Source organism: Massilia aurea (assembly GCF_014200505.1).
Classification (GTDB): domain Bacteria; phylum Pseudomonadota; class Gammaproteobacteria; order Burkholderiales; family Burkholderiaceae_D; genus Telluria; species Telluria aurea_B.
This window is the reverse complement of record NZ_JACHBX010000004.1, coordinates 284,730-341,057: the sequence shown is the minus strand read 5'-3', so window position 1 is coordinate 341,057 and position 56,328 is coordinate 284,730. Positions and strand designations below refer to the sequence as shown.

The window sequence follows — 56,328 nt, the reverse complement described above, 5'->3', positions numbered from 1 at the left end:
CGCGCGACGACGTGTACCAGTCGTCGCGCTGCATCCCGTTGCCCTTGCCGGCAATGGGCGCGACCGAGATCGTGTGGCGCGAGAACGGGTAGCCGCCCAGAAAACCGCGCGAATTGGCGGCCACGAAGTGCGACTGCTGCACGTAGACGCTGGCGCCTTCGCTATTGGTGATGCGCTTGTCGACGGCGAACGCGGCGGCTTCGCAGCGCTGGCCCAGCTCGACAGCTTGTTCAGTGGAGATGGGCCACGGGTAGAACAGGCGCAGGTCGCGCGGCGCGGTTTCGATCAGGTCGGCGTCGGGCAGGCCGGCGCAGTCGTCCTCGGCCGTGAAGCGCGCAATGTTGGATGCTGCTTCGACCGTGGCCTTGAGCGAATCGGCGGAAAAGTCGGACGTGCTCGCGTTGCCGCGGCGCTGGCCGAAATACACGGTGATGCCCAGGCCCTTGTCCTTGTTCTGCTCGATCGTCTCGATATTGCCTTTACGCACAGAAACCGACAGCCCGCTCCCTTCACTGATTTCGACCGCTGCATCGGACGCACCCTGCTCGCGCGCAAGCGCCAGCATGTCGCGCGCCAGCTGTTTCAGCTGATCCTGGGTGTGGGTAAAAGGGGTGTCATTCATGTGTGTTTTTCGTGGCCGTCCCTAAAACAGTTATCATAGCAGCCGTTTACTGTTTTCACTGATCGGCCCAGCGCCAATCAAATCATCCAAATCATGCCTAATCCAAATCGCGGCTCGGTGGGCTTCCAGTCCAACGAGTTCGAACCAGAGTACGACCGTCCTTCCAAATCTGAGCTCAAGCGCCAGTCGAACGAGTTGCAGAAGCTCGGCGAGCAGCTCGTCGAAGCGGCGCGCGACCGCGTCAAGCGCGTCGAGATGCCGGAGGACGTGCGCGATGCCATCCTCACGTGCCAGACCATTACCAACCACGAAGGCCGGCGCCGCGCGCTGCAATTCGTGGGCAAGAAAATGCGCACGCTGAACGAAGAAGAAGTCGCCGTCATCCAGCGCACGATCGACAGCTGGAAAGGCGCGTCGAAGGCCGAAACAGCGTCGCTGCACGCACTCGAGCGCCGCCGCGACAAGCTGCTGTCGGACGACACGGCGCTGACCGTGCTGCTCGAAGAAAACCCCGAGCTCGACGTCCAGCACCTGCGCACCCTGATTCGCAACGCGCGCAAGGAAGTGGCCGAATCCAAGCCGCCGAAAGCCTTCCGCGAAATCTTCCAGATCCTCAAGGACCTGCAAAAGAAGAAGAAAGCCGATGCGGCTGCCGCTGCCGAAGACGAAGAAGCGAACGATGACGAGTCCGACGACGAATAACGCTGTGGCTGACGATGTGCTGGTGATCGGCCTGGTCTCCGTTTCCGACCGCGCCAGCGGCGGGGTCTACGAAGACAAGGGCATCCCGGCGCTGAACGACTGGCTGGCCAGCGCGCTCACGACGCCGTACCGCATCGAGACGCGCCTGATCCCGGACGAGCGCGCGGCCATCGAAGCCACGCTGATCGAGCTGGTCGACACGGCGCGCTGCCACCTGGTGCTCACCACCGGCGGCACCGGCCCGTCGCGACGCGACGTCACGCCCGAGGCCACGCTGGCGGTTGCCACCAAAGAGATGCCCGGCTTTGGCGAGCAGATGCGCCAGATCAGCCTGCGCTTCGTGCCCACCGCGATCCTGTCGCGCCAGACAGCCGTGATCCGTGAAACCGCCGACCACGCGGCCCTGATCATGAACCTGCCGGGCCAGCCCAAGTCGATCAAGGAAACGCTCGAAGGCCTCAAGGACGACGCCGGCGCCACGATTGTCGGCGGCATCTTCGCGGCCGTCCCCTACTGCGTCGACCTGATTGGCGGCCCGTATATGGAAACCAATCCGGCGGTGAGCAAGACCTTCCGCCCCAAATCGGCATTGCGAAAGACACCATGACCCAGCTGCTGGACAATATCGAAATCGAGACCGCCCCGAATCCGACCATCGCCGTCGTCTGGCTGCACGGCCTGGGCGCCGATGGCAACGACTTCGTGCCGCTCGTGCGCGAACTGGACCTGACCGGCCTGCCGGCCATCCGCTTCGTGTTCCCGCATGCGAACACGATGCCGGTGACGATCAACGGCGGCTACGTGATGCGCTCGTGGTACGACATCGTCGCCACCGACCTCACGCGACGCGAAGACGAAGGCGGCCTGCGCGCATCGCAGTTGCAGGTCGAGGCGTTGATCGCCCGCGAAAAAGCACGCGGCATCCCGGCCTCGCGCATCATCCTGGCTGGCTTCTCGCAGGGTTGCGCGATGACGCTGCAGACGGGCTTGCGCCATCCCGAGAAACTGGCGGGCATGCTGTGCCTGTCGGGCTACCTGCCGCTGTCCAGCGTCGCCGGCGCCGAGCGCAGCGAAGCCAGCCTGGCCACGCCGATCTTCATGGCGCACGGCGTGCAGGATCCGGTGGTGCCGTTTGCCCGCGCCGAAGAGTCGCGCAAGGTCGTCGAGGCGCTCGGCTACCAGGTCGAGTGGCATGCGTATCCGATGCAGCACACGCTGTGCCTCGAAGAGGTGCAGGACATCTCGACATGGATTCGCAAGGTCGTGGCTTGATTTGACGTGATTGGTATGCGGGCTGACTTGGATTCCCGCCTCCGCGTGAATGACGTGCATTGGTAGCGGACTACGGCCATTCATCTTGGTCACGTGCCTGAAAAAACGTCGTTCCCGCGAAGGCGGGAACCCAAGTTTCGAAGCGCACCACCAACGCCACATCAGCCCACGATCGCCGCCTCCACGGCATCCGCCAACCGCGACACGATCTCCGACAACTCCCCCGGCGTCACGATGAACGGCGGCGCCAGCAATACGTGGTCACCCAGCTGACCATCGATCGTCCCGCCCATCGGATACACCAGCAAACCGCGCGCCATCGCCTCGGCCTTGATCGCCGCATGCAGCTTCACTTCCGGCGCGAACGGTGCCTTCGTCTCGCGGTCGCGCACAAATTCCAGCGCCAGAAACAAACCGCGTCCCCGGATATCGCCCACGTGTTCGTGCGCGCCAAACACCTCGTCCAGCATCCGCCGCAGCAACGCGCCGCGGCGCCCTACCTGCGCCAGCAGATCGTCACGCTCGATCACCTGCTGCACCGCCAGCGCCGCCGCTGCCGCCACCGGGTGGCCGATATACGTGTGCCCGTGCTGGAACATGCCGCTGCGCTGGCGCAGCGTGTCGACGATCGCCTCGTGCGCCAGCACCGCGCCAATCGGCTGGTAGCCGGCGCCCAGGCCCTTGGCCACGGCGACGATGTCCGGCGCCACGCCCTCCTGTCCGATCGCGTACATGCTGCCGGTGCGGCCCATGCCGCACATGACTTCATCGGCAATGAACAGGATCCGGTGCCGGTCGCAGATATCGCGCACGCCCTGGAAGTAGCCCGGCGTGGGCGGGATCGCGCCGCCGGTGGCGCCCACCACCGGCTCGGCCACGAAAGCGATGATGGTGTCCGGCCCGGCCTTGATGACGGCCGTTTCGAGTTCGTCGAGCAGGCCGGCCGTGTAGTCGTCGAGCGACATGCCTTCGCCGCAACCCCGGTAGGCATAGCAGGGCGCGACGCGCAGCGCCTCCTTCAGCAGCGGGGCAAAGGCGCGCTTGCGCCACTCGTTGCCGCCCACGCCCAGCGCGCCCAGCGTGTTGCCGTGGTAGCTCTGGCGGCGCGCGATGAATTGCGTGCGCTGCGGCTCGCCCGCCTCGACCCAGTACTGGCGCGCCAGCTTGAGCGCGGTCTCCATCGCTTCCGAACCGCCCGAGACGAAATACACGCCGCCCATGTCCTGCGGCCCGCCGGCGATCAGGCGATCGGCCAGTTGCTCGGCCACTTCGGTGGTGAAGAACGCAGTGTGGGCATAGGCGCAGCGGTCGATCTGGCGGTGCATCGCTGCGATGACGTCCGGGTGGCCGTGGCCGAGCGACGACACGGCGGCGCCGCTGCTGGCGTCGAGGTAGGTCTTGCCGCTGCTGTCGCGCAGCACAATACCGGCGCCGCCAACCGCCGTGGGCGGCATCTGGCGCAGGTTGCGGTGGATGATGTGGCTCATGAACGGCTCCCTCGGCGGTGACTGCAACGCTTGACGATAAGCGTGCTCCGAGGCACTTCTTTTGATTTTTAGCGCGGGCCGTGCGAATATTTTCCTGCCTTCAATTTCGATACAACAGGCAGGTATGCTCGATGAATGAACGTCTCGGCCCCATCCCCGATCACGCGTTGACCACGGCCCAGCGCGCCGCGGCGCAGGAGATCATCGACGGCCCGCGTGGCGCCGTCTACGGTCCGTTCGTGCCGCTGCTGCGCAGTCCCGAACTGATGCTGCATGCGCAGCGCATGGGCGAGTACCTGCGCTACCGCAGCGCGCTCGGCGTGCGCTTGTCGGAACTGGCGATCCTGGTCACGGCGCGCCAGTGGGACCAGGCCGTCGAATGGGCGATCCATGCGCCGATCGCGGCGCAGGCGGGGATTCCGGCATCGGTGATTGCAGCGATTGCAGCGCGCGAGCGGCCTGCCGACATGCTGGTCGACGAGGCGGTGGTGCACGACTTCTGCATCGAGCTGCACGAGACAAAGACGGTGTCAGACCGCGTGTATGCGGATGCGCTGGCGCTGTTCGGTGAACAGGGCGCGGTCGACTTGATGGGGATCTGCGGCTACTACACGCTGCTGGCGATGGTGATGAATACGGCGCGCACCGCCGTACCGGATACAGGCGAGCCGCGTGGCGGCCCGCCGTAATACCCCTTACTTCGGATACGCCACGACGTCGGCCTGCTGCTCGCCGAGACCGGCGATCCCCAGGCGCAGCTGGTCGCCCTTCTTGAGGAAGCGCTGCGGCTTACGACCCATGCCCACGCCCGGCGGCGTGCCGGTGGTGATGATGTCGCCCGGTTCGAGCGTCATGAAGCGCGACACGTAGCTCACGAGCTGCGCGACGCTGAAGATCATGCTGGCCGTGTTCCCGGTCTGCATGCGCTTGCCGTTCAGTTCCAGGTACAGGTCGAGGTCCTGCACGTCGAGGATCTCGTCGCGCGTGACGAGGAACGGGCCGACCGGGCCGAAGGTATCGCAGCCTTTGCCCTTGTCCCACTGCGAGCCCATCTCGAACTGGAAGGCGCGCTCGGTCACATCGTTGACCACGCAATAGCCGGCCACGAACTTGAGCGCCTCTTCTTCGCTCACGTACTGCGCGCGCGTGCCGATGATCACGCCGAGTTCGACTTCCCAGTCGGTTTTCTTCGCGCCTTTCGGCAGCTGGATCGGATCGTCCGGGCCGTTCAGGGCGCTGATCGCCTTGGTGAAGAAGATCGGTTCGGCCGGCACCTCGGCGCCCGTTTCGCGCACGTGGTCCAGGTAGTTCATGCCGATGCCGATGAATTTGCCGATGCCCTTGACCGGCACGCCCAGACGCGGATTGCCACGCACGAGCGGCAGCGTTTTCTGATCGAGTTTGGCGAGTTTGCGCAGCGCCTTGTCGGACAGCTGCGACGGATCGATGTCGTCGATGATGCCGGACAGGTCGCGCAGGCGGCCCTCTTCATCGAACAGGCCCGGCTTTTCCTTGCCCGGGCGGCCATAGCGGACCAGTCTCATGATGTCATTCCTGTAGAAAAACGCGAATGATACCAATGAATGGTGTCAACCACTCATCTCAACCAATGCCTTAGTGGCTAAGCAGGTAGGCGCTGATATCGATCGCATCGCGCTCGCTCACGCCCATGTTCGGCATCGCGTTGCCCGGATCGATCGCCTGCGGATCACGGATCCAGCGCACCAGATTGGCCTGGGTATTGGGCAGCTTGCCGGCGATGTAGCGCTGCTGCGCGAGTTCATCGAGCGGCCGGCCCACGCGAACGTCCGAGCCTGGCACGCCCGGCACCACGTGGCAGGAATGGCAGGCGTATTGCGCGGCGGCGATCTTGCCGCGCATCGGGTCGCCGACCAGGCCGGGGGCCAGTTTCGGGCCGCAGCCGGCCAGCAGCGCGGACACGCCAAGGAGGATGGTGATCGTGGATTTCATGGCTGGCCTTCCTGACCCTGCTGCGCGCGGCCCGTTGCTGTCTGCTCGACATGCGGCGGCACCGCACCGCCCGCCGTCATGCGTTTGAAGTCCTGGCTCGTCATGCCCGGCATGGCGCCCACGAACGCCACCACCGCCCACATGTCCGGCTCGCTCAGGTGGTATTCCCAGGCCGGCATGCCGCTCATCTTGATGCCGTTGCGGGTGATCCAGTACAGCTCGCGCGTCTTCCAGTTGACATCGGCATCGACCAGCGGGCCCGGGGCCGGCTGCATGCTCATCCCGATCGTATTGGGCGCGACGCCCGGCCCGCCATGGCATTGCACGCAGTTGGCCTGGTAGACGAGCGCGCCGCGCTGCAGGCGTTCGGGCGTGTTCAGGTTTGGTGGCACCACGATCTCGCGCGCATGGTTCTGCACCGAGTACTGCATGCCCTCACCCAGCACCGTGTACACCAGCGCGTAATGCTGCGTGATCGCGCTCAGGTCATAGAAGCCGCCGCGCAGCACGATCAGGCCACCGACGGCGCCGATCGTGCCCGCCCCCAGCAGGGTCAGGACCATGGTCTTGACAATAAGTCGTGCGCGATTCGATAGCATAGCCTAGGGCGTCCAGTTGAAAGAATGACATCTACTTTCCTTGTATTATAAAAGCCATCGCTTTTTCACGAAAAATCAACCGTGCGCAACCCATCTCGTCAATATCAAGGCTTGTCTTCTGTACTGAGGACATCCCGCACTACGCGTGTGAGTAAGCACATGACAACGGGCGCCCTGCTCGTCCTCGCAGCCCTGGCGAGCGGCTGCGCAAAAGAAGAACCCGCTTCGCGCGTCGCCGGCGGCGATCCCGAACGTGGCCGCCTGCTGGTGCAGCAATACCAGTGCGCCGCCTGCCACTTCATCCCCGAAGTACAGGGCCCGAACGGCGATGCCGGTCCGTCGCTCGAGAGCATGGGCCGCCTGAGCTATATCGCCGGCAGCATCCCGAACCAGCCTGAGAACATGATCCGCTTCCTGCAAAATCCGCCCGCCGTGAAACCCGGCACCCTGATGCCGGCGCTCGGGATCACTGACGACGAGGCGCGCCACATGGCCGCCTTCATGTATTCGCTCAAATAATATGACGCCAATCAGCGACATCCAGTCCGTCATGCACCCGGCCGGCGCCGACGCGGCCATTATCTATCAGTTCACGTGGGTCCTGTTCGTCGGCGGCACGGTGATCTTTGCGATCGTCATGGGCCTGCTCGCGCTGGCCATGCGGCGCCAGGCGCGCCCGATCACGCCCGGTGTCTGGATCCTGGGCGCCGGCATCGCGTTCCCGGTCATCGTGCTCACTGCGCTGCTTACCTGGAGCACCTGGCGCACCGGCCAACTGGTGCCGCAAACCTCGCACAAGGCATTGAGCATCTCCGTGACCGGCAAGATGTGGTGGTGGGAAGTGCGCTACCGCGATCCGACCAGCAACCGCGAAATCATCAGCGCCAACGAGATCGTCATTCCGGTTGGCGAATCGGTGTACCTGGGCTTGACCGCATCGGACGTGATCCACAGCCTGTGGGTGCCATCGCTGGCGGGCAAGCGCGACATGATCCCGGGCCGCGTGACGGGCCTGAACCTGCGCGCCGACAAGCCGGGCACCTACCGCGGCCAGTGCGCCGAATACTGCGGCGAGCAGCATGCCCGCATGGCGTTCCACGTGATCGCCCTGCCGCGCCCCGAGTTCGACGCCTGGCTCGCGCGCCAGGCCCAGCCGGCCGTGCCGGCCGACACCACGGTGCTGCAGCGCGGCCGCGAGGCGTTTCTCGCGCAGCAGTGCCAGACCTGCCACACTATCCGCGGCGTGACCGATGTCGCGCCACAGCTGGATGCCCGGATTGCCGATGCCCCGCGCCTCGGTCCTGACCTCACGCACATCGGCAGCCGCCGGCACATCGCCGCCGGCACGCTGCGCAACCACCGCGGTACGCTGGCCGGCTGGATCGCCGACCCGCAAGCCATCAAAACGGGCGTCTTCATGCCGCCCTCCCCGGACCTGGACGGCGAGACCCTGCGCGCACTGGCCACCTACCTTGAGCACCTGAAATGACGCGCGACGCAACCTTACCCAACTCCGCCCCACGCCCGCCAGAGGAGCTGGAAAAACTGGAGGCCGTGTGGAAGACGCCATCCGGTCTGGGCTTCTTCAAGTCGGTCAACAACACCAATATCGGCCTGCTGTACATCGGCACGGCGATCCTGTTCTTCATCCTGGCCGGCATCCTGGCCCTGATCATGCGGGTGCAGCTGTCGGTGCCGGACAACGACCTGGTCTCGGCCGGCACCTACAACCAGATCTTCACGATGCACGGCACCGTGATGATGTTCCTGTTCGCGATTCCGATCGTCGAGGCGATCGCCGTTTATCTGCTGCCGAATATGCTGGGCGCGCGCGATTTACCGTTCCCGCGCCTGTCCGCGTATGCGTTCTGGTGCTACGCCTTTGGTGGCCTGGCCTTCTTCTGCACGCTGTTCTGGGGCCTGGCGCCGGACGGCGGCTGGTTCATGTACCCGCCGCTGACGGGCATGAAGTATTCGCCTGGCCTCAACGCCGACTTCTGGCTGCTGGGGATCGGCTTCATCGAGATTTCCGCCATTGCCGGCGCCATCGAACTGATCGTCGGCATCCTGTTTACCCGCGCGCCGGGCATGACGCTGCGCCGCATGCCGGTGTATGCGTGGGCCATGCTGGTCGTGGGCGTGATGATCGTGATCGCCTTCCCAGCCGTGATTGCCGGCACGGCGCTGCTCGAACTCGAGCGCGCGCTCAACCTGCCAATCTTCGACCCCGAACGCGGCGGCGACCCGATCATCTGGCAGCACCTGTTCTGGTTCTTCGGCCACCCCGAGGTCTACATCATCTTCCTGCCGGCCGCCGGCATGATCTCGACGATGATTCCGACCATCGCCGGCAACCGGCTGGTGGGCCGCCGCGCGATCGTCGTCGCGCTGGTCGGCGTGGGTATCTTCAGCTTCGGCCTGTGGGCGCACCATATGTTCACGGCCGGCCTGGGCGTCATTGAAATGAGCCTGATCTCGGCGGCCAGCATGGCCGTGGCGATCCCCACCGGCATCCAGGTGTTCGGCTGGATCGCCACGCTGTGGAGCGGCCGCATCAGGATGAATGCACCAACGCTGTTCATGCTCGGCTTCATGTTCATCTTCGTGCTGGGCGGCCTGACCGGCGTGATGGTGGCCGTGATCCCGTTCGACTGGCAGGTGCACGACACCTACTTCATCGTGGCCCACCTGCACTATGTGCTCATCGGCGGCATGGTGTTCCCGGTATTTGCCGCGATCTACTACTGGATCCCGCTCATCAACGGCAACACGATGTCCGAGCGCCTGTCGAAGTGGACCTTCTGGCTGCTGTTCGGGGGCTTCAACATCAGCTTCTTCCCGATGCACATCACGGGCCTGTTCGGCATGCCGCGCCGCGTCTACACGTATTCGAGCGAGATGGGCTGGGATGCGCTGAACATGATCTCGACCCTGGGCTCGTTCCTGTTCGCGCTCGGCATCCTCTTGATGATCATCGACGCCACGCGCACGCTGCGCCGTCCGACCAAGGACGTGGGCAATCCGTGGAATGCGGCCACGCTCGAATGGCTGCCGTCGGAAGACTACGGCAACCGCAGCATCCCGATCATCACGTCGGACGACCCGCTGTGGGACCAGCCGACGCTGTCGAAGGAAGTCGCCGAAGGCCGCCACTACCTGCCGAACACCGTGACCGGCCGCCGCGAAACCATCTCCACCAGCCCGGTCAGCGCCAGGCCGACCTACCTGATGATCCTGCCGGGCGACAGCTGGCTGACCGTGCTGGGCGCCTTCGGCACCGCCGGCTTCTTCCTGCTGCTGACCGTGAAAGCCAACGTGCTGGCAACCATCTGCGGCGTGATCGCCATCGGCTCGATCATCGCCTGGCTGTGGCAGTCGGACCAGAAGGTGCCGATGCGCGAAGCCGACATCGGCGGCGGCGTCACGCTGCCGATCGGCGCGCGCGGCACGGCGTCGCACTCGTGGTGGGGCACGTTCATCATGCTGATCGTGCTGTTCCTGATCTACTGCTCGTTCGCCTACGTCTACATCCACACGTCGATGCGGCTGCAGATCTGCCCACCGCCGGGCGCATCGCTGCCAGCGTGGTCGTGGACGCTGCTGTCGGCCGCCTTGCTGCTGGGCGGCTCCGCGCTGGTGTGGCTGAGCGACCGGGTCTCGAACAAGCTCACGCCGTGGGTGCTGATCGTGGCACTGGCGTGCACCGCCGGCGCCTTCGGCGTCGACGTCTACAGCTGGCGCCTGGTGAACCTGGACGGCACCCGCGATACATGGAGCGCATCGATCTCGATCCTGCTCGGCTTCCAGGGCATCATGCTGTTCGTGCTGCTGCTGGCCGCGCCGTACCTGTGCGTGCGCGCCTGGCGCGGCATGATCGTCCCCGAGAACCGTGCCACGCGCGACAATATCGCGCTGATCTGGCATTACGTGACGCTGCAGGGCTTCGCCGGATTCCTGGTGATCCGCGGCCTGCTGCTGGTGATGGAGTGATCCGATGAGCGACCATTTCTTTTCGCGCGCCACACGCGCTTCGCTGCCCCTGCTGATCTGGGGCGCGCACTTCGCGTTCGCGTATATCGTGGCGGCGAGCCAGTGCACGCCGGGCGCGCTGCGCGCTGCGGGCCCCAATCCGTGGCTGCTGGGCGGCGCGACGCTGCTGTCGATGGCGGCGTGCGTGTGGGTCGGCGCCCTGGCCGGTAAGCGCCTGCGCCAGGGGTCCGACGAGTTCGTGGATTATGTGGGTGCGGCCAGCGCGGTGCTGGCCGTGGTGGCGGTGGCGTGGACCGGGATTCCGGTGCTGCTGGTCACCGGCTGCGCCTGAAACACGTCGTTCCCGCGGAGGCGGGAACCCAAGTTCTTCGCGGTGCCAATAACGCAAGCACACTTGGGTTCCAGCCTTCCCTGGAACGACGTGGGGACGTCTTGGTATTACCCGGCGTCCGGCACCACCCGCCAGATCACGTTACCGACGTCGTCGGCCACCAGCACCGCGCCCTTCTTGTCCACGGCAACGCCCACCGGCCGGCCCTGCGCCTCGCCATCCTTATTGACGAAGTCACTGAGGATGTCGACCGGTTTCCCGTTCGGCATGCCGTCCCGGAACGGGATGAACACGACGTTGTAGCCCGAGCGCGGCTTGCGGTTCCATGAACCGTGGTTGCCGATGATCGCGCCGTTGCGATACTGCGCTGGCAGCAGCGTGCCTTCGTAGAACGTCAGGCCCAGCGCGGCCACGTGCGCGCCCAGCGCGTAGTCGGGCACGATCGCCTTGTCCACCAAATCAGGCCGCTGCGGCTTGACGCGCGCATCGATGTTCTTGCCGTAGTAGCTGTACGGCCAGCCATAGAAGCCGCCCTCCTTCACTGACGTCAGGTAATCGGGCACCAGGTCGCTGCCGATTTCATCGCGCTCGTTCACGACCGTCCACAGCGCGCCCGTCTGCGGATTCCACGCCATGCCGTTCGGGTTGCGCAGGCCCGACGCGAACACACGGACCTTGCCAAAACCTGCGCCACTGGCCAGGTCCACCTCAAGGATCGCAGCGCGGTTCTTTTCGATGTCCATGCCGTTCTCGGCGGCGTTGCTGTTCGAGCCGACCGTGGCGTACAGCTTCTTGCCGTCCTGGCTGGCGATGATGTTCTTGGTCCAGTGGTGGTTCAGCCCGGCCGGCAGCGGCGCGACCGGTTGCGCGGCCTCGGTGATTTCGGTGGCGCCTTCCTTGTAGTTGAAGCGCACGATGGCATCGGCATTGGCCACGTACAGCATGTCGCCCACCAGCGCCATGCCGAACGGCGAATGCAGGTTCTTCAGGAAGACCGTTTTGAGTTCGGCCACGCCGTCGCCGTCGGCGTCGCGCAGCAGCGTGATGCGGTTCGCGCTCGGTACACCGGCGCCAGCGCGGGCCATCACCTTGCTCTGTATCCAGTTGCGGATCCCGCCGGCGTCCGGCTTGGCCGGGGCATTCGATTCGGCCACCAGCACGTCGCCGTTCGGTAGCACGTACAACCAGCGCGGATGGTCGAGCGCCGTGGCGAAGGCGTTCACGTCCAGGCCGGCCGCCGCCGTAGGCATCACGCCCGCAGGCCAGCCGGTGGCCTTTGCGATGTTGACCGTCGGGATCAGGGTCTTGTTGGGCGCCTTGAGCTCGGGCTGCGGCCCGATGTCGGCGCCTTGCGGCAGCGTCGACTTGTCGCCGCAGGCGGCCAGCAACAGGAGGGTGGCGCCGGCGCACAGGCGCGGCAGATGATGTCGCATGGAGTTCCCCCAATATACAGAATGGGGAAATCTTATATTGACAAAACATTACAGCACGTACGTTACGTGGCAGCAATCTCAGGTGGCCGGCAACGGTGCCCCCCGGCGGCGGCGCGCGTACTGCCACAAGCCGGGCACCTGGATCAGCACCAGCAGCGCGAACGCACAGCGGTAGGCGGCGGCAGGCGCGTGGCCCAGCAGGTCGGGCTGCCACAGTCCGATCACCACGCCAAAGCCGGCCTGCACCAGAAACGCGCCGATGAAGATCAAGAGGTTCAGGAAGGTGGCGGCGCGCCCGGTCAACGCGCGCGGCATCGACTGGGCCACGATCGCGTAATCGATGCCGGTGACCGTGCCGGCCAGCGTGAACATCACCGACAGCCACGGGAAGCTGGGCCGGTAGCCGATCACGAACGCGGCCTGGATCAGCACGAACATCGTGATGCCGGCGGCCGCCACATCGAGCGGCGGCATGCCGCGCCGCCCCGCCCACTCAGTGATCATCCCCACTGCGATGGCGCCAAACACCACGGCCGCCATGCCCAGGTACAGCAGGTAGGCGACGGCGTCTTCCGGGTACAGCGCCACGTCGGCCAGCCAGCGCCCGATCCACAGACCCTGCACCCCGAAAAACACCGCGTGCGGCACCAGCACCAGCGCTACCACGGCGCGAAAGCCAGGCGCGCGCCAGACCTCGCGCAGCGCCGGCAAGAGCGGCGATAACGGGCTCCGGGCGGGCGCCGCATCGTCAAGCTTCGGGTACAGCAGCGCGATCAGCAGGCCGGTGCAGGCGACCAGGCCTGCCAGCAGCACGAACAGGCCGCGCCAGTCGGTGTACTCGAGCATCGCGCGCACCGGCATCGTGGCGCTGGCCGCGCCCATGCCGCCCACGGCGATCAGGTAGCCGTGTACCGATGGCAGCCGGCTCGGTGCGATCCAGATCGACACGGCCTTGACCGCCGCCATGAAGCAGCCGCCCAGGCCGCACCCCATCACGGCGCGCGCCGCGAGCAGGCTCCAGAAGCCGCCGCCACGCGCAAACAGCACCGCGCCGCAGGACGCCACCAGCAGCATCGCCACCTGCACGCGGCGCGGCCCGTAACGGTCCAGCGCCATCCCCACCGGCAGCTGGACCAGCGCGAACGCAAAGAAGAACGCGCTGGTGAGCAGCCCCAGTTGGCCCGGCGTCAGCGCGAGCGCGCTCGCCAGTTGCGACGCCAGCACCGCATTCACGTTGCGCAGCAGCGAGGACAGGTAATGCCCCAGCGCGAACGGCACGAACACGTACACGAACACCGCCAGGCCGGACAGGCGCGGAGGAGCGGGAGACACCAGCGTGGCGGCGGGTTGCATGGCGCAGGATCCGACCAAGCGTCGACCGGCTATGCCGCGTCGGGCTGGGCGTGGCCGCGCTGGCCGGCCGGCACCAGCGGGATCACGCGGCCGCCGGCGCCGCGCAGCGCGCCGCCGCTTTCCGTCTCGAAGAAAAAGCGATCGCGCCCGAACGCGGGTTTCAGGTGATCGAGCCAGGTCGCCGTGGCGTCGTATTTGGCAAAGAACGGCCGCCGCACCCATTCCGGATTGCGGGCCTGCAGAAACTGCAGCGCGAACAGCTTTTCGCCATTGATCGTGACCACGCCGTCGATCACGACCTTGCCGGGGAACGCGCTCATCGACGGTCCACGCACGGTGCGCGACAGGCCCGACACCATCGAATAGGCTGCCTGGAAGATCTCGTGGGCGCGCGCCAGCGGCAGTGCAAAGTAGTCGCGCGGGCCGGTGTCGCGCTCGACGAACATATAGTAGGGAATCGCGCCCAGGCGCACGCCCGTGGTCCACAGCTCGGCCCAGCTTTTCGGGTCTTCGTTGATGTGGCGGATCAGCGGCCCCTGCATGCGCAGCGTGGCGCCGGTGCCGACGATGCGCTTGACCGCCTGCTGCGCAATCGGTGCGCGCAGTTCGACCGCGTGGTTGTAGTGGCCCATGATGGCCAGGTTCTTGCCGCTCGCGACCACCTTCTCGAACAGGCGCATCAGATCGTCGCTGTCCTTGTCCGACACGAAGCGCTGCGGCCAGTACGCGACCGACTTGGTGCCGATGCGGATGTTCTGGATGTGGGCCAGTTCGGGGATCAACAGCGGCTCGAGGAATTCGGCCAGCGAGCGCGTATTCATGATCATCGGATCGCCCCCGGTGATCAAAACGTCGGTGACCTCGGTGTGCACCTTCAGGTAGTCCACCAGTTCGCCGCACTCGCGCGCATCGAACTTCAGGTCGTCCATGCCGACGAACTGCGGCCAGCGAAAGCAGAAGGTGCAATAGGCATGGCAGGTCTGCCCGGCGCTGGGGAAGAACAGCACGGTTTCCTTGTACTTGTGCTGCAGGCCTTTGAGCGGCGCATCGTTCACGCGCGGCACGTTGTGCGTCATCTGACCAGCCGGGTGCGGGTTCATGCGCATGCGGATTGCGTGCACCAGGCGCGCGATCGCGGCGTCGTCTTTTTTGACCAGCACCAGGTCGCGCAGCTGCTCGTATTCGGCGCCCGGGAGCATGTCGCGGTGCGGGAACGTCAGGCGGTAGATCGGATCGTCCGGCACCCGCGACCAGTCGATCAGCGTATCCATCACATACGCATTGGTGCGAAACGGCAGCACGTGCGAGACCACCTGCACGGCTTCCTGCAGCTCGGGCGTGAGCCACTCCCATTGGCGCGCGCTCACGATCGACTGGCGCGTGAAGGGCTTGAACTTGGTGGGCGTCGTTGCAGTCGTGTTCACGAAGATCTCCAGAAGAAGACGATGGGAAGGCGGCGGATTGCCGGAAAGAACCCATCTTAGGGAGGCCAAATGGACAGCAATTGCCATCAATCAATGAGATGGTGTCTGACTGCATGAATAGGACAATCACGGGCTGTTGTAGGAAAAAGTGCGGCATCGGCGCAACGGCGCCCGTGCGATTTCCACGCGCTTGTGCGTGCGCAATCCGGCTCGGGCACGCGCCGCTAGAGTAGTGAATGCACTTAAGCAATATTTCCGAGGCATTTACCGCGAAAGGAAGCACCACCATGAAACTGATCGCTACCGCCGCCCTGTGCCTGGGGCTGGCCTCGACTGCCGCCCTGGCCAATGAGCCGACCGAAAAGGACGCCATCGCCATGGCCGAACGCGGCGCCGCCCTGATCAAGGCCAAGGGCAAGGATGAAATGATGAAGCGCATCAATGCCAAGGACCCGGAATTCGTCCAGGGCCCGCTGTACATCGACCTGCGCGACGTCAAGACCGGCATCGTGCTGGCCCACCCCTACAACCCGTCGATCGTCGGCAAGGACCTGACCGACGTACCCGATGCGAACGGCAAGAAGTACCGGCGCGAGATCATCGAGCTGGCCGCCGCCAAGGGCAAGGGCTGGGTCGATTACCAGTACAAGAATCCCACCACCGGCAAGATCGAACCCAAGACGACCTACATCCTGCTGGTCGACGGCGTGGTGCTCGAAGCGGGCATCTACAAGAAATAAGCCTGCGCCGGCCTCGCGCATCCCCTGCTGTCGCTGCCGTCGCCCTGCCCGCGATGGCAGCTTTTTTTGTGGAGTGACCCATGCTGAACAAACTGCGGATCGGCCAGAAACTGCTGCTGGCCCCGGGCCTCGTGCTCGTGCTGCTGACCATGCTGTCAGGCGCCGCCTACTATGGCATGGTGCGCCAGAACGCCTCGCTGGAACACATGGTGCAGGTGCGCGCGGCGCGCCTGCAGGCGGTGGCCGATGTCGCCGGCGAGGCGCGCTTCGTCCACGCCAACGCCTACCAGTTGCTGGCCTGGACCAATGGCAGCTTCGCCGAGAACCGCTTGCGCGCACTGACGGCCGATATCGGCCGCCGGCACGCCGCCATCGGCGACAAACTGGGCAAGTTCGCGCACGCCGCCGAACGCGAAGAACGCGCGCCGGTCGCGGCCTCGCAGGCGGCGCTGACGCGCTATCGCAAGGCGATCGGCGAGACCATCGAGATGGCGGCCGTGGACCAGTCGATCGCCACCAATGCGATGCAGAAGGCCGAGCAGCAGTTCGGCGCGCTTGACGCCGCGCTGACGCAACTGGCACAGATCGAAAAGACCATGAACCAGGAAGCCTACGCCGCCGCCAGGGCTGAATTTCGCACGCTGGGCTGGACCATGGCTGGCCTGGTGCTGCTGTCGATCACACTGTCGCTGGCGGTGACGATGCTGGTGCGGCGCGCGATGCTGGCAGGGATCCACTCGATCGCGCACACGGTCGGCGAACTGGCCGAGGGCCGGCTCGACGCGCCACCGGTAGACGCGCAGGGCCGCGACGAAATCGCCGACACGGGCCGCGCGCTGGATCACACGATCGCGCGCCTGAATGCGGCGCTGCGCAGCGTGATGACGGCGGTGCGCTCGATCGATACGGCGTCGCGCGAAATCGCCACTGGCAATATGGACCTGTCGAGCCGCACCGAGATGCAGGCCAGCTCGCTCGAGCAGACGGCCAGCACGATGGAGACCTTGACCACGGCGGTGAAGGACAACGCCACCAATGCGCGCCAGGCATCCGAGCTGGCGGCCGAAGCGGCGCAGCTGGCCGCGCGCGGCGGCCAGGCGGTGCAAGGGGCGGTGACGACGATGGAATCGATCCAGGCCAGTTCGCGCAAGATCGTCGAGATCATCGGCGTCATCGACGGCATCTCGTTCCAGACCAATATCCTGGCCCTGAATGCAGCGGTTGAAGCGGCGCGCGCCGGTGAACAGGGACGCGGCTTTGCCGTGGTGGCGTCCGAAGTGCGCACGCTGGCACAGCGCTCGGCGGCAGCAGCCAAGGAGATCAAGGGCCTGATCGCGGACTCGGTCAGCATCATCGAACGGGGCAACGCGTCGGTCAGCGAAGCCGGCGCCAGCATGGGCGATATCGTCTCGTCGGTGCGCCAGGTGAACGACATCATCGGGCGCATCAGCATCGCCAGCACCGAGCAGGCCGACGGCATCGCCGACGTCAATCGCGCGGTCGGACAGATGGACAGCATGACGCAGCAGAATGCAGCGCTGGTCGAGCAGGCCGCAGCAGCGGCCGAAAGCTTGAACGAGCAGACCGTCAATCTGGCGAAGGCCGTGGCGATCTTCCGCATCGCACCGGGTGACGACGACGTCGAAGAGGTGGAAGGAATGGAAAAAGCGCACGACGACGCGCCGGCGGTGGGCTTCCAGGGCGTGGCCGATCGCCGCAGCCGCGCCAGCACGATGCGCGCGAAGCCGGTGCCGGCCCTGCCGCCGGCGACAACGCGCCGCCGCGGGTCGGCTTAGTTGCGCGCCTGGCTACGGATTGGCCGGCTCAGAAAGCGCGAGCCGGCCAGGCCGAAGCGCCACGGCACGTCGACCGCCTTCGAGATGCCGATGCGGATGCCTTCCACGACGACCAGTCCCGCCTCTGCCGGCAGTAAGGTAAACGACGCCCCCTCCAGCGCCATTCCGTCATGCGCACGCGTCACGCCCAGCGCCTGGCACAACTTGCCCGGCCCCGAACACAGCGCGCGCTCTTCCAGCGCATCGCGCCGGGCGCGCATGACGTCCAGCCCCGCCACCGGCTCCAGCGCGCGGATCAACACCCCAGCGCCATGCCCCGCCTCGCGGCACACGAAGTTCAGGCACCAGTGGATGCCGTACGAGCGGTAGACGTAGGCATGCGCTGGTGGACCGAACATTGACGCATTGCGCTCGGTCTCGCCGGCAAACGCGTGCGAGGCCGCATCTTCGCGGTCATAGGCCTCGGTCTCCACGATGCGCCCACCCACCCCGTCGAGCAGCACCGTCACCCCGATCAGCTGGCGCGCCACGGTGGCGGCATCGGCGGAAAAATCAATTCCTGCAATTGTCGAAATAGCCATGTCGGGATTCTAGCGCGCACGCCAGTGCCCTGGCGCTATGGTGGAATTGCTACATTAACCAGTTGATTTGCACATTGCCTTGCTGCAATATTTTGGCGTGTGGAGTATAGTGACACGTTCCCCCGCAACGTCCGAGATGCCCTCTCGTGCCCCGCCATTTCATGAATACCGTCGTCGAATCCGCCCCCCAAACCGACCAGGTCGATGCCCTGATCAAGTCGATCCGCATTCCACCGCGGCCGAGCCTGCTCGCCGATCTGCAGCGCGAGCTGGGGGCCGACGATCCATCGCCCGACGCCATCGGCCGGATCGTGGCGAGCGACGTCGGCATGTCCGGCGCCCTGCTCAAGCTGGCCAATTCGGCCGTCTACGGCGGGCGCCGCAAGGCCAAGTCGATCGAGCAGGCCATCCTGTTCCTGGGGATTAACCAGGTCGCGGCCCTGATGACCGGGCTGCTGGCGCGCCAGGCGATTCCCGTGAACAGCGCCGCACTGGCCAGCTTCTGGGACATCTCGACCCGCCGCGCGCACGCGATGGTGTTCCTGACGCGCCGTCTGCGCATGGGCGAGGCCGACGTGGCGCACACGTTCGGCCTGTTCTGCGACACCGGCGTGCCGCTCCTGATGGACCGCTTCAAGGATTACGACGTGACCTACGGCGCGGCGTCGATGGAAGCCCATCGCCCGTTCACCGACCTCGAAAACGAACGCCACGCGACCAGCCACGCCGCGATGGGCTGCCTGCTGGCCCGTAACTGGGGCCTGTCCGACCACGTCGCCTGGGCCATCCTGCATCATCACGATTTCGCCGTGATCGACGACGCCGCCACCGCGGGGCCGGTGCGCTCGCTGGTCGCCCTGTCGCTGCTGGCCGAGAACGCGATCTGCCGCTACCAGGGCCACGCCGAGTCGAACGAATGGAACAAGGGCGGCGTCGCCGCCTGCGCCTATCTGGGCCTGTCGGACGAAGAAACCGCCGAGATCATGGACGAACTGCTGGAAGCGTTTCACGAAGACTGAGTTTTGACTTCGCCCGCAAGGGAGCGGATACTGCCTTGTCAGTACGCTCGTTTGCAGGAGGCGCCATGCGCTGGGTATTGTTCAATTGGCTGTCGCTCGGTTGGCTGTTTTTGTCCATGCTGCTGGCCGGCTGCGCCAGTCTCGCTCCTCCCCCTGCCCCGCCAGCGGCCCTGTTTGCCGATGCGCGCTTCGCGCCACCCTCAGAGCCCATCGGCGCGCATGACCTGTTCGCGCTCAGCACCGCGATGCGCACTTATCTGAACAGCAGCGCATTCACGTCGCGCCTGCGCACCAAAGGCCTGCAGCACGGCCTGGTCGATGCGCTCTACAGCAAGTCCGACCTCAAGCTCGAGTACGAATCGACCACCACCCGCACCGCCAGCCAGACCTACGCCGCGCGCACCGGCAACTGCCTGTCGCTGGTGATCATGACGGCGGCCTTTGCCAAAGAGCTGGGCATGCCGGTCCGGTTCCAGAGCGTGGACGTCGACAACACCTGGAGCCGCACTGCGGGCCTGTACCTGTCCAGCTCCCACATCAACGTCAGCCTGGGCGAACGCCCGGCCGACGCGCCGCGCGGCTACCACCCGCAGCGCGTGCTGGTCGTCGATTTCATCCCGCGCGACGAGGCCGCGCGCCTGCGCACGCGCGAGCTCGAAGAAGACGACATCGTCGCCCTGTTCCTGAACAACCGCGCCGCCGAAGCACTGGTGCAGGGCCGCCGCGACGACGCCTACTGGTGGGCGCGCGCGGCGGTCCTGGCACGGCCCGGCGTGGCGAGCACGCTCAACACGCTGGGTGTGATCTACCAGCGGCATGGCGAACCGGCGCTGGCCGAGCGCGCGTTCCAGGCCGCGCTGGTGCGCGAGCCCGAGAACCTGGCAGTGCTGCACAACCTGCAGCCGGTGCTGGTGGCGCTGGGCCGGCCACTGGAAGCGGCGGCGCTGGCCGCGCGCATCGCGGCGGTTGATCCGACGCCGCCATATCACTATTTTGATCTGGGCACGGCCGCGCTCAAGGCCGGCCGCTATGACGACGCAGTGGCCCACTTCGCGCGCGAAGTGCAGCGCGCGCCGTACAACGACGAGTTCCGGTTCTGGCTGGGCGTCGCCCACCTGCAGCTGGAGCACGTGCGTGATGCGCGGGAACAGATCGCGCTGGCGGTCGACCACAGCACGCGGCAGGACATGCGCGAGGTGTACGTGGCGAAGCTGGCGTATCTGCGGAAGATGGCGGCGGGGACCGGGACGCATATCCGGTAGGCAGGCTCGCAAACGAGGCACAATCCCATGTCAACGATCCCACTGAAACTTACCGATGAACTCGAGCAGCGCGCAATCGATGCTGCCCACGTGCTTGGCATCAGCTCGCATGCATTCATGGTCGAGGCGATCCGGCAAGCCGTCCATGCGGTTGAGAAGCGTGCCGCCTTCGTTGCGCAAGCTCGTGACGCCAGAGCAGAGATGTTGGCGCAGGGCCAGGGCTACGCGCCCGACGACGTGCGCGCATATCTGCATAGCCGCCTAACAGATCGGTCGGTGGTCAGACCTGCCAAGACACCCTGGCGCAAATAGGCTGCGCGAGTCGCGTTCTCTGCGGCCTGGAACGGGTCAGCGTCGTCAGTCCACCAGCTTTTGCGCAAAGGGCATCGCCGCATCCGCCGGCGAGGTCGATGGTAGCAGCACCGTCCGATAACCTGCCGCAGCAAATCGCGGTGCAAATTTCCCCGCCGTCTTGCCATTGAAGCCGACGGTTTCAAGCAGCAGACAACGCTACGCAACAACGGCAACATAAAAGCGCTTGGCCTTGCAACTAAAGAGCAATAATAGCCGTCAATAGTTTCCGGCTTGTCGGGCAAACTTTTCAAGGTCAAGTTTGGAATACCTCGTGCTCTCAGCTATTGGCTTTGTCGCATATACGTATCGAATAAAATCTGACCAGTAAAGACCCTTTGTCTCATCTATGATGTATTCTAGTATCTCTTGTGTTGGTCGATCGAGACGAGGCAAAATCGCATCGGGGCGAACTCTGATTACCTGTTTCGGATCGCCGTAAAAATTCTCGGTTTCCATTACATCAAGCATAGGCGATCGTTTCGCAGCTTCTACGACGTCTTCGACATAAGGTCCAAAGTTGTTAAAATACCAGTTTATTGAAGTAAGTTGCCGCCCATTTCTCACACAAGAGTTCCAGTCTGCCAAATAAACCATCTTGGTTAATCGAGCCTTCGACAATTCTTGAGGGCGAGGATATCTTAAGCAGATATACAATAAAATATCGTCAATTCCCATTTAGGAAACTCCATAAGGGTTCAAAACTGTGTCTAGACGTATGATATGACGTACATATTGTGCTGCGTGATGCGCGTGACTACCCAACACCGGCTTTATTTGATCTGGATCGAAATGACTTTCATTAGTACTTTCTAGAACTATCACAGCAAACTTACTACCATCACTTATATTCCTCAGGGCGAAAGCGTAATAGCAGCGTGATGGCATTCTCAATCTCTGCAACGTATTTTCATGGATCGAGGTACCATAATTTCCCAACACTTTATTGGCCGCTTTGCTGTATTTTGGAACGCTTGTCTTCATTGGCAACTTATTTATAAAGGCGTCGTCCCCGTTTTGCAAAACAGCACCAATTATTCCTTCGTTCGCAGGAATGGTTACTCGACCCTTACTATTGTAACGAGACGTTGCACAATGGCGAAAAACCATACGCATTACGCCCGATTCGCCATCATAACGGTAAATGCTGGCGCGACACGAGTCATCGAAATTCGGAATTTCCGAACAGCAATATCTCTTTAAATGTTCATGTAAAGCGTCGTAATAGTACTTCTGAGTTTCAGCATGATCTTCTTGCTCGTTTTCCAGGTCTCGGGCGAAAGTTTGACGTGCAACTTCATTGGAAGCAGCATCTGCTTCCAATTTTTCTACGCGTGCGGCGGTAATAAATACGCCAGCACCCGATATAAGCCCAAAAATAAGGCCAAAAGCTGTGTACGGAACAGGCGATGCCCAATTTAATCCTGCTTTAGATACCGCCCAAAAATTGGGTTTCGGAGTTTTTGCGTTAGATTTCTTAAGTTCGTCATGTAGTTCCCCCTGTGCGTCTTGATACCAAGCGCCATACCATACTGAGCCTCCGCCCAATGCTAACGCACTAGTAAGTTGAACAACAGCCACTAGTCTTGCATGCCTGATAAAAAACGCTCTTGTCGCATCAAACAAAGCCATAGGCCATCACGAATTATTAATTTGCAACGATGTTATCACAATGGCATGAATAAAGGTAGTTGGCCTTTCTGTCTTTTGACATATTGAAACACACGACACTTTGATAGTCTATCTGGTCAAATGATCTACTTGCCCTGAAGCCAAGGTCTGAGGTCAATACCGCCGATTCCCGCTGTGGTTAGTCAGTTACGTATGAGCCAAAAGTTTTCTTGGAGCAACTAAACCGTAAAGAGAGAGTAGGCCAACAAGCCAAAAGTTGAGGAAGCGGCGCTGCCAGCGGCTGTTATGATCGAGGCAAAGCACGGCTTCCGTTCACCGCTAAGTACAAAGCAGTTAGTACCTACAGACGGGGACATGCCGCGCGTACTGCTCGCTCGAGGTATCGATCTTATCGTTGGGACAGGTCGGTACTGCTTTGAAGTCTCGACGCTGGAGAATATGTGGAATTATCAGGTACAAGTGGAAATTCGGGCGGTGCCGCTGGGTACGAGTACCAGGCTACTGCCTCGTTATACGAGGCGCTGTTGCTAATGTTGGGCGAGCGGCGCGTGTCCGAGGTGGTTATCGAGCCAGACAACCATGAGGACATGTGTGCCAAGATCGTTGTGAAGCCGGCCTCGCCCGACAAGGTATCGTCGGTCATGACTGTGCTGGCGGAACAGGACCAGACGTTTCTGTACCAAATGAAAACGCTGTCTCATGACGTCTGGACGGTGGCTGCGTTCAGACGCGTTCTCGCCGGAAGCACGGCGTGGCATGAGGCGGACGAGCCTACGCGGCGGCGGCAAAGCGCACTGCAGTTGCTGTTGGACGACGAAACACTGCACTACCATTTCATCACTAACGCACAGGTCAAGAGTGAACTTCGATGCCTTGTCGGATCGTTCTCCAATGCGCCAGCGCTACCAGCGAAACTATTACCGAAAGAGCTTCTTGACCAGCATGATTCCATTATCGGGCGCATCCATATCAAACCGGATGCTACGGAAAGGTTGCTCGTCGCCGATACCTTAGAGCTGCTGCGGACAAAAGGTGGAGTACCACACGTTAATGTAACCGCATGTCGGACCGAACTGAAAAACCTGTTCTGGGACTGCATCTTGGGTCGCCGTACCAATACCGTTTCTGCCGACGAAGTCGCGGCGGTAATGGCGAGGCATGGAGCACGGCGTACGGCCCTGCCCGCGCCGTATTATGTGCCGCCTTCGAACGCCGACGAGGCGGCAGCCATCTTGCACGATACGGGGTGCGTCATCGTCATCGGCCCGCCCGACATCGGCAAGGCGGCGTTGGCTGACCACTTGGCGGCCGGCTTCGACCTCATTGACCATCCCTGTCAGCATTTTACTCTCCGGAATTTGAACGATCTGGAAGACAAGCTGAATACAATTGGCCCTGTGCTATTGATCGCGAAGAATGGCTGGAGTTTAGAAAGTGGAAGCAAATCCACTCCCGCAGCCGATCTAGCCGCCCTCCTCAACCGCCGTGGGGCAGACAAGTATCTGATCATCACTTGCGACACCGGAGTGTATGCACGACTGCCGAATTATCTGCGTACTCACCTAGAGCCGCATGTAATTGAGCTGGGCTTGGAACACTACGATGCTGACAGGCGGTGGAAAATTGTCGCTAACCACGCTGGTCTATATGGATGGCAGCTGGCATCGCTTCAGGCCGCGCGTGAGATGCTGCTGGAGATGCTAACGGAGCCGTTCAGTTTGGCATTTTTCGGCATTCTGGTGCGAAAACGTATAGGTGAAATGGTCCATCCCGCTGAAAAGCAGGAGGAAGAATTCTTGTCCTTGTTCTCGATGTCGACTTCCCACTATCGCCAACTGGGCCACACGCTTATGAAACCGTCCGAGCCGAACGGCGAATTTTTGGGCCAGTTAGCGCGCGACGCGCTGCGAGACACGACCGGCGAGCGCACGTTATCTCTCTTGGCGAGTTTTCCTCATGAGCCGACGAGACATGCAGCTATGCTGCTCGGTTGGTTTGTCGTTATGGAACGGCACCCTAAAATCAGCTTAAATCGTCATCTCCCTAACATGATCGATATCGCGAAGCGTGTACACGAGAACACACAAGTTCAATTGACGCCAGCCGAATATATCGAACACCTGCAAATGATGGGCGTTTTGACGAGCACGGACGGCGATTGGTATACGCTCGACAATAACTCTTCGGACGCGATGCGTCGGCTGGTGTTGGAGAAACGTGCTGAAGTTCATCCGGTGCTAATGGAGGTCGCGTTCGAATTCACGCGTCCGATGCATTATGAAAATTTCGGCAAGCAGCTTGAAGGGATCTCAAGGCTGATCCTAGCTTCATATACCGAGCGTCCGTTGCACGACTATGCCCTGGTCAGGGTCGCGCAGGCAATCGATGCTCATCTTCCTGCAGCACTCAATTTGCCGAATCGCTTTCACTACGTTGCTAATGTCGAGGCGGCAATGGAGTGGCCTTGGGGCGCTTCTCCCACGGCCCGTCTGCTCTATATGCTTCATCCCGACCGCCTCGCGAAGACTCAGGAAGTGCCTTCGTGGAAATGGATTACGGCGGGTTGGCGAAGCGAGATTGGCGAACCCCATGAAACGGCACTCGAAAGTTTCGTCCGCCGCATTGTGATAGATTTCCTTCCTTATACGCGGCACAGCTACGCGAACGTGTCGAACCGCCTCATACAATTTCTATTTCCCTCTCAAGCACTTCGCGAAGACTGCATTCGTCGCGCATTGCACGCGCTCGAAGACTACGGCTACACAGACTTTGGCGACGGCCGCCACGACGATGTTGACCTATTCCGCAATTGGCCGACGCTTCTCGCGCTGCTGGCCGCCGTCAACGCAAAGCCCTTTGTTTCGTTATTCCCACCTGTGCCGAAATGGGATTTGTAAGTGGCCCTATTTCAGCTTTTCGCTAACGAACAGCATGCTATGGGACAGTGCGCGACTAGCCCGAGAAAAGTATTAGTTTATTTCTGAGGTCGCCAAGCAATCCCTTCGTTGCCGTCCGTTGTAGTAAAACTGGCCCAGCCTCTGAAGTAAAAATAACCGATAGCGGACGGTCAGAGCAGAAAATACTGGTACGGTTGCTTAGCTCTCCAGAGCAAATAAAAGCTTTTGTTAAGCGTTCTAATCGCTAGCGGGCAAAAGGATTTGCGTACTCAATTGCGCTGGTCATCTTGTTATAGGCGACAGTAATCGGATCGCTCTTTCGAGAAACGTCAAACCCAATCCCGGTGAGTACGCCTTCGCCTTCTTCGTGGCATCGCCTAGCGAACTCAAAAAACGCGTCGCTTAGCTTGGCGTAATCCTCCTTGTCGGCTACCTTCGGTATGAGGAGCTTTGCCCTCCTCTCGTTTGGAAGCTCAGCCCAGATCGAAAAGCCCATAGAGAATGGATCAGTCTGGTCAACCTTCCCAGTGGTGCCGAACATCGTAGGCTCAACTCTAGGTATCTCCATGGTTCTCTGCGTCAGCTTAGCCAAAGCATCTTTAAGAACCAAGTAATGGTCTTTGCCCAACTCCTTCAGCATCCCGCCAAAGTAATTGCTTCCTATGAAAGCAGCACTCACAGTCATCATGGTCCACATGATGCCAGCGAGCGGCCCTCGAGGCTCAGTCGCCTCCAAATGTACCTCCAACGACCCATCGCTCACCGTCCTAGCGAATTCTTCAAAGGAGGCGGCGGGCATGCCGGTTTGATAGATGACAGCTAATGTAGGTCTCATGGTTTCGATCTGCTCTAGAGGTTTAGGTAACACACAACGTGATGGATTGTCGCATTTTCAAATGCTCTACGGCAGCCTTCAACTGCTGAACCTTTCCCCTCTACCAAAATACACCAAGGGCTGGACGTTTTGCCCGCCTCGGCCGACAGTCGACCTCTACCGACAGTCCACCTCTATTTTTGGCGCACTGCTTGAAGTTGCTTCCATATGGCGGCTCCAAGCGCTCGCTACGGGCCGAGTGCAGCCTTAACAAGATGTTTGCTAGGCTAAAAGACGCGTCATGCGCCCAGATTTGGAATTCGCACGTGGATTGTGTCAATCGCGGGGACTACCTCGTCCAGCAACGCGATTGCCCGCTTTGGATCTACGACCTTCTTCCAAGCAGCCAGCTTATCGTCGAAAGACATATGAGCGTAGGCTGGGGATGACGAAGGCAATACGAGGGTTTCGAACCCTGCCATGCTAAAGCGTTGCTCGGATTTTCCGGAGGTCTTACCGTTGAAGCAGACGCGGAAAAGATGAGGGCTGTGCCGTAGCAAAACGCCGAATTCGTTGGCCTGTGCCTGGCGAATAGCAGCGTCCAAGCTTCCTTCACGTTTGCAAGTAGCGATGGTGTCCCACAAGCCGATCTGGTGAGCAAGCAAGCGAGCTAATCGCTCGTCGTAATCCATGTCCGCAAGAGGCTCGTTTGTCACTGCAGACATAAGCCGCCAGAACTGATTCCTTGGATGGGCATAGTATCGCTTTGCCGAAAGTGACGCTCCACCAGGAAAACTCCCAAGTATAACAATACGGGTTTGTTGATCAAGAACGGGCGGCAAGCCAACTAGCATAGGCACAACTTTACTTGTAGTGAGTTAGACGTAGCAACATGTGAAATGAGTACTTCATCTCCAGATCACGATTGTGTGAATGGGCCTGAACCCTAGCGCCATGTAGGTTCTGAGCCCATTTTACATATATACAGAACAAGCCTCGTCACGCATAATTTGGTGCGCATAATACTGTCCGGCCGCCAGCGACGGCGCCCGGAAAACTGCCCAGCACGAGAATGCGGGTCGTGGCGTCGATCACGGGCGCGAGGCCGGTGAGCGGTGGAACAGGAGCACAAGCAGATGCGATGGACATGGCGCCATTGTAGCGGCGCGCCGCCGCAGCACGTCGACGACCGGCCGCCGTGGCCGGCAGCCGGTACGTCACACACAGCGCAGCCTTACTTCATCCACACCGCGTAATTGCTGCCCGACGTCTGCAGCACCCAGCCCGTGCCGGCCGGGCTCCAGGCGTTCGGTCCGATCTTCATCGCGAGCTGGCGCGTGTTGCCCGTGACGACTGCGGCGTACAGTCCCTGCACCGCCTGCTGGATCGCCACCGGCGACGTCGACGTCACCCCGGCTGCCCGGCGCGCTGCCATCAGCGCGGCAATCGGCGTCTTCAGCCCCCAGTTGTAGATGTGCGGGTAGTACACGGTCGGAATGCCGGGGTGGCTCAGCACATAGGCGTAACCCTGCATCACCGAACCGCACGGCACCGCCCAGTGGTTCTGGCCGTTGCCGCAGCTTTCGGATGGACCGGTATCGTGGTTGTCGACGAACGTCACTGCCATCGCCGGCCACCAGCCGATGGCGCCCTGCGGCTTGCCCGCGGCATCCTTCAGGCGCCAGTAATTACCGTTGGCCAGCGCGTCGTTAAGCAGGCCCTTGGTGGTGAAGTCGAACGCGCCGCAGCTGTTGCTGGTCCCGTTAATCCAGTTCATGATTTCCTGGCGGTGCGCATCGACGTTGTTCAGGTTCAGGTCGTTCCACAGCTCACCGACGCAGAATTCGGCGTTGAAGGCATTCGCATACTGCCCGACGTAGCTGGGGCTGAAGCCCCGCACATAGTCCACCCGCATGCCGGTAAAGCCCACGGGTTTGAGCGTGTAGTTCAGCCACGTGGTGATGCCGTTCTGGACTTCGCCGACGTTGCGGTGGTCCAGGTCACGTCCGCCGTTGAAGCCGAGCGCCGTATCGGCGCTGCCCAGGCCGCAGTTGCACTCGTCGTTGTTGACGATCGAATACGTGGTCCAGTTGGGATTGGTGAAGTCCGACCAGCCGGTGGTACCGACGCGGTGGTTGACGACGACGTCGGCCACCGCCTTGATGCCACTGTTCGTGAACGCGCGCACGACGTTGGTCAGTTCGGCCGAGCTGCCGTAGGCGGAATTCAGGTTGTTCAGCTGGCGCGGCAGATAGCCCTGCGAGGCCGCCGAATCGGACGGCGGCGGGAACCAGACGTGGCTAAAGCCCATGGTTTTCAGCTCGCCCACATTGCCCTGCAGGGTGTTGTACCAGTTCGGGCTCCTGGCGCTCGACGAGTTCCAGTGGAAGCCCTGCAGCAGCACGGCTGAACTGTTACCCGCCTGGGCAGGCGGGGTGGCGGCCAGGGCCGGGTTACTCAATGCCACAACGCTGGTGGCAAGCATGGCAATGATGCTTTTCTTCATTTTGTCTCCTCCGGTGTAATTGACGTGTTTCAGTCCTTCAGGACATCGATGGACGTACTGTTGGTCACGTAGATAAACTACGCAACTGGTTGCCATGGTCTCTAAGCGGACGCTTTCGGCCCACAGATTCTGTTCCTGACGTTTATTAGAGTCAATTGAATCCGGATATTTTTGTAGTTTTGCTACACAAACGAAAAAAACGGCGGTGCGCTTGCACGCACCGCCGCAAAGGGCAAACAACTTTTCGTAGGGTGGGCGGCTATGCCGCCCACGCGTTCAAACCAACCTCGCTCAGCGATATGCCACGGCTAGTTGAACGCGTGGGCGGGAGACCCGCCCACCCTACCTCCACGGATCAGCGTTGCGCCACCGCCGCATTTACTGGCTGCGCTGCATTTATTGGCTGCGCCGCATCCCAACCACCGCCCAGCGCGCGAATCAGCGCCACCGTCGTCAGTGCGCGCTCACCGCGCAACTGCACTGCCGTGCGCTCCACGACCGCCAGGTTGCGCTGGGCGTCGAGCAGTTCGAGATAGCTCGAGCGGCCGGCGTCGTACAGCTTCTGTGCCAGGTCGGCCGAGCGGCGCGCCGAGACAACGGCCGCGTCGATCTCACCGGCCTGCCCCGCCAGAATGCGCAGACCAGCCAGGTTATCCTCGACCTCGGCAAACGCCACCAGCACGCTCTGGCGATAGGTGCCCACCGATTCTTCGAGCACCGCTTCGCTGCGCACGATGTTGTTGCGGTTGCGGCCACCGTCGATGATCGGCATCGAGGCCAGGGCCCCGAGCACCCACGAACGGCTGCTCCACTTGAACACTTCCGAGAACACGCCGCCCACGCCGCCACCATCGGCATTGATGGTCAAGGCCGGGAACATCGCCGCGCGCGCCACGCCGATGCGGGCGTTCGACGCCTCCATCGCGCGCTGGGCGGCGACGATGTCGGGCCGGCGCTCCAGCAGCGACGATGGCAGGCCGGCAGGAATCGCCGGCATCAGGCTCGCATCGAGCAGCGGGCTCGGACCAGCCACGTAATCGGCTGCCGGCTTGCCCAGCAAGACCGCCAGCGCATGCTCGGTCGTTGCGCGCTGGCGCTGCACGCCAATGGCTTCGGCGCGCGCCGTGGACAGCTCGGTGCGGGCGCGCGACAGGTCGAATTCACCGATGTCGCCCAGGTCGAAGCGGCGCTGCGTGACCTTGATGCTTTCTTCACGCAGGCGCACCGTGTCGGCCAGCGTCACCAGCTCGGCATCGAGCGCGCGCAGCCTGAAATAGGTCTGCGCGACGTCGGCCTGCAAGGCCAGCAGCACCGAGCGGAAGTTGGCTTCGGACGTCGCCGCATCGCCCCGCGCCGCTGACACGCCGGCCGCCACGCGGCCGAACAGGTCGACTTCGTAGCTGGCCGACAGGCGCGCGCTGTAGCTCGTGTACGCGTCGGTCCCCACGCCTTGCGGCAGGTTCGATTCGCGCGGCGACAGGCGCGCACGCTGGGCGCCGATGCCCACGCCGACCTGCGGGATACGATCCGCTTCGGCGATACCGGCAATCGCGCGCGCCTGCTTGACGCGGCTGGCCGCGACCGACAGGTTGGCGTTGTTGGCGGCGGCTTCGTCGATCAGCGCGGTCAGCGCCGGATCGTTGAAGGCCAGCCACCACTGGCCGCGCGGCTGCTGCTCGGCCGGCTGCGCCGGCTTCCAGCGCGCGCCGTCGATGCCCGCCACTTCCGCGGCCGGCACTGGCGCCTGCGACTCGCGGAAGGCGTCCGGCGTGGCCACGTGCGGCTGCACGAAGTCGGGCGTGGCGCAGGCCGTGAGCAGCAACGCTGCCAACAGGGGCGCGACGCCCTTTGCAATCATCGTATTCATCAGTGCACTCCTTCTGCGCTGTGCGCCACCGCAGGCGCGGTGTGCACGGGTTTTTCAAAACGCTTGGCCAGCGAGCGCAGCAACACATAGAACAGCGGCGTGAGGAACAGGCCGAAGAAGGTCACGCCCAGCATGCCCCAGAACACGGCGACACCGATGGCGTGGCGCATCTCGGAACCCGCACCGCTCGAGAACACCAGCGGCACGACGCCGGCGATGAACGCGATCGACGTCATCAGGATCGGCCGCAGACGCAGGCGGCTCGCCTCCAGTGCTGCTTCGACGACGCTGCGGCCATGGTCTTCCAGCTCACGCGCAAATTCGACGATCAGGATCGCGTTCTTCGACGCCAGGCCGACCAGCACGAACAGCGCGATCTGCGTGAACACGTTATTGTCGCCACCGGTGAGCTTGACGCCGATGAGCGCGCACAGGATCGACATCGGCACGATCAGGATCACCGACAGCGGCAGCGTCCAGCTTTCGTACTGGGCCGCCAGCACCAGGAACACCAGCAGCACGCACAGCGGGAACACATAGATCATCGTGTTACCCGACAGGACGTCCTGGTAGGTCAGCTCGGTCCATTCGTACGACACGCCCTTCGGCAGCACTTCTTTCGCGATGCGTTCCATCGCCGCCTGCGCCTGGCCGGACGAGACGCCGGGCGCTGCGCCGCCATTCATCTCGGCCGAGACATAGCCGTTGTAGCGCGTGACGCGGTCCGGACCATACGTGTCCTTCACGCGCATCATCGATGACAGCGGAATCATTTCGCCCGTATTGCTGCGCACCTTGAACTGCTCGATCTGCTCGCGCTGCGAACGGAACGGCGCGTCGGCCTGCACCCGCACCTGATACGTGCGGCCGAACTGGTTGAAGTCGTTCACGTACAGCGAGCCCAGATTCACCTGCAAGGTCTGGTTGATGCTCGCCAGCGGCACGCCCAGTTGCTTGGCTTTCACGCGATCGATGTCCGCGTACAGCTGCGGCACGTTGATCTGGAAGCCCGAGAACACGCCGGCCAGTTCCGGCGTCTGCGCGGCCTTGGCCGTCAGTGCCTGGACTGCCTTGTTCAGCTCTTCGTAGCCGACGTTGCCGCGGTCTTCGATCATCATCTTGAAGCCGCCCGTCGTACCGAGGCCATTGACCGGCGGTGGCGACAGCACCATCACGAACGCATCTTCGACGGCGCCCATGCGCTTGTTGATCTCGGCGGCGATGGCTTCGGCGCTTTTCGCCTTGTCCTTGCGCTGATCGAACGACTTCAGGCCCACGAACACGATGCCGGCGTTCGGCGCATTGGTAAAGCCGTTGATCGACAGGCCCGGGAAGGCAATCGACGATTCGACACCGGGAATCTCCTGGGCGATCTTCGACATCTGGCGGATCACAGCGTCGGTGCGGTCGAGCGAAGCGGCGTCCGGCAGTTGCGCGAAGCCGATCAGGTACGCCTTGTCCTGCGGTGGCACGAAGCCCGGCGGCACCGCCTTGAACATGAACACCCCGGCCACGGCCAGCGCCAGGTAGACGCCGATCGCAGCGCTCTTGCGGCGCAGGACGCCTTTCACACCGTGTTCATAGCGCACCGACGAGCGGCCGAAGAAGCGGTTGAAGGCAGCAAAGAAGCGACCCAGCACGGCATCGATCATGCGCGTCAGGCGGTCTTTCGGCGCGTTGTGCGGTTTGAGCAGCGCGGCCGACAGGGCTGGCGCCAGCGTCAGCGACGCGAAGGCCGAGATCACGGTCGAAATCGCGATGGTCAGTGCGAACTGGCGATAGAACTGGCCGGTCAGGCCCGACACGAACGCGATCGGCACGAACACGGCGCACAGCACCAGCGCGATGGCGATGATCGGCCCGCTGACTTCCTTCATGGCCTGGATGGTCGCGTCGCGCGGATTCAAGCCATCGGCGATATTGCGCTCGACGTTTTCCACCACCACGATCGCATCGTCGACCACGATACCGATGGCCAGCACGAGGCCGAACAGCGACAGCGTATTGATCGAAAAGCCAAAGGCCAGCATCACGGCAAACGTACCGACCACCGACACCGGCACGGCCAGCAGCGGAATGATCGAAGCGCGCCAGGTCTGCAGGAAGATGATCACCACCAGCGCGACCAGCACGACCGCTTCGAACAGCGTTACGATGACCGAGTTGATCGACTCGCGCACGAACTGGGTCGGGTCATACACGATCGAGTACTTCACGCCTTCCGGGAACTCCTGCGACAACGCTTCCATCGTCGTGCGCACGTCGGCGGACAGCTGCAGGTCATTCGCGCCAGGGGCGGCGAAGATCGGGATCGCGACGGCCGACTTGTTGTTCAGCAGTGAGCGCAGCGCATACGAGCTCGAACCGAGCTCCATGCGCGCGACATCCTTGAGCAGCGTGGTGCCGCCTTCGGCATTGGTTTTCAGGACGATGTCGCCGAATTCGTCGGTGCTTTGCAGGCGCCCTTGCGTGTTCACGGTGAGCTGGAAGTCGGCGTCCTTGGCCGGACCCTGGCCGATCACGCCGGCCGCGACCTGCACGTTCTGTTCGCGGATCGCGTCGATGACGTCACCCGCGGTCAGGCCGCGTGCGGCGACCTTCTGCGGATCGAGCCAGATACGCATCGCATAGTCGCCCGAGCCGAACAGCTGGACTTCGCCCATGCCCTTGATGCGGGCCAGCTGGTCCTTCACGTTCAGCACCGCGTAGTTGCGCAGGTACAGGTCGTCGTAGCGGCCGTCCGGCGAATTCAGGTGGACCACCATCGTCAGGTTGGGCGACGACTTCACGGTCGTCACGCCGATCTGGCGCACTTCTTCGGGCAGCCGTGGCAGCGCGCGCTGGACCCGGTTCTGCACCGCGGTCTCGGCCTGCTCGACATCGGTGCCGATTTTAAACGTGACGGTCAGCGCCAGCGCGCCGTCGGACGTGTTTTGCGACGACATGTACAGCATGTCTTCGACGCCGTTGATCTGCTCTTCCAGCGGCGTGGCCACCGTTTCGGCGATGACCTTCGGGTTCGCACCCGGATACTGCGCGCGCACCACCACGGAGGGCGGCGTGACTTCCGGGTACTCGGAAATCGGCAGCATGAAGATCGAGATCAGGCCGGCGACAAAGATGATCACCGACAGCACGACCGCGAAGATCGGTTTGTCGACAAAGAATTTAGGAAAGTTCATGGTGACTTATGCTCCCGTTGCAGCCGCTGGGGTGGCCGCTGCCGGTGCTGCGGTGGCCACCATCGGCACGACCTGCGCGGCGATCGGCGCGCCCGGACGCACGCGCTGCAGGCCGTTCACGACGATCTTTTCGCCTGGTTTCAGGCCTTCGCGCACGATGCGTAAACCGTCGTCCAGCGGGCCCAGTTTGACGCTGCGGTATTCGGCCTTGCCGTCCTTGTCGACGACGTAGACGAACTTGCGGTCCTGGTCGGTGTTGATGGCGCGGTCGACGATCAGGATCTGCGGGGTCGGTGCACCGCCGGCGATCTGCACGCGGGCAAAGAGGCCCGGCGCCAGCGCGCGGTCGGTGTTGGCCAGCGTGGCGCGCATGCGCACGCTGCCGCTGCGGCTGTCGAGCTGGTTGTCGACGAATTCGAGCTTGCCGCTGTGCGGGAAACCTTCTTCGCCGGCCAGGCCCACCTTCACGTCCACCGGCTGGCCGGCGTTGGTGCGGCGCGAGACGCGCAGGTAGGTGGATTCATCGCCATCGAAGCTGGCGTAGATGCGTTCGAGCGAGACCACCGAGGTCAGGACCGCGGTGGCGTCCACCAGGTTGCCCAGGGTGATTTCAGCCTTCGACACGCGGCCGTCGATCGGCGACGTGACGCGGGTATAGGCCAGGTTCAGGCGCGCCGTTTCGTGCTCGGCCTGGGCGGCGCGCACGCTCGCATCCAGTTCTTTCTGGCCGGCCGAACGTTCGTCGAACTCGCGCTGGGCGATGGCCTTGTCGGCCAGCAGGCGCTCGGCGCGCTGCAATTCCAGGCGCGCCAGGTCGGCGCGTGCCTGCGCCGCAGCGGCGACGGCCTTGGTGCGGTCGGCTTCGGCCTGATACGGCCGTGGATCGATCACGAACAGGACCTCGCCCTTTTTCACTTCGGCGCCCGGCTTGAAGTTCACGGCCGTGATGTAGCCCGACACGCGGGGGCGGATTGCAACGACTTCGATCGCTTCCAGACGACCCGAGAATTCCTGCGTTTCCGTCACGGCGCGCTGAATGACGACCGCGCTCGTGACTGGCGGCGCACTTGGCGCTGCTGCTGCCGGTGCGTCGTCGCTGGTGGCGTCCGCGCAGCCGGTGAGACCGGCGCCGGCGAGACCTGCGATTGCCAGCGCGGCGATGATGACGCGCAGTTTGCCCATCCCTGATTGGTTATTCATGATTAACCCTTTTATTAAGAACGATGAAATACGACGATGAAAAAAAAGACAATAGAACCCCGTCCCGCGTCGCTGGCATGTCGGCCAGACGAAACGCAGGCAAAACGAATCCCCTTCCGCGCCGGGGCGTGGAAAAATTTCTGTTAGCTGATGTAGAGCCGGTGGCTTATGCCGGCGGGTGGCCGTGTGTTATCGGCAAGGCAGGTGCTGCGACTGGGCGCTGTTATTCATTAGCACTTCCTTATTGTGATTGACTATTACTTACCGTGCTGGCTGTACGTAGGGTGGACCGGGACGCGCAGTCGGCTACGCCGTCCACGCGTTCAAACTCATCTGGTTATGGCACGCCATCGTTCGTTGGACGCGTGGGCGGGAAACCCGCCCACCCTACGTCATTGTTGTGATGACGTAATCGGAACAACCCGACCGGGTCAAGCCCCCTGCCGCCCCTCCAGCCGCGCCAGGAAGTTGGCAATCTCGCCCATCGCCTGCCATTTGCAGGCGCACTCATTGCGGCCGTTGGGGTCTTGCAAATCGGCGGGCGCCATGCGCCGCACCGTGGTGCAGATGCCCGCATTGATCAGTTTTGCGCCATACAGCTCGGCTTCGTCGCGCAGCGGATCGTCTTCGGCCGACAGGATCAGTGCCGGCGCCAGGTTCTTCAGCCGGCTCGAATGCAGCGGCGCCGCGTACGGATGCGAGCGGTCGGCCGCATGGGGCAAGTAGCCGCGATAGGCTTCGGCGCAGATCGTGGCGGCCTTTTCGCGGTCGGAGCATTGCGTGAGCTGACGCATCGAACCGGTGCTCAGGGCCGGATCGAGCATCGGCATGACCAGGATCTGGCCAGCGAGTGCCGGACCACCACGATCACGCGACATCAGCGCGCACACGGCCGCCAGGTTGGCGCCGGCTTCGATGCCGGCCGTCACCAGTAGCTTGCCGTTCCAGCCAAGCTTGGTCTTGTTCTTCTTGGCCCACTGCAGCACTGCATGCGCATCCTCGACGGCGGCCGGAAACGGGCTGACCGTGGCCAGCGTGTAGCTCGGCGCCAGCACCAGCGGCAGGTGATCGCATTCGGCCAGCGAGCGCAGGAAGTCGTCCGCCTCATCGAGGTCGCCGCTGTCGAAGCCGCCGCCGTGGTAGAACACGACCAGCATGTCGCGCTTGGCGGCCGGGCCGGCGGCGTAGAGGCGCGCCGGCAGCGGGCCGGTGGCGCCCGCGACCTCGAGGTCGCGTACTTTCAGCGCGCGCTCCGGCATGTCGCCCACGGCGTTCATCGCGGGACCTGCCCGAGCTCGAGTTCGACGATGCGTTCGTCAACGGCAGCGCAATCGCCTACGCAGCTCATCTGCATCTGCATCGACAGCGCCCGCACACCGCGTGCTTCGGCGCCGGCGGCGCGGGAATAAGCATCCGTGCAAAGCAATCCCGCCAGCGCGACGCCGCTAAGCGTGACTGCAACCGTGGTAAAAATGCCATCTCGAATACTCATGTCCTGCTCCGTCTTCTCAAGTAAATACTTTGTTGCGATGCACACATAATAGTCTTGATCCCGAATCGGATAAAGATGACAATACCGAATTGATTGTTCAGATTCCTGAACAATGTCACTAATTTCGAATGAAAACTGGGATGAACAAGCTGCAAGCCATGGAAGTGTTCGTGCAAGTCGTCGATGCGGGCAGCTTCACGCGCGCCGCCGATACGCTGCAAATGCCCAAGGCGACGGTATCGACACTGATCCAGGCGCTCGAAACATCGCTCGCCTCGCGCCTGCTGCACCGCACGACCCGTCACGTGTCGGTGACATCCGACGGCGCCGCGTATTACGAGCGCTGCGTGCGGATCCTGTCAGACGTGCGCGACGCCGAAGAATCGCTCACGCGCCACCGCTTCAGCCCGAGTGGCCGGCTGCGGGTGGATGCGCCCACGGGCCTGACCTGCGAAATCCTGATTCCGGCCCTGCCCGATTTTTTCGCGCGCTATCCCGATATCACGCTGGAGATGGGCAGCACCGATCGTCCGGTCGACCTGGTCGAGGAAGGCGTCGATTGCGCCGTGCGCGGTGGCGACCTGATCGACAACAACCTGATCGCACGCCGCGTTGGCGTGATCAATTTCGTCACCTGCGCAGCGCCCTCGTATATCGAGCGCTTCGGCATGCCGCTGCATCCGAACGATCTGGAGCGCCATCGCTGCGTCAATTATTTCTCGTCCAAGTCGGGCAAGGTCAGCGGCTGGGATTTCACCCGCGACGGCGAGCGCATCGAGGTTATGCTGCCCGGTGCCATCGCGCTCAACGACTCGAATGCCTATATCAAGGCGGGCCTGGCAGGCCTCGGCGTGATCAATATGACCGACTATCTTTTGTCCGAGCAGCTCGCTACCGGCAAGATGGTGCGGCTGCTGCCGGATTGGCGCTGCGATCCGATTCCCGTCCATGTCGTGTATCCGCACAACCGCCATTTGTCCGCCAAGGTGCGCGTATTCGTCGAATGGATCGCCGAGCTGTTCGCGAACCATGCCCATCTGCGCGTGCAGCCGGCCGACACCACGGCGCCCACGCCGGCGCTGCCGCCACGATAGGCTGCCGAACGGGGAATTGCGGCGGTAGAATCGTCCCTACAACAATACAGGGAGACGCCGCCATGTACACCGCATCCACGCCCCGCGCCATCGATGTCCTGCTGGCGCGCTATGGCGAAAGCCACCGCAATCCCGTCAATGAACTGATCCACATCGTCTGCATCCCGGCAATCGTGTTCAGCCTGCTGGGCATCCTGTGGGCGCTCCATCCGGCCGTGGCGTTACTAATGGTGGCAGCGGCGCTGGCGTATTACGTCACGCTGTCGCGCACCTTCGCCCTGGGGATGGGCGTGATGGCTGGCGCAATGCTGGTACTGCTGGCCATGTTGCCAAACGGGACCGTGCTGCCGACGTCGATCGGCGTGTTCGTGGCGGCCTGGCTCGGCCAGTTCGTCGGCCACCACATCGAGGGCAAGAAGCCATCGTTCTTCGACGATCTGCGCTTCTTGCTGATCGGGCCGCTGTTCGTGCTGAGCATCCTGTACCGGCGCATCCGGGTCGCGTGGTGATGTTGCATTTCTACTACATCGGCCGCGCGGGCCGATGAACTGATGCCGACAGGACCTTGGCGGGCCATCTATACTCCCGCGATGTCTTCCCCCATCCTCTTTACCATCGCGTCCCTGATCTGGGGCTCGACCTTCTGGGCCATCACCCTGCAACTGGGACACACCGCACCGGCGGTGTCGGTGGCCTACCGCTTCTTCCTCGCCGCCGCGGCCCTGTTCGCCGTATGCATCGCACGCCGCGAACGCCTGAGCCTGCCTTGGCGCACGCACCGCTGGATGGCGCTACAGGGCGGCCTGACGTTCGGCATTTCGTATATCTGCACCTACCACGCGGAGCAGCACGTCGTCTCCGGCCTGGTGGCCGTGATGTTTGCGTTGATGGTGTTCTGGACGCCGATCTGGAGCCGTCTCTTCTTCGGCACCGCCATCAACCGCCGTACCTGGACCTGCGGCGCGGCCGCCACGGTGGGCGTCGCGCTGCTGTTCTGGCACGCCATTGGCGATGCCTGGCAGGCGATCCAGGCCGGCGGCAACGGTCACTTCATTGCCGGCGTCGTGCTGGCGCTGGCCGCGACCATGGCCAGCGCGGGCGGCAGCGTTGTCGTCACCAAGGTCAAGCAGCAGTGCGCGAACCTGCCGCTGACGATGGCGTGGTCGATGCTGTGGGGCGCGTCGATGGTGACGCTGTGGTCGCTCGCGAACGGCGACGCCTTCACGCTGCCCGACAGCGGCACCTACTGGGCCGGCCTGTTTTATCTGTCGATCTTCGGCTCCGTCGTGGCCTTCTTCGCCTACTTCACGCTGATCGCCCGCATCGGCGCCAACAAGGCCGTGTACGTTACCGTCGTCACGCCCGTGCTGTCGGTGCTGCTGTCGGTCCTGCTCGAAGACTACCGCCCCGGCGCGCTCGAATTTCTCGGCATGATCGTGTGCCTGGCGAGCGTGGCCTGGGCCGTGCGTGCGCCTGCGCCGAAAATCGTCCAATCCGCTAACCTGAACAATCCCATCGAATCGCCATGACCGCTGCCCCATTTTCCATCCGCCCTGCCCGCCCGGACGACGTCACCCACATCCACGCCATGATCGTGGAACTGGCCGTCTTTGAAAAACTCGAACACATGGTCGTGGCCACCGAAGCGCTGCTGCACGAAGGCCTGTTCGGCACCCACCCATCGTGCGAAGCGATCGTTGGCGAAGAGAACGGCGAGGTCGTCACCTTCGCGCTGTTCTTCCATAACTTCTCGACCTTCCTGACCAAGAAAGGTTTGTACCTCGAAGACCTGTATGTTAAGCAAGCGCATCGCGGCAAGAACATCGGCACGCGCATGCTGCAACGGCTGGCGCAGCTGGCGGTCGAGCGCGGCTGCGGGCGTTTCGAATGGTCGGTGTTGGACTGGAACGAGCCTGCAATCAATTTCTACAAGGCGATGGGCGCTGACGTGATGCCCGAGTGGCGCATCTGCCGCGTGACGGGCGAGAGCCTGACGGCGCTGGCCGAACGCAGCTGATTTCGGCTGATGTCGGCTAACGCGAAAACCGACCGACAAAGAAAAACCCACGACGCGTTGGCGCCGTGGGCAAACCCATTTTGGCAAATGGGGAGGGGAGAAGTTGAATCACGAGAAGGACTATAGCCAGCGATCCTTAACGATTGATTAAGCCTTACATTTGCTTACGGCCGTCACCGTTTTTTTTACACGTCGTGAAATTCATCTTCTCCGAAACGCAGATGACAGCCTTGCGGGCGGTCAAAAACTCAGTCGATGGTGCGCAAGACGCCGCCATGGATGACGGCCTGGCAGGGATTGAAACCCATTGCGTAGGCAAGATCGGCAGGCCGCGCGATATTCCATAACGCCAGGTCAGCGCGCTTGCCGACGGTGAGCGTGCCGATTTCGTCCTGCAAACCCAGCGCGCGCGCCGCGTGCGCGGTCACGCCCAGCAATGCCTCTTGCGGCGTGAGGCGCCACAGCGTGCACGCCATGTTCAGCGCCAGCAGCAATGACGTCAGCGGTGAGGTGCCGGGATTGCAGTCGGTGGCCACGGCCATCGGCACGCCGGCAGCGCGCAAAGCGGCGATCGGCGGCATGACCGTTTCGCGCAGATAGTAATAGGCGCCGGGCAGCAGCACGGCCACCGTGCCGGCGCGCGCCATCGCGGCGATGCCCTCTTCGCTCAGATGTTCCAGATGATCGGCCGACAAGCCGCCATGACGCGCCACGAGTGCGGCGCCGCCCTGGTCGGACAACTGCTCGGCATGCAGCTTGACGGGCAAGCCCAGCACGCCAGCTTTGTCGAACACGCGCGCGGTCTGCGCATTGGTAAAGCCGATGCGCTCGCAGAACGCATCGACTGCGTCCACTAAGCCCTGCGCCGCCAGCGCGGGCAGCATCACGTCGCACACGTCGGTGATGTAGTCGTCCGGGCGCCCCGCGAATTCGGGCGGCAGCGCATGCGCACCCAGGAACGTGGTCACGACGCGCACTGGCAGCAGCTCGCCGATGCGGCGCGCCGCGCGCAGCATGCGTTCTTCGGCATCCAGCGCGAGACCGTAGCCCGACTTGATCTCGAGCGTCGTCACGCCTTCGGCCAGCAAGGCTTTTACACGCGGCAAGCTGGCCGCGACGAGTGCATCGATGTCGAGCGCGCGCGTGGCGCGCACGGTGGCCATGATGCCGCCGCCCTGACGCGCGATGTCTTCATAGGTGGCGCCGTTCAGGCGTGCTTCCCATTCGTCGCTGCGGTTGCCGCCATGGACGATGTGGGTGTGGCAGTCGATCAGGCCGGGCGTGAGCCAGGCGCCGCCGCAGTCATGTTCGTGCGCGGCCGGCGGCGCATCATGTCGCGCGCCGATCCAGGCGATGCGGCCATCCTTGATCGCCAGCGCGGCGTCGTGCAGCAGGCCGTAGCCGTTGTCCATCGTGGCCAGGTGCACGTTGGACAGCAGCAGGTCAGTCATACATCCCCATATCGTCATCGTCGTCGGAGTAATAATGGACGTCGACGATATAGATGGTGGCCTGCCCCGCCTCGAGCGTCCACACGGTGCCCTGATCGAGCACCACCGCATCGTAGCGCACGAGGCCAATGCGCTCGCTGTCGCTGGCCAGCTGCAGGCTGTCGCCTTCGGCCAAAAACAGCACCGTGATCTCGGCGCGCGCGATGAAAGTCGAGTCGCCACTCAGGCGCCGCCGGCCGAACTGGTGATAACAGCGCTCGCTGCGCGACATGACATTGAAGTCGGTCGTCGGCCCGCGATTGAGCTTGGCCCGCACTTCCGAACTGCCATCGAACGCCACGACCGGCTCGGCATGCGTGATCAGGGTCGGCTCGCCATCGATCTGCAAGGTCATGCCGTGGCCGTCGACCAGCGCCAGCGTGCGGTCGACGCCCTCGAACTGCGAGAACGCGCCATCTTCGGCGATGGTGGCGAGGCTGACGCGCCAGTCGAAATCGTCGAAGCCGGCGTCGAGCGGGCCGATCGCGATCTCGGTCGTGTTGCCGCCACCGTTCTTCCACGGTACCGGGGCCAGGCCTGCAAACGGAATCAAGACAGTCATGTGGTCACCTTTCTAAGAACGCAAATCCCTGAGCGCCTGGCGGTAGCGCGTCGCAATCGCCTCCTGCGCCCGGTGGCGGCCGCCCTGCACCACCCAGCGTCCGCCGCACAGCACGTCGCGCACGAGGTTATCGTTACCGCAAAATACCATGCGGCCAAGGACCTCGGCGTGGTCCACGCCATCGAGGTTCGGATGCTGGGCATCCAGCACCAGCAGGTCGGCGCGCCGCCCTGCTGCCAGTGCGCCCACGCGCCGGCCAGTGGCCTGTGCGCCACCGTCCAACGCAGCTTGCCACAAAAAGTCGCCGACGCTGCGCTGCGCTGGCACGTGCGCCACATTGCGCTGCCGGTGCTGCAGGCGCTGGCCGTATTCGAGCCAGCGCAATTCTTCGACAGGGCTCTGCGATACATGGCTGTCGCTGCCGATGCCGAAGCGCCCACCGGCGGCGATGTACGGCGCCAGCGGGAACAGGCCGTCGCCAAGATTGGCCTCGGTGGTCGGGCACAGGCCGGCGACGGCGCCGCTGGCTGCCAGCGCAGTCACTTCCGCCGCGTCAAGATGCGTGGCGTGCACGAGGCACCAGCGTTCATCAGGTGCGAGCTGGTCGAACAGGTAGGCAACGGGCCGCTGGCCGGTGTGCGCAATGCACTGCGCCACCTCGGCCTCTTGCTCGGCGATGTGGATGTGCAGCGGCCGCGCGGCGGGCAAGCCGGCCGCCAGCGCGCGGATCGCATCGATGCCGGCCGCGCGCAGCGAGTGCGGCGCCGCGCCCACTTCGAGCTGGCCACCCCGCAGCGGCGCCAATGCCTCGACGATGCCCAGCACATCGTCGACGTCCGTGCGAAAACGCGCCTGGCCCGCTGTGAGCGGCTGTGCGCCGAACCCGGCATGGCTGTACAGCACCGGCAGCAGCGTCACGCCCATGCCGGCCAGTTGCGCGGCCGCGGCCACGCGTTCGGCGGTTTCGGCGGGCCGCGCATAGCTGGCGCCATCGGCAGCGCGCTGCAGGTAATGAAATTCGCAGACCGATGTGTAGCCATGACGCAGGCACTCGGCGAACAGCTGCGCAGCGATGGCTTCGATCCCCTCGGGCGTAATGCGCGCGGCAAAGCGGTACATCAGGTCGCGCCAGGTCCAGAAGCTGTCCGGGCCATCGCTGCCCGTTTCGGTCAGGCCGCCCAGCGCGCGCTGGAATGCGTGCGAGTGCAGGTTGACCATCCCCGGCAGCACGTACTCGGCACGCGCCACGTTCAGTGGCGGGCGCGCGCCGGGGGCAACCTGCGTCAGGTCGCCCGCGCTGTCCCATTCGAGCAGCACGTCGCGCTGCCAGCCCTGCGGCAGCAGCGCGTGGCGCGCGAACAGCGCTGTCATGGGCGCACCCAGTCGACGGCGGCGCCAATCATGTCGCGCAGCAGCGGCTGCAGCGTCGCGGCGACATCAGGCCGGTATTCAAACGGCGGCGCTTCGTTCATGTACAGGTACTGGCATTTCTCGAGCTGGATCGCGTGTACGCCCGATGCCGGCTGGCCGTAGTGGCGGGTGATGTGACCGCCTTTGAAGCGGCCGTTGAGCGCGATCGAAAAGCGCTCCTGCGCCCGCGCCACGTCCAGCACCGCGGCTTCCAGGCCTGGTGCGCAGGACGTGCCTTCGGCCGTGCCGAAGTTCAGGTCGGGCAGCTTGCCGTCGAAAAAGCGCGGGACAATCGAGGCGATGGAGTGCGCTTCCCACAGCACCACGCGCCCGTGCTCCATCTTCAGGCGGTCGAGCTCCGCGCGCAACTGCGCGTGATACGGCTGCCAGTAGCGCGCCAGGCGCCGCTGCACCTCGGCCCCGTCGGGCTCCATGCCATCGCGGTACAGGCGTTCGCGCCCGAACGTGTCGAGCGGGCACAGGCCAGTGGTGTCCAGGCCCGGATACAGGTTCGTGTCTTCGGGCGGGCGATTCAGATCGATCAGGTAGCGCGACCAGCGCGCCGAGATGGTCGAGATGCCCATCTCTTCGAGGAAGCCGTACAGTTCGGGCAGGTGCCAGTCGGTGTCGGCGCGCGCGGCGGCGCATGGCGCCAGCGTGTGCGCTACCTCGTCGGGAATATCGGTGCCCGCATGCGGCATCGATACCAGCATGGGAAGCCTGCCTGCCTTGAACCGGAATTCCATTGCAACTCCCTGGTCGATTTACGGATGCAGCGCCGAAAACAGCGTCTTGCACGAGGCCGACAACGCGCCCTGCCACACCATCGTGCGCGCTGCTTCGATGTCCGGCGCAAAGAAGCGGTCGGCGTCGTATGGCGCAACCTGCTCGCGCAGCTGCGCGTGGACCGATTCCAGCGTCTCTGAACTGCGCAGCGGCCGGTGGAACTCGATACCCTGGCACGCGGCCAGCAACTCGATACCGACGATCACGCAGGTATTGTGCGCCATCTGGTGAAGACGGCGCGCCGCGAAGGTGGCCATGCTGACATGGTCTTCCTGGTTGGCCGAGGTCGGCAGGCTGTCGACGCTGGCGGGATGGGCCAGCGACTTGTTTTCGGACGCCAGCGCCGCCGCCGTCACGTGGGCGATCATGAAGCCCGAATTCAGGCCCGGCTCGCGCACGAGGAAGGCCGGCAGGCCGGACAGGTTGGCGTCGATCAGCAGCGCGATGCGGCGTTCGGCGAGCGCGCCGATCTCGGCGATGGCCAGCGCCAGCGCATCGGCGGCAAACGCCACCGGCTCGGCGTGGAAGTTACCGCCCGAGAGGATGACGCTGCCCGCATCGCCGTCCGTGAACAGCAGCGGATTGTCGGTGACGGCATTCGCCTCGATCAGCAGCGTGCGGCCGGCATTGCCGATCAGGTCCATCACAGCGCCCATCACTTGCGGCTGGCAACGCAGGCTGTAGGGATCCTGCACGCGCTCGTCGCCGACCAGGTGCGAGGCGCGGATCGCGCTGCCGGCCACCAGCTCGCGGTAGATGGCCGCCGCCGCGATCTGGCCGGGCTGCCCGCGCACCGCGTGGATGCGGGCGTCGAACGGTGCATCGCTGCCACGCGCGGCGTCGACCGACAGCGCGCCGGTGACCAGCGCGGCTTCGAGCAGGCGCTCGGCCAAAAACAGGCCGTGCAGCGCCAGCGCAGTCGAGACCTGCGTGCCGTTGATCAGCGCCAGGCCCTCTTTCGCGCCCAGCACGACCGGCGCGATGCCGGCCGCCGCCAGCGCATCGACGGCGTCGACCAGCACGCCGTTGTGGCGCACCTGGCCCACGCCCAGCATGGCCAGCGTCATGTGCGCCAGCGGCGCCAGGTCGCCCGACGCGCCGACCGAGCCCTGCACGGGAATGGCCGGCATGATGTTGGCGTTGTACAGCGCAATCAGCGTCTCGACGATGAGCGGGCGCACGCCCGAGTAGCCGCGCGCCAGGCTGCCGATCTTGGTCAGCAGGATCAGGCGGACAATCTGGTCGTCGATCAGGGGCCCCGTGCCCACGGCATGCGACAGGATCAGGTTGCGCTGCAGCGTGGCCAGTTGCTCGACCGGGATATGGGCCTTGGCCAGGATGCCAAAGCCCGTGTTGATGCCGTAGGCCGGATCGCCCTTGGCGACGATGGCGTCGACGGCCGCACTGGATGCCGCGATGTCGCGCCAGGCCCCGCTGGCCAGGTTCAATGGTGCGTGCGCGCTCCAGGCGGCGCGCAGGTCGCCCAGGGTCAGCTGGCCGGGGTGCAGAGTGAATTCGTTCATGGATTTATTTGATCATCGGAAGATTGAGGCCATTGCGCCGGGCGCAGTCGATGGCGGTGTCGTAGCCGGCGTCGGCATGGCGCATGACGCCCGAGCCGCAGTCGTTGACCAGCACCCGCGCCAGGCGCTTGGCCGCGGCATCGGTACCGTCGGCGACGATGACGACGCCCGAGTGCTGTGAGTAGCCCATGCCCACGCCGCCGCCATGGTGCAGCGAGACCCAGGTCGCGCCGCCGGCTGTATTAAGTAAGGCGTTCAGCAGCGGCCAGTCGGATACGGCGTCGGTCCCGTCGCGCATCGCTTCGGTTTCGCGATTCGGGCTGGCGACCGAGCCGGTGTCGAGGTGGTCGCGCCCGATGACGATCGGCGCTTTCAGTTCGCCCGTGCGCACCATCTCGTTGAACGCGAGACCCGCCAGATGGCGTTCGCCCAGGCCCAGCCAGCAGATGCGTGCCGGCAGGCCCTGGAATGCGATGCGGTCGCGCGCCATATCGAGCCAGCGGTGCACGCGCGCATCGTGCGGGAACAGTTCCTTGATCTTGGCGTCCGTCTTGTAGATGTCTTCGGGGTCGCCCGACAGCGCCACCCAGCGAAACGGCCCGCGCCCTTCGCAGAACTGCGGCCGGATATACGCTGGGACGAAACCGGGGAAATCGAACGCATCCTCAACGCCTTCATCCTTGGCCACCTGGCGGATGTTGTTGCCATAGTCGACCGCGTGGCAACCCATCGCCTTGAAGTCGAGGATGGCGCGCACGTGCTGCGCGCAGGATGCCGCCGCGTCGCGCGTCAGGCGCGCGTGCTGCGCCGGGTCGCGCTGCGCGGCCTGCCATTCGGCCACGCTCCAGCCGCTTGGCAGGTAGCCGTTGATCAGGTCATGGGCCGAGGTCTGGTCGGTGACCAGGTCGGGCTTGATGCCGCCGGCACGGGCACGGCGCACCAGTTCGGGCAGCACGTCGGCGGCGTTGCCAAGCAGGCCAATGGAGACGGCCTCGCGCTGCGCCGTGTGCTGCTGCACCAGCGCCAGCGCCTCGTCGATATCGCGCGCCTGCTTGTCGAGGTAGCGCGTGCGCAGCCGGAAATCGATGCTGCTTTGCTGGCACTCGACGGTCAGCGACACGGCGCCGGCGAAGCTCGCGGCCAGCGGCTGCGCGCCGCCCATGCCGCCCAGGCCCGCCGTCAGGATCCAGCGTCCGAGCATGTCGCCGCCAAAGTGCTGGCGCCCTGCTTCGGCAAAGGTTTCGTAGGTGCCCTGGACGATGCCCTGCGTGCCGATATAGATCCAGCTGCCGGCCGTCATCTGGCCATACATGAACAGGCCACGGCGATCGAGTTCGTTGAAGTGGGCCCAGTCGGCCCATTTCGGCACCAGGTTGGAGTTCGCCAGCAGCACGCGCGGGGCGTCCGGGTGGGTCTGGAATACGCCCACCGGTTTGCCGGACTGGATCAGGAGGGTCTGGTCGTCATCGAGTTCGCGCAGGCTGGCCAGGATCTGGTCGTAGCAGGCCCAGTTGCGGGCTGCGCGGCCGATGCCGCCGTAGACGACAAGGCGCTGCGGGTTTTCAGCGACCTCGGCGTCCAGGTTATTTTGAATCATGCGGTAGGCCGCTTCGGTCAGCCAGCTCTTGCAACTGAGCGTCGTGCCGCGCGGGGCCTGGATCACGCGCGAGGGGTCGAAGCGGGGATCGTCGACAACATCAGCATTGTGGTTCATGGCGGCTCCTTCGATAAGGAATGGGCTCCGCGTGCATACCGGATGAGTTGATTGCCAACCATCACCGCGTGGACGGAGAATCCGTCCACCCTACCGCATTCAGGTTGTCTATACAACCCTGTCCAGTTACTTTTTGAAGACCTGCTTGCCTGCCACCCAGGTTTCGAGCACACCTGTTTTGTGGATGTCGTACGTCGGCATCTTGAACAGGTCCTGGTCGATGATGATGAAGTCGGCCTGCTTGCCCGTTTCGAGCGAGCCGAGGCTGTCTTCGCGGTGCCCGGCGTAGGCGGCGTCGAGCGTGAAGCAGCGGAACGCTTCTTTCAGCGACATCGCCTGGTTCGGGTACCAGCCGGCCACCGGCTGGCCCTGCGCATCCTGGCGCGTGACGGCGGCGTGCAGGCCGAAGAACGGGTTCGGCGCTTCGACCGGGAAGTCCGAGCCGCAGGCGATGCGCGAACCCTGATGCAGGAAGGTGCGCCAGGCATACGCGCCCTTGATGCGCTCGGGGCCGACGCGGGTCTCGGCCATGTTTTTATCCGACGTCGCGTGGGTCGGCTGCATCGACGGGATGATGCCGATCGACTTGAAGCGCGGGATGTCGCCCGGCTGCACGACCTGCGCATGCTCGATGCGGTGACGCTGCGCGCTGCTCTTCGTTGCCGAGACTTCTTTCTGGTAGATGTCGAGGATCTGCTTGTTGCCGGCGTCGCCAATCGCATGCACATTGACCTGGTAACCGCGGCGCATCGCCTTCGTCATCATCGTGTCCATCTGCCCGCTCTTGAAGAACAGCAGGCCGTGCGAATGCGCGTCATCGCTGTATGGCTTGATCAGCGCCGCGCCGCGGCTGCCCAGCGCGCCGTCCGAATACAGCTTCACGGCGCGCAGTGCGTACATGCCGTTGCCGTAGTCGTTCAGCGGGCCGTTCTTGGCCAGCACATCGAAGTCCGCGCCGGCGCCGCCGATCATGCCGTACACGCGCGTCGTCAGCTTGCCCGCATCGGCGTAGGCGCGGTACAGGCGGTCCTGGGTCACGTCCACGCCCGCGTCGTGCACGCTGGTGAGACCCACGCGCGCCAGTTCGCTCAGGGCGCGATCGAGCATCGTGCGCGATTCCGCCTCGGTCTGCGGCGGCAGCACCTTGGTCAGCAAGTCCTGCGCCGTGTCGACCAGGACGCCGGTCGCTTCGCCATTCGCGTCACGCACGATCTTGCCGCCGACCGGATCCGGCGTGGCTTTCGTGATGCCGGCCAGCGCCAGCGCGCGGCTGTTGGCCCAGCCGGCGTGGCCGTCAACGCGTTCGAGCCACACCGGCCGGTCGCTGACGACGGCGTCGAGTTCGGCCGCGGTGGGGAAGCGCCCCAGCTTCCAGTTTTCCTGGTTCCAGCCGCGCCCGCGCAGCCATGGGTGCCCCGGATTGGCGCCTGCGTACTCGCCGATCGACTTGAGCGCGCCAGCCAGCGACGTGCTGTTGAACAGGTCGAGCTGCGTCAGTTGCTGGCCCAGGCCGAACACGTGGCCGTGGGCGTCGATCAGGCCGGGCAGCAGCGTGCGGCCTCCCATGTCGATGCGTTTGGCCTGCGGGGCCTTGGCCGCGACATCCGCACTGGCACCCACGGCGATGATGCGGCCGGCGTCGTCAAACGCCAGCGCGGTGAACTGCACCAGGTCGCCCTTGGTGTTGAGGGTATAGCCGTTGGCGTTGTCGATCAGGGTCGCGGCGTGGACTGGCAGGCTGCCGGCAACGGCCAGGACGATCAGGGAACACAGGGGGGTCAAGCGGGCGCGCATGCGTGGTTTTCTCCGTCGGTTGGGATCCCGCGCCCCGTGGGCGCAGCTCGGGAGAGTGTATCCAAATTTGCATGCCGGGCATAGCACCGGCACCCGTTCAATCCGGGTTGGATGCTACCTGCTCTTGTTCGCGTTCGAGCAAGGTGCGCTTGCGCTCGATGCCCCAGCGATAACCGGACAGCGCGCCGCCCGTGCGCACCACGCGGTGGCAGGGAATCGCCACCGCGATCGGATTGGCGGCGCAGGCCCCGGCCACGGCGCGCGCGCCGCCGGCCACGCCGACGATGACGGCCAACTCGGCGTAGCTGACGGTGCGGCCGGCCGGGATGCTGCGCAGCGCCTGCCACACGCGCTGCTGGAATGCGGTGCCGCGCACGTCCAGTGGTAACTCAAGGCCAATGCGCGGCGCTTCGACCAGCGCGATTACCTGCGCCACGGTCTGCCCGAACGCAGCATCGGCGCCTTCGAGTACGGCCTGCGGAAAGCGCGCCTGCAGATCGTCCAGCAGCGGCGCCGGCGCGTCGCCGATCAGGATCGCGCAGATCCCGCGCCCGGTCGCCGCCACCAGGATCGCGCCCAGCGAGCACTGCCCGATGGCGAAGCGGATTGTCTCGCCGCGCCCGCCGGCCCGGTAGTGCGCCGGCGCCATGCCCAGCACCGCCTGCGCGCCCGCATAAAAACGCGTGCTGGAGCCGTAGCCGGCGTCGAACAGCGCATCGAGCACCGGCGCGCCCTGCGCCAAGCCGTGCCGTACGCGCTCACCGCGCCGCGCGGCCGCATAGGCTTTCGGCGTGATCCCGGTCTGCGCCTTGAACACGCGGTGAAAGTGAAAGCGGCTCATGCCGGCCGCCTGCGCCAGGCTGTCGAGGTCCGGCGCTTCGTCGGCGGCATCGATCAGGCGGCACACCCGCGCGACGGCGTCGCGCTGGCGCTCGACGAGCGGGGGCAAGTGCGGCGCGCAGCGCAGGCAGGGCCGAAAGCCGGCCGCTTCGGCGGCATCCGGGCCAGCATGGAAGGCCACGTTGGCGCGCCGCGCCGCGCGCGATGGACACGACGGCCGGCAATACACGCCGGTGGTGCGCACCGAGTACACGAAGCGGCCGTCGAAGGCCGGGTCGCGCCTCTGCACGGCGGCCCAGCGCAGATCGGCGCTGTCGGCGCCGGCGTCGGCATTGGCATCGGTCGGAATGGTCATGTTCATCTCCATGGGTCAGGCGGCAAGCCTATCGTAGCCCTATGCCTGGTGCTATGCACGCCGGGTCTTGCTTTCGAATCGAATGCTAAAATCGCAGCTGGTCAGACAGGCCGTCACTTCGGAGAACCGCTTGGACCCAAGGACCACACACGATCCCCTGCAAGACAGCCCACCGGACAAAGCCCCCATTTTCCGGCAAATCAAGGACTACCTGGTCGGCGAAATCGCGGCCGGGCGCTGGAAAGAAGGCGACCTGGTGCCGTCCGAACAGGCGCTGGTGCGCCTGTTCGGTGTCTCGCGCATGACGGTCAACCGCGCCGTGCGCGAACTCACCGCCGAACACGTCCTGGTGCGGCGCCAGGGCTCGGGCACGTACGTCGCGCCGCAGAAGTACCAGGCCACGCTGGTCGAGATCCGCAACATCGCCGACGAGATCCGCGAACGCGGCAAGCAGCACACCAGCCGCGTGCTGGTGCTGGCAGCCGGCGTGGCGGACGATGGACTGGCGGCCGAATTCGCGCTCGAAGCGGGCAGCACGCTGTACCACTCGCTGATCGTCCACTTTGAGAACGACGTGCCGATACAGTTTGAAGACCGCTGGGTGAATCCGGCCTGCGCCCCGGCCTACCTGGAACAGGATTTTTCCAGCATCACGCCCAATGAACACCTGATGGTGAGCGCGCCGCTGCAGGGCGCAACCTATACCATCGAGGCCCTGCCGGCATCGGGCGACCCGGCCAAGCATCTCGGCATCGCGCCTGGCGCGCCGTGCCTGGTGCTGCATCGGCGCACGACCTCGGCCGGCCGCATCGCCTCGGTGGCCACGATGTGGCATCCGGGCCACCTGACCCGCTTCACGGGCAGCGTATAACGATTAATTATGCGAACAGACAATAAACCATGCCACACTCTGGCCAACTGGCGGACCAGCCATCACCTTCCCCGTCAGGTATGACCATGCCATCGCCAGCCGCCAACGCGCCAGCCCCGGAAGCGTCCTTGCACGTACTGGTGCTCGACGACGATCCGCTGCTGCTGGACGTGATGCGGGAAATGCTCGCCGTATGCGGAGTGAGCAACATCGCGCTCGAAACGCAGGCATGCAGTGCGCTGCAGCGCCTCGATCAATCGATGCCAGACGTCGTGATCTGCGATCTGATGATGCCGGAAATGGATGGCATCGAGTTCCTCCAGGCTGCGGCGGCGCAAGGGTATCAGGGCAAGGTGATCCTGATGTCGGCGCTCGAAGACGGCGTGCGCGAAGCGGCTGGCGAACTGGCGCGTGCACTGGGACTGCAAGTCGTCGGCTCATTTCGCAAGCCGCTCGAACAAAACCAGTTGCGCGCAGCGTTGGCCTGTTGAATTTTTGTACAACCGGCTAAACACTTTTCAAAAAAATGCGGTATTATTCGGCTCATTCCCCGCCTGACACCCTCTAGCCGTTCTTCCAATATTGAAATTCGCACACAGTGCCTCCACCATTGTGTAGTAACAATATTAAGCAACACAGGAAGATACCCGGTAGCCGGTCGAGACGTTCCGCATGCCCTGTCTCAAGGCGTTAATCACAGTTACTACCTCTTATCGAGGAAACCATGAGCGAAAACATCAAACACATCAGCGACGCATCCTTTGAATCCGACGTGCTCAAATCCGAGCTGCCGGTGCTGGTCGATTTCTGGGCCGAGTGGTGCGGTCCTTGCAAGATGATTGCCCCAATCCTCGAAGAAGTCGCCAAGGAATACGGCGGCAAGATCACGATCGCCAAGATGGACGTCGACGCAAACCAGGCTGTTCCAGCCCAGTTCGGCATCCGCGGCATCCCGACCCTGATCCTGTTCAAGAATGGCGAAGTCGCTGCGCAGAAAGTCGGCGCACTGGCAAAAGGCCAATTGACCGCGTTCATCGACAGCAACATCTGATTCAGCTGATAAAATAAGCGGCGACGACGCGCCCGCGTCATCGCCTCCCGGCCGGGAGGGCCCACGGCCCATCGCCACCTTCCCGCCTTGATTAACCCACGCAGTTCCCTCCCCTACCTTTTTTACCCGTCACGGGTTACCCAAACACATGCATTTATCTGAACTGAAGGCGATGCACGTTTCCGCGCTGCTGGAAATGGCAATCGGCCTCGATATCGACAACGCAGCCCGCCTGCGCAAACAGGAATTGATGTTTGCAATCCTGAAGAAGCGCGCAAAAGGCGGTGAGCAGATCTTCGGCGACGGCGCTCTCGAAGTGCTGCCGGACGGTTTCGGTTTCCTGCGCTCGCCCGATGCGAGCTATATGGCCTCGACCGACGACATTTATATCTCCCCGTCGCAGATCCGTCGTTTCAACTTGCATACGGGTGACTCGATCGAAGGCGAAGTGCGCACGCCAAAAGACGGCGAACGCTATTTCGCGCTGGTCAAGGTCGACAAGGTCAATGGCGAATCGCCGGAAGCCTCGAAGCACCGCATCCTGTTCGAGAACCTGACCCCACTGCACCCGAACGAGCCGCTGCGTCTCGAGCGCGACATGAACGGCGCCGAAAACATCACCGGCCGCATCGTCGACCTGATTTCGCCGATCGGCAAGGGCCAGCGCGGCCTGCTGGTGGCGTCGCCGAAATCCGGCAAATCGGTCATGCTGCAGCACATCGCGCATGCGATCACGGCCAATCACCCCGACGTCACGCTGATCGTTCTGCTGATCGACGAACGTCCGGAAGAAGTGACCGAGATGCAGCGTTCGGTGCGCGGCGAAGTCGTCGCCTCGACCTTCGACGAACCAGCAACCCGCCACGTGCAGGTTGCCGAGATGGTGCTGGAAAAAGCCAAGCGCCTGGTCGAAATGAAGAAGGACGTCGTGATCCTGCTGGACTCGATCACCCGCCTGGCGCGCGCCTACAACACCGTGATTCCTGCCTCGGGCAAGGTCCTGACCGGTGGTGTCGACGCCAACGCGCTGCAGCGTCCGAAGCGTTTCTTCGGTGCGGCCCGTAATATCGAAGAAGGCGGCTCGCTGACCATCATCGCGACCGCGCTGATCGAAACCGGTTCGCGCATGGATGACGTGATCTTTGAAGAATTCAAGGGTACCGGCAATATGGAAGTGCACCTCGAGCGCCGCCTGGCCGAAAAGCGCGTCTACCCGTCGATCAACCTGAACAAATCGGGTACCCGTCGCGAAGAACTGCTGATCAAGCCGGACCAGCTGCAGAAAATCTGGATCCTGCGCAAGCTGCTGTACTCGATGGACGAGATCGAAGCGATGGAATTCATCCTCGACAAGATGCGCGCAACGAAGAACAACGTGGAGTTCTTCGACATGATGCGCCGCGGCGGCTAAGCCACTGCAACGCAGCACGCGCAAAGGCAGCCTTCGGGCTGCCTTTTTTGTTGGGCATTGCCGGAAGCCGAAAACCTATTTATAATCGCCGGTTCTGCCCAACCCTGGCAAGTGATCGGCAATCGGGTCAAGAAGCGAGACGACCGACGAAGTGCTGTTTGGCTACCAACTCTATAGAAAGCAAGACCATGAAGACCGAAACTCACCCAGAATACCGCGACGTCGTGTTCCATGACGTGTCGTGCGACTTCAAGTTCATCACGCGCTCGACCATCAACACCCGCGACAAGATCGAACACGAAGGCAAAGAATACCCACTGGTCAAGATCGAGGTGTCGGCTGAATCGCACCCGTTCTTCACCGGCAAGCACAAGATCGTCGACACCGCCGGTCGCGTCGAGAAGTTCCGCCAGAAGTTCGGCGCAGTTGGTTCGAAGACTTCGGTCGCCAACGGCTAATTGCCGACGTAATACCGTCAAAGCCTTCACCGGCTTTGGCCAGACAGCCGGCTTTGCCGGCTTCAAAAAAGAAGCCGCTTACCCGGCTTCTTTTTTTTCGCGGCTATACTACGCGCTCATTTCCGCCATCAGACTTATCGATGAAACCAGTCCGTCTTCCCGCCGCCGCCACCCTGGCACTGCCCCGCTGGGCCCTGCTTGCGCTGGGCCTGTTCTACATCCTGCCAGGCCTGATCGGCCGCGACCTGTGGAAGGAAGACGCCGCCAGCTTCGGCATCATGTGGACGATGGCGCATGGCACGCTGGTCGACTGGCTGTATCCGAACATCGCGGGCCTTGCCAGCGTCGATGAAGGGCCGCTTGCATTCTGGCTCGGCGCCGTGTGCATCAAGCTGTTCGGCTGGCTGCTGGGCGATGTGCTCGCCGCCCGCGTCTCGACTGTCGGCATCTTCGTGCTGGGCACGATGTCGCTCTGGTACACCGCCTTCCACCTGGGCCGGCGCGCCGAAGCGCAGCCGCTGCGCCTGGCCTTCGGCGGCCAGCCCGAACCGGACGACTACGGCCGCACGCTGGGCGATACCGCCGTCCTGATCTACCTTGGCAGCCTCGGCCTGCTGCTGCAAAGCCACCTGACGCTCGCAGCGACGCTCCAGGGCGCCCTGCTCGCCTTCTTCCTGTATCGCGCGGTGCGCTATGTCGAACTCGCCGGCACGCGCAACGCGGTGCTGGTGGGCATCGCCCTTGGCGCGCTGACGCTCACGCAAGGCTTCCTGCCACCGCTGGTGCTGCTCGTTGCACTGTTTGCCTGCACCCGCTACCTCGATCTGCCCACGCCACGCGCGCTGCGCGACCTGGCCGTTGCCGCCGGTGTGGGCTTCGGCATTACGCTGATCTGGATCGTGCCGGCCACGGTATTGCAACCCTATGGCCTGTCGCCGGTCGCCGACTGGCTTAACTGGAACGCGCACCAGATCGGCCTGCCCGGCTGGCCAGCGCTGAAAGCCTTCTTCCGGATCGGCATCTGGTTCTTCTGGCCGGCCTGGCCATTCGCCCTGTGGGCAGTCTGGGCCTGGCGCCGCCAGCAGATGCTGCACATCGTGCTGCCCGTGTTCTTCTTCCTGGCACTGGTGCTGCAACTGCTGGCCGACCCAGCGCCCGAAAACAGCGACTTCCTGAAAATGCTGCCGCCGCTGGCACTGATGGCCGCTTTTGGTCTGCCGACGATGAAGCGCGGCGCGATCAACGCCATCGACTGGTTCTCGGTGATGGTGCTGACGATGCTGAGCGCGATCATCTGGCTGTTCTGGATCGCCAAGCTGACCGGCTGGCCGGCGCAGCTGGCCAAGAACGCCCTCAAGCTGGTGCCGGGCTTCACGCCCGAAATCGGCGTGGTCACCTTCATCGTTGCGGCCGGCGCCAGCGTCGGCTGGATCATGCTGGTGCACTGGCGCCTGTCGCGCCAGCCGGCGGTGCTGTGGCGCGCCGTGGTGCTGTCCTCCGGCGGCCTGATCCTGCTGTGGGTGCTGTTGATGACGCTGTTCCTGCCCGACCTGAACTACGGCAAGAGCTACGCTGGCGTCGCCCAGCAGATCGCCGCCCGCCTGCCAGCGGATGCCAACTGTATCGCCACCAACGTCGGCGCCGCCCAGCGCGCCTCGCTGGCCTTCTACGGCCGCCTGCCGTTCGTCACGCTTGCAGGCGGCAAGTGCGACTACGTGCTGCTGCAAGACAGCCTGCGCAACCGCCGCGACGCCACCCTGCTGCCCAAATGGAACGTGCGCGACGCCGTGCCGCTATGGGAGGGCCGGCGCGCCTCGGACCGCGATGAGCGCTTCCGCCTATTCCGCCAGAAGCCCTGAGCACTTCCCCCGACAAGCCGCACTTTTGTGCGGCTTGTTCGTTCTGGGCTACTGACTGGCCGAAATCCACCAGTGCGCGGCAAGTGTTGTCTTTATGAGAAGCTGGCTTCAACGAATGCGTGTTTGCGCGCAGTCAAACGTCAGCCACTAAGTGCTTGTCACAATGATCAAGTCAATGACGATTCAAATAATAGTTGGCTGGATATTGCACCAGTTTTCTTGATCGGCGCGAACACGGACTGATGCAGGCAGCCAGGGAGAGCAGGATGAACAGCGTGACATTTTCTGAAATCGAGCGTATCAGGAAACGCCCTGGTTTCCTGCAGCGCATCGACACCTGGCGTCAGTCGCTGCCATGGGCGCTCACGCTGCTGGCCGGGTTGCCCCTACTGATACTGGTCCTTCACCTGATCGATCCCGGCACGCCGATGCCGTTCCTCGTGGTGCCTGCTGTGGTCGGCGGCCTGCTCCCGATCTGCATGCTGGGCCCGGGCCGCTTTGAAATGCGTAGCCGCGCCGATGATTGCCAGATGATTGCCAGGCTCGACGAAGCGCTTGGAGCGCTTGGCT

General features: G+C 63.7%; 52 protein-coding genes and 1 pseudogene (2 of these 53 running past the window's edge). 25 read left to right on the top strand and 28 right to left on the bottom strand.

Annotated elements, in window-relative coordinates:
• Positions 1 to 622: the 5' portion of a metalloprotease PmbA gene (gene pmbA / locus HD842_RS18590; RefSeq protein WP_183556242.1), read on the bottom strand. The gene continues 731 nt to the left of window position 1, outside the view; 622 of the gene's 1,353 nt are visible here — the first part of the coding sequence; its start codon is at positions 620 to 622; its stop codon lies off the left edge, out of view.
• Positions 623 to 715: 93 nt separating this feature from the next.
• On the opposite strand from pmbA, the gene yjgA reads away from it, so the two are divergent.
• The 3 genes from yjgA to HD842_RS18575 are packed head-to-tail and all read left to right on the top strand — an operon-like array spanning position 716 to position 2,596.
• Complete coding sequence (gene yjgA / locus HD842_RS18585; protein ID WP_183556241.1) at positions 716 to 1,324, top strand: ribosome biogenesis factor YjgA; 609 nt, start codon at positions 716 to 718, stop codon at positions 1,322 to 1,324.
• Positions 1,302 to 1,931 carry a molybdopterin adenylyltransferase gene (gene mog, locus HD842_RS18580; RefSeq protein WP_183556240.1) on the top strand — a complete coding sequence of 210 codons (630 nt, stop codon included), beginning with the start codon at positions 1,302 to 1,304 and terminating at the stop codon, positions 1,929 to 1,931. The genes yjgA and mog overlap by 23 nt, the downstream gene beginning before the upstream one ends.
• Positions 1,928 to 2,596 carry an alpha/beta hydrolase gene (locus HD842_RS18575; protein ID WP_183556239.1) on the top strand — a complete coding sequence of 223 codons (669 nt, stop codon included), beginning with the start codon at positions 1,928 to 1,930 and terminating at the stop codon, positions 2,594 to 2,596. Before mog ends, HD842_RS18575 begins: the two co-directional genes overlap by 4 nt.
• Positions 2,597 to 2,757: 161 nt before the next feature.
• Here HD842_RS18575 and HD842_RS18570 read toward each other — a convergent pair whose 3' ends face one another.
• Positions 2,758 to 4,083, bottom strand: a complete 1,326-nt coding sequence (locus tag HD842_RS18570; protein WP_183556238.1) for an aspartate aminotransferase family protein — start codon at positions 4,081 to 4,083, stop codon at positions 2,758 to 2,760.
• 131 nt (positions 4,084 to 4,214) lie between these two features.
• Between HD842_RS18570 and HD842_RS18565 the strand changes: the two genes are divergently transcribed.
• Positions 4,215 to 4,772, top strand: coding sequence for a carboxymuconolactone decarboxylase family protein (locus tag HD842_RS18565; protein WP_183556237.1), 558 nt, complete (start codon positions 4,215 to 4,217; stop codon positions 4,770 to 4,772).
• Between the two features lie 6 nt (positions 4,773 to 4,778).
• Here HD842_RS18565 and HD842_RS18560 read toward each other — a convergent pair whose 3' ends face one another.
• From HD842_RS18560 to HD842_RS18550, 3 genes are all read right to left on the bottom strand, one after another.
• The gene (locus tag HD842_RS18560) at positions 4,779 to 5,627 is read right to left on the bottom strand and encodes a fumarylacetoacetate hydrolase family protein (RefSeq protein ID WP_183556236.1); all 849 of its coding nucleotides are present in this window, start codon (positions 5,625 to 5,627) and stop codon (positions 4,779 to 4,781) included.
• A 70-nt stretch (positions 5,628 to 5,697) separates the two neighbouring features.
• Positions 5,698 to 6,054, bottom strand: coding sequence for a c-type cytochrome (locus tag HD842_RS18555; RefSeq protein ID WP_183556235.1), 357 nt, complete (start codon positions 6,052 to 6,054; stop codon positions 5,698 to 5,700).
• Positions 6,051 to 6,617: a c-type cytochrome gene (locus HD842_RS18550; RefSeq protein ID WP_183556234.1), complete on the bottom strand. Its 567-nt coding sequence runs from the start codon at positions 6,615 to 6,617 to the stop codon at positions 6,051 to 6,053. Before HD842_RS18550 ends, HD842_RS18555 begins: the two co-directional genes overlap by 4 nt.
• 195 nt (positions 6,618 to 6,812) lie before the next feature.
• Here HD842_RS18550 and HD842_RS18545 point away from each other — a divergent pair, with 195 nt between their 5' ends.
• The 4 genes from HD842_RS18545 to HD842_RS18530 are packed head-to-tail and all read left to right on the top strand — an operon-like array spanning position 6,813 to position 10,974.
• Positions 6,813 to 7,172 (top strand): c-type cytochrome, encoded by a 360-nt coding sequence (locus HD842_RS18545; protein WP_183556233.1) that lies wholly within the window; start codon positions 6,813 to 6,815, stop codon positions 7,170 to 7,172.
• 1 nt (position 7,173) lies between these two features.
• Complete coding sequence (coxB, locus tag HD842_RS18540; protein WP_221290712.1) at positions 7,174 to 8,142, top strand: cytochrome c oxidase subunit II; 969 nt, start codon at positions 7,174 to 7,176, stop codon at positions 8,140 to 8,142.
• Complete coding sequence (gene ctaD, locus HD842_RS18535) at positions 8,139 to 10,643, top strand: cytochrome c oxidase subunit I (protein WP_183556232.1); 2,505 nt, start codon at positions 8,139 to 8,141, stop codon at positions 10,641 to 10,643. The genes coxB and ctaD overlap by 4 nt, the downstream gene beginning before the upstream one ends.
• Positions 10,644 to 10,647: 4 nt before the next feature.
• Positions 10,648 to 10,974, top strand: a complete 327-nt coding sequence (locus HD842_RS18530; protein WP_183556231.1) for a hypothetical protein — start codon at positions 10,648 to 10,650, stop codon at positions 10,972 to 10,974.
• 107 nt (positions 10,975 to 11,081) lie between these two features.
• On the opposite strand, the gene HD842_RS18525 is transcribed toward HD842_RS18530, so the two are convergent.
• The 3 genes from HD842_RS18525 to HD842_RS18515 form a co-directional block, all read right to left on the bottom strand.
• Positions 11,082 to 12,407, bottom strand: coding sequence for a PQQ-dependent sugar dehydrogenase (locus HD842_RS18525; protein WP_183556230.1), 1,326 nt, complete (start codon positions 12,405 to 12,407; stop codon positions 11,082 to 11,084).
• Positions 12,408 to 12,485: 78 nt separating this feature from the next.
• Positions 12,486 to 13,760 carry an MFS transporter gene (locus HD842_RS18520; RefSeq protein WP_183556229.1) on the bottom strand — a complete coding sequence of 425 codons (1,275 nt, stop codon included), beginning with the start codon at positions 13,758 to 13,760 and terminating at the stop codon, positions 12,486 to 12,488.
• 29 nt (positions 13,761 to 13,789) lie between these two features.
• A complete protein-coding gene (locus tag HD842_RS18515) occupies positions 13,790 to 15,184 on the bottom strand; it encodes a KamA family radical SAM protein (protein WP_183556228.1) in 1,395 nt (464 codons plus the stop codon).
• A 287-nt stretch (positions 15,185 to 15,471) separates the two neighbouring features.
• On the opposite strand from HD842_RS18515, the gene HD842_RS18510 reads away from it, so the two are divergent.
• Positions 15,472 to 15,924, top strand: coding sequence for a cache domain-containing protein (locus HD842_RS18510; protein WP_183556227.1), 453 nt, complete (start codon positions 15,472 to 15,474; stop codon positions 15,922 to 15,924).
• 80 nt (positions 15,925 to 16,004) lie between these two features.
• Positions 16,005 to 17,720, top strand: coding sequence for a methyl-accepting chemotaxis protein (locus tag HD842_RS18505; protein WP_183556226.1), 1,716 nt, complete (start codon positions 16,005 to 16,007; stop codon positions 17,718 to 17,720).
• On the opposite strand, the gene HD842_RS18500 is transcribed toward HD842_RS18505, so the two are convergent.
• A complete protein-coding gene (locus HD842_RS18500) occupies positions 17,717 to 18,301 on the bottom strand; it encodes a DNA-3-methyladenine glycosylase (RefSeq protein WP_183556225.1) in 585 nt (194 codons plus the stop codon). The genes HD842_RS18505 and HD842_RS18500 overlap by 4 nt on opposite strands.
• A 161-nt stretch (positions 18,302 to 18,462) precedes the next feature.
• On the opposite strand from HD842_RS18500, the gene HD842_RS18495 reads away from it, so the two are divergent.
• From HD842_RS18495 to HD842_RS18485, 3 genes are all read left to right on the top strand, one after another.
• Complete coding sequence (locus HD842_RS18495; protein ID WP_183556224.1) at positions 18,463 to 19,320, top strand: HDOD domain-containing protein; 858 nt, start codon at positions 18,463 to 18,465, stop codon at positions 19,318 to 19,320.
• Between the two features lie 65 nt (positions 19,321 to 19,385).
• Positions 19,386 to 20,582: a tetratricopeptide repeat protein gene (locus tag HD842_RS18490; protein WP_183556223.1), complete on the top strand. Its 1,197-nt coding sequence runs from the start codon at positions 19,386 to 19,388 to the stop codon at positions 20,580 to 20,582.
• Positions 20,583 to 20,609: 27 nt separating this feature from the next.
• Positions 20,610 to 20,894: a CopG family transcriptional regulator gene (locus tag HD842_RS18485; RefSeq protein WP_183556222.1), complete on the top strand. Its 285-nt coding sequence runs from the start codon at positions 20,610 to 20,612 to the stop codon at positions 20,892 to 20,894.
• 45 nt (positions 20,895 to 20,939) lie between these two features.
• Here HD842_RS18485 and HD842_RS24185 read toward each other — a convergent pair.
• The 3 genes and pseudogenes from HD842_RS24185 to HD842_RS18475 all read right to left on the bottom strand — a co-directional run.
• Positions 20,940 to 21,089, bottom strand: a pseudogene (locus HD842_RS24185) (DNA-deoxyinosine glycosylase); the annotation flags it as partial.
• 63 nt (positions 21,090 to 21,152) lie between these two features.
• Positions 21,153 to 21,611: a Panacea domain-containing protein gene (locus HD842_RS18480; RefSeq protein ID WP_183556221.1), complete on the bottom strand. Its 459-nt coding sequence runs from the start codon at positions 21,609 to 21,611 to the stop codon at positions 21,153 to 21,155.
• Positions 21,612 to 22,565 (bottom strand): hypothetical protein, encoded by a 954-nt coding sequence (locus HD842_RS18475; RefSeq protein WP_183556220.1) that lies wholly within the window; start codon positions 22,563 to 22,565, stop codon positions 21,612 to 21,614.
• 440 nt (positions 22,566 to 23,005) lie between these two features.
• Here HD842_RS18475 and HD842_RS18470 point away from each other — a divergent pair, with 440 nt between their 5' ends.
• Positions 23,006 to 25,462: a hypothetical protein gene (locus HD842_RS18470; protein WP_183556219.1), complete on the top strand. Its 2,457-nt coding sequence runs from the start codon at positions 23,006 to 23,008 to the stop codon at positions 25,460 to 25,462.
• A gap of 244 nt (positions 25,463 to 25,706) precedes the next feature.
• Here HD842_RS18470 and HD842_RS18465 read toward each other — a convergent pair whose 3' ends face one another.
• The 8 genes from HD842_RS18465 to HD842_RS18430 form a co-directional block, all read right to left on the bottom strand.
• A complete protein-coding gene (locus HD842_RS18465; protein WP_183556218.1) occupies positions 25,707 to 26,261 on the bottom strand; it encodes a hypothetical protein in 555 nt (184 codons plus the stop codon).
• 314 nt (positions 26,262 to 26,575) lie between these two features.
• Positions 26,576 to 27,130, bottom strand: coding sequence for a DNA-deoxyinosine glycosylase (locus HD842_RS18460; RefSeq protein ID WP_183556217.1), 555 nt, complete (start codon positions 27,128 to 27,130; stop codon positions 26,576 to 26,578).
• A 380-nt stretch (positions 27,131 to 27,510) separates the two neighbouring features.
• Positions 27,511 to 28,782 (bottom strand): glucan 1,4-alpha-maltotetraohydrolase domain-containing protein, encoded by a 1,272-nt coding sequence (locus HD842_RS18455; protein ID WP_183556216.1) that lies wholly within the window; start codon positions 28,780 to 28,782, stop codon positions 27,511 to 27,513.
• A 355-nt stretch (positions 28,783 to 29,137) separates the two neighbouring features.
• Positions 29,138 to 30,649 carry an efflux transporter outer membrane subunit gene (locus HD842_RS18450; RefSeq protein WP_183556215.1) on the bottom strand — a complete coding sequence of 504 codons (1,512 nt, stop codon included), beginning with the start codon at positions 30,647 to 30,649 and terminating at the stop codon, positions 29,138 to 29,140.
• Positions 30,649 to 33,831: an efflux RND transporter permease subunit gene (locus HD842_RS18445; protein ID WP_183556214.1), complete on the bottom strand. Its 3,183-nt coding sequence runs from the start codon at positions 33,829 to 33,831 to the stop codon at positions 30,649 to 30,651. The genes HD842_RS18450 and HD842_RS18445 overlap by 1 nt, the downstream gene beginning before the upstream one ends.
• 6 nt (positions 33,832 to 33,837) lie before the next feature.
• The gene (locus HD842_RS18440) at positions 33,838 to 35,031 is read right to left on the bottom strand and encodes an efflux RND transporter periplasmic adaptor subunit (RefSeq protein ID WP_183556213.1); all 1,194 of its coding nucleotides are present in this window, start codon (positions 35,029 to 35,031) and stop codon (positions 33,838 to 33,840) included.
• 431 nt (positions 35,032 to 35,462) lie between these two features.
• Positions 35,463 to 36,308 (bottom strand): alpha/beta hydrolase, encoded by an 846-nt coding sequence (locus tag HD842_RS18435; RefSeq protein WP_183556212.1) that lies wholly within the window; start codon positions 36,306 to 36,308, stop codon positions 35,463 to 35,465.
• Positions 36,305 to 36,523 carry a hypothetical protein gene (locus HD842_RS18430; protein ID WP_183556211.1) on the bottom strand — a complete coding sequence of 73 codons (219 nt, stop codon included), beginning with the start codon at positions 36,521 to 36,523 and terminating at the stop codon, positions 36,305 to 36,307. The genes HD842_RS18435 and HD842_RS18430 overlap by 4 nt, the downstream gene beginning before the upstream one ends.
• Before the next feature lie 140 nt (positions 36,524 to 36,663).
• Between HD842_RS18430 and HD842_RS18425 the strand changes: the two genes are divergently transcribed.
• From HD842_RS18425 to HD842_RS18410, 4 genes are all read left to right on the top strand, one after another.
• Positions 36,664 to 37,617 (top strand): LysR family transcriptional regulator, encoded by a 954-nt coding sequence (locus tag HD842_RS18425; protein WP_183556210.1) that lies wholly within the window; start codon positions 36,664 to 36,666, stop codon positions 37,615 to 37,617.
• 62 nt (positions 37,618 to 37,679) lie between these two features.
• Positions 37,680 to 38,126 (top strand): Mpo1 family 2-hydroxy fatty acid dioxygenase, encoded by a 447-nt coding sequence (locus tag HD842_RS18420; RefSeq protein WP_183556209.1) that lies wholly within the window; start codon positions 37,680 to 37,682, stop codon positions 38,124 to 38,126.
• A gap of 81 nt (positions 38,127 to 38,207) precedes the next feature.
• Complete coding sequence (locus HD842_RS18415) at positions 38,208 to 39,146, top strand: DMT family transporter (protein WP_183556208.1); 939 nt, start codon at positions 38,208 to 38,210, stop codon at positions 39,144 to 39,146.
• Positions 39,143 to 39,634 (top strand): GNAT family N-acetyltransferase, encoded by a 492-nt coding sequence (locus HD842_RS18410; RefSeq protein ID WP_183556207.1) that lies wholly within the window; start codon positions 39,143 to 39,145, stop codon positions 39,632 to 39,634. The genes HD842_RS18415 and HD842_RS18410 overlap by 4 nt, the downstream gene beginning before the upstream one ends.
• Before the next feature lie 248 nt (positions 39,635 to 39,882).
• Here HD842_RS18410 and hutI read toward each other — a convergent pair whose 3' ends face one another.
• From hutI to ada, 8 genes are all read right to left on the bottom strand, one after another.
• Positions 39,883 to 41,085, bottom strand: a complete 1,203-nt coding sequence (gene hutI, locus HD842_RS18405) for an imidazolonepropionase (RefSeq protein ID WP_183556206.1) — start codon at positions 41,083 to 41,085, stop codon at positions 39,883 to 39,885.
• Positions 41,078 to 41,686 carry a HutD/Ves family protein gene (locus tag HD842_RS18400; protein ID WP_183556205.1) on the bottom strand — a complete coding sequence of 203 codons (609 nt, stop codon included), beginning with the start codon at positions 41,684 to 41,686 and terminating at the stop codon, positions 41,078 to 41,080. Before HD842_RS18400 ends, hutI begins: the two co-directional genes overlap by 8 nt.
• A 12-nt stretch (positions 41,687 to 41,698) precedes the next feature.
• Entirely contained in the window at positions 41,699 to 43,057 is a 1,359-nt protein-coding gene (locus HD842_RS18395; protein WP_183556204.1) for a formimidoylglutamate deiminase, read from the bottom strand.
• The gene (hutG, locus tag HD842_RS18390) at positions 43,054 to 43,842 is read right to left on the bottom strand and encodes an N-formylglutamate deformylase (RefSeq protein ID WP_183556203.1); all 789 of its coding nucleotides are present in this window, start codon (positions 43,840 to 43,842) and stop codon (positions 43,054 to 43,056) included. Before hutG ends, HD842_RS18395 begins: the two co-directional genes overlap by 4 nt.
• A gap of 18 nt (positions 43,843 to 43,860) precedes the next feature.
• The gene (hutH, locus tag HD842_RS18385; RefSeq protein ID WP_183556202.1) at positions 43,861 to 45,405 is read right to left on the bottom strand and encodes a histidine ammonia-lyase; all 1,545 of its coding nucleotides are present in this window, start codon (positions 45,403 to 45,405) and stop codon (positions 43,861 to 43,863) included.
• Positions 45,406 to 45,409: 4 nt separating this feature from the next.
• Entirely contained in the window at positions 45,410 to 47,119 is a 1,710-nt protein-coding gene (gene hutU / locus HD842_RS18380; protein WP_183556201.1) for a urocanate hydratase, read from the bottom strand.
• Between the two features lie 126 nt (positions 47,120 to 47,245).
• A complete protein-coding gene (locus HD842_RS18375; RefSeq protein ID WP_183556200.1) occupies positions 47,246 to 48,913 on the bottom strand; it encodes an amidohydrolase in 1,668 nt (555 codons plus the stop codon).
• 97 nt (positions 48,914 to 49,010) lie between these two features.
• Positions 49,011 to 50,114, bottom strand: a complete 1,104-nt coding sequence (gene ada, locus HD842_RS18370) for a bifunctional DNA-binding transcriptional regulator/O6-methylguanine-DNA methyltransferase Ada (protein WP_183556199.1) — start codon at positions 50,112 to 50,114, stop codon at positions 49,011 to 49,013.
• A gap of 124 nt (positions 50,115 to 50,238) precedes the next feature.
• On the opposite strand from ada, the gene hutC reads away from it, so the two are divergent.
• The 7 genes from hutC to HD842_RS18335 all read left to right on the top strand — a co-directional run.
• A complete protein-coding gene (hutC, locus tag HD842_RS18365) occupies positions 50,239 to 50,979 on the top strand; it encodes a histidine utilization repressor (RefSeq protein ID WP_229424828.1) in 741 nt (246 codons plus the stop codon).
• 80 nt (positions 50,980 to 51,059) lie between these two features.
• Complete coding sequence (locus HD842_RS18360) at positions 51,060 to 51,470, top strand: response regulator (protein WP_229424827.1); 411 nt, start codon at positions 51,060 to 51,062, stop codon at positions 51,468 to 51,470.
• Positions 51,471 to 51,703: 233 nt separating this feature from the next.
• The gene (trxA, locus tag HD842_RS18355) at positions 51,704 to 52,030 is read left to right on the top strand and encodes a thioredoxin TrxA (protein ID WP_183556197.1); all 327 of its coding nucleotides are present in this window, start codon (positions 51,704 to 51,706) and stop codon (positions 52,028 to 52,030) included.
• Positions 52,031 to 52,178: 148 nt separating this feature from the next.
• On the top strand, positions 52,179 to 53,441 hold the full coding sequence (rho, locus tag HD842_RS18350) for a transcription termination factor Rho (RefSeq protein WP_183556196.1): 1,263 nt from the start codon (positions 52,179 to 52,181) through the stop codon (positions 53,439 to 53,441).
• Between the two features lie 188 nt (positions 53,442 to 53,629).
• Positions 53,630 to 53,899, top strand: coding sequence for a type B 50S ribosomal protein L31 (locus HD842_RS18345; RefSeq protein ID WP_183556195.1), 270 nt, complete (start codon positions 53,630 to 53,632; stop codon positions 53,897 to 53,899).
• 140 nt (positions 53,900 to 54,039) lie between these two features.
• Positions 54,040 to 55,758 (top strand): ArnT family glycosyltransferase, encoded by a 1,719-nt coding sequence (locus HD842_RS18340; protein ID WP_183556194.1) that lies wholly within the window; start codon positions 54,040 to 54,042, stop codon positions 55,756 to 55,758.
• Between the two features lie 266 nt (positions 55,759 to 56,024).
• A protein-coding gene (locus HD842_RS18335; RefSeq protein ID WP_183556193.1) for a hypothetical protein crosses the window boundary here: on the top strand, positions 56,025 to 56,328 show its 5' portion. 164 nt of this gene lie beyond the right edge of the window; only the first 304 of its 468 coding nucleotides appear in the window; the start codon lies at positions 56,025 to 56,027; the stop codon falls past the right edge of the window.

What these genes read in the sequence shown, in the direction of transcription:
- yjgA (WP_183556241.1), top strand. Translation starts at nt 716, where the DNA reads ATGCCTAATCCAAATCGCGGCTCGGTGGGCTTCCAGTCCAACGAGTTC.
- mog (WP_183556240.1), top strand. Translation starts at nt 1,302, where the DNA reads ATGACGAGTCCGACGACGAATAACGCTGTGGCTGACGATGTGCTGGTG.
- HD842_RS18575 (WP_183556239.1), top strand. Translation starts at nt 1,928, where the DNA reads ATGACCCAGCTGCTGGACAATATCGAAATCGAGACCGCCCCGAATCCG.
- HD842_RS18570 (WP_183556238.1), bottom strand. Translation starts at nt 4,083, where the DNA reads ATGAGCCACATCATCCACCGCAACCTGCGCCAGATGCCGCCCACGGCG.
- HD842_RS18565 (WP_183556237.1), top strand. Translation starts at nt 4,215, where the DNA reads ATGAATGAACGTCTCGGCCCCATCCCCGATCACGCGTTGACCACGGCC.
- HD842_RS18560 (WP_183556236.1), bottom strand. Translation starts at nt 5,627, where the DNA reads ATGAGACTGGTCCGCTATGGCCGCCCGGGCAAGGAAAAGCCGGGCCTG.
- HD842_RS18555 (WP_183556235.1), bottom strand. Translation starts at nt 6,054, where the DNA reads ATGAAATCCACGATCACCATCCTCCTTGGCGTGTCCGCGCTGCTGGCC.
- HD842_RS18550 (WP_183556234.1), bottom strand. Translation starts at nt 6,617, where the DNA reads ATGGTCCTGACCCTGCTGGGGGCGGGCACGATCGGCGCCGTCGGTGGC.
- HD842_RS18545 (WP_183556233.1), top strand. Translation starts at nt 6,813, where the DNA reads ATGACAACGGGCGCCCTGCTCGTCCTCGCAGCCCTGGCGAGCGGCTGC.
- coxB (WP_221290712.1), top strand. Translation starts at nt 7,174, where the DNA reads ATGACGCCAATCAGCGACATCCAGTCCGTCATGCACCCGGCCGGCGCC.
- ctaD (WP_183556232.1), top strand. Translation starts at nt 8,139, where the DNA reads ATGACGCGCGACGCAACCTTACCCAACTCCGCCCCACGCCCGCCAGAG.
- HD842_RS18530 (WP_183556231.1), top strand. Translation starts at nt 10,648, where the DNA reads ATGAGCGACCATTTCTTTTCGCGCGCCACACGCGCTTCGCTGCCCCTG.
- HD842_RS18525 (WP_183556230.1), bottom strand. Translation starts at nt 12,407, where the DNA reads ATGCGACATCATCTGCCGCGCCTGTGCGCCGGCGCCACCCTCCTGTTG.
- HD842_RS18520 (WP_183556229.1), bottom strand. Translation starts at nt 13,760, where the DNA reads ATGCAACCCGCCGCCACGCTGGTGTCTCCCGCTCCTCCGCGCCTGTCC.
- HD842_RS18510 (WP_183556227.1), top strand. Translation starts at nt 15,472, where the DNA reads ATGAAACTGATCGCTACCGCCGCCCTGTGCCTGGGGCTGGCCTCGACT.
- HD842_RS18505 (WP_183556226.1), top strand. Translation starts at nt 16,005, where the DNA reads ATGCTGAACAAACTGCGGATCGGCCAGAAACTGCTGCTGGCCCCGGGC.
- HD842_RS18500 (WP_183556225.1), bottom strand. Translation starts at nt 18,301, where the DNA reads ATGGCTATTTCGACAATTGCAGGAATTGATTTTTCCGCCGATGCCGCC.
- HD842_RS18495 (WP_183556224.1), top strand. Translation starts at nt 18,463, where the DNA reads ATGAATACCGTCGTCGAATCCGCCCCCCAAACCGACCAGGTCGATGCC.
- HD842_RS18490 (WP_183556223.1), top strand. Translation starts at nt 19,386, where the DNA reads ATGCGCTGGGTATTGTTCAATTGGCTGTCGCTCGGTTGGCTGTTTTTG.
- HD842_RS18485 (WP_183556222.1), top strand. Translation starts at nt 20,610, where the DNA reads ATGTCAACGATCCCACTGAAACTTACCGATGAACTCGAGCAGCGCGCA.
- HD842_RS18480 (WP_183556221.1), bottom strand. Translation starts at nt 21,611, where the DNA reads ATGGGAATTGACGATATTTTATTGTATATCTGCTTAAGATATCCTCGC.
- HD842_RS18475 (WP_183556220.1), bottom strand. Translation starts at nt 22,565, where the DNA reads ATGGCTTTGTTTGATGCGACAAGAGCGTTTTTTATCAGGCATGCAAGA.
- HD842_RS18465 (WP_183556218.1), bottom strand. Translation starts at nt 26,261, where the DNA reads ATGCCCGCCGCCTCCTTTGAAGAATTCGCTAGGACGGTGAGCGATGGG.
- HD842_RS18460 (WP_183556217.1), bottom strand. Translation starts at nt 27,130, where the DNA reads ATGCTAGTTGGCTTGCCGCCCGTTCTTGATCAACAAACCCGTATTGTT.
- HD842_RS18455 (WP_183556216.1), bottom strand. Translation starts at nt 28,782, where the DNA reads ATGAAGAAAAGCATCATTGCCATGCTTGCCACCAGCGTTGTGGCATTG.
- HD842_RS18450 (WP_183556215.1), bottom strand. Translation starts at nt 30,649, where the DNA reads ATGAATACGATGATTGCAAAGGGCGTCGCGCCCCTGTTGGCAGCGTTG.
- HD842_RS18445 (WP_183556214.1), bottom strand. Translation starts at nt 33,831, where the DNA reads ATGAACTTTCCTAAATTCTTTGTCGACAAACCGATCTTCGCGGTCGTG.
- HD842_RS18440 (WP_183556213.1), bottom strand. Translation starts at nt 35,031, where the DNA reads ATGAATAACCAATCAGGGATGGGCAAACTGCGCGTCATCATCGCCGCG.
- HD842_RS18435 (WP_183556212.1), bottom strand. Translation starts at nt 36,308, where the DNA reads ATGAACGCCGTGGGCGACATGCCGGAGCGCGCGCTGAAAGTACGCGAC.
- HD842_RS18430 (WP_183556211.1), bottom strand. Translation starts at nt 36,523, where the DNA reads ATGAGTATTCGAGATGGCATTTTTACCACGGTTGCAGTCACGCTTAGC.
- HD842_RS18425 (WP_183556210.1), top strand. Translation starts at nt 36,664, where the DNA reads ATGAACAAGCTGCAAGCCATGGAAGTGTTCGTGCAAGTCGTCGATGCG.
- HD842_RS18420 (WP_183556209.1), top strand. Translation starts at nt 37,680, where the DNA reads ATGTACACCGCATCCACGCCCCGCGCCATCGATGTCCTGCTGGCGCGC.
- HD842_RS18415 (WP_183556208.1), top strand. Translation starts at nt 38,208, where the DNA reads ATGTCTTCCCCCATCCTCTTTACCATCGCGTCCCTGATCTGGGGCTCG.
- HD842_RS18410 (WP_183556207.1), top strand. Translation starts at nt 39,143, where the DNA reads ATGACCGCTGCCCCATTTTCCATCCGCCCTGCCCGCCCGGACGACGTC.
- hutI (WP_183556206.1), bottom strand. Translation starts at nt 41,085, where the DNA reads ATGACTGACCTGCTGCTGTCCAACGTGCACCTGGCCACGATGGACAAC.
- HD842_RS18400 (WP_183556205.1), bottom strand. Translation starts at nt 41,686, where the DNA reads ATGACTGTCTTGATTCCGTTTGCAGGCCTGGCCCCGGTACCGTGGAAG.
- HD842_RS18395 (WP_183556204.1), bottom strand. Translation starts at nt 43,057, where the DNA reads ATGACAGCGCTGTTCGCGCGCCACGCGCTGCTGCCGCAGGGCTGGCAG.
- hutG (WP_183556203.1), bottom strand. Translation starts at nt 43,842, where the DNA reads ATGGAATTCCGGTTCAAGGCAGGCAGGCTTCCCATGCTGGTATCGATG.
- hutH (WP_183556202.1), bottom strand. Translation starts at nt 45,405, where the DNA reads ATGAACGAATTCACTCTGCACCCCGGCCAGCTGACCCTGGGCGACCTG.
- hutU (WP_183556201.1), bottom strand. Translation starts at nt 47,119, where the DNA reads ATGAACCACAATGCTGATGTTGTCGACGATCCCCGCTTCGACCCCTCG.
- HD842_RS18375 (WP_183556200.1), bottom strand. Translation starts at nt 48,913, where the DNA reads ATGCGCGCCCGCTTGACCCCCCTGTGTTCCCTGATCGTCCTGGCCGTT.
- ada (WP_183556199.1), bottom strand. Translation starts at nt 50,114, where the DNA reads ATGAACATGACCATTCCGACCGATGCCAATGCCGACGCCGGCGCCGAC.
- HD842_RS18360 (WP_229424827.1), top strand. Translation starts at nt 51,060, where the DNA reads ATGACCATGCCATCGCCAGCCGCCAACGCGCCAGCCCCGGAAGCGTCC.
- trxA (WP_183556197.1), top strand. Translation starts at nt 51,704, where the DNA reads ATGAGCGAAAACATCAAACACATCAGCGACGCATCCTTTGAATCCGAC.
- rho (WP_183556196.1), top strand. Translation starts at nt 52,179, where the DNA reads ATGCATTTATCTGAACTGAAGGCGATGCACGTTTCCGCGCTGCTGGAA.
- HD842_RS18345 (WP_183556195.1), top strand. Translation starts at nt 53,630, where the DNA reads ATGAAGACCGAAACTCACCCAGAATACCGCGACGTCGTGTTCCATGAC.
- HD842_RS18340 (WP_183556194.1), top strand. Translation starts at nt 54,040, where the DNA reads ATGAAACCAGTCCGTCTTCCCGCCGCCGCCACCCTGGCACTGCCCCGC.